The sequence below is a fragment of the Pseudomonas neuropathica genome (assembly GCF_051174785.1).
In the GTDB taxonomy this organism is placed as follows: Bacteria; Pseudomonadota; Gammaproteobacteria; order Pseudomonadales; family Pseudomonadaceae; genus Aquipseudomonas; species Aquipseudomonas neuropathica_A.
This window is the reverse complement of sequence record NZ_CP195111.1, coordinates 3,158,300-3,214,392: the sequence shown is the minus strand read 5'-3', so window position 1 is coordinate 3,214,392 and position 56,093 is coordinate 3,158,300. Positions and strand designations below refer to the sequence as shown.

General features: G+C 57.9%; 55 protein-coding genes and 1 pseudogene (2 of these 56 running past the window's edge). 34 read left to right on the top strand and 22 right to left on the bottom strand.

Going from position 1 to position 56,093, the window contains the following annotated elements; translation table 11 throughout:
• The 6 genes in view from tssM to ACRRSD_RS14680 are tightly spaced (at most 45 nt apart) and all read left to right on the top strand, a layout consistent with a single transcriptional unit that may run on beyond the window.
• A protein-coding gene (gene tssM / locus ACRRSD_RS14705) for a type VI secretion system membrane subunit TssM (RefSeq protein WP_435034099.1) crosses the window boundary here: on the top strand, window positions 1–3,299 show its 3' portion. 241 nt of this gene lie to the left of the window's left edge; only the last 3,299 of its 3,540 coding nucleotides appear in the window; its start codon lies beyond the left edge, outside the window; it ends in the stop codon at window positions 3,297–3,299.
• Window positions 3,299–4,027, top strand: a complete 729-nt coding sequence (locus ACRRSD_RS14700) for a PP2C family protein-serine/threonine phosphatase (protein WP_435034098.1) — start codon at window positions 3,299–3,301, stop codon at window positions 4,025–4,027. Before tssM ends, ACRRSD_RS14700 begins: the two co-directional genes overlap by 1 nt.
• Window positions 4,024–5,025, top strand: coding sequence for a serine/threonine-protein kinase (locus tag ACRRSD_RS14695; RefSeq protein WP_435034097.1), 1,002 nt, complete (start codon window positions 4,024–4,026; stop codon window positions 5,023–5,025). Before ACRRSD_RS14700 ends, ACRRSD_RS14695 begins: the two co-directional genes overlap by 4 nt.
• 28 nt (window positions 5,026–5,053) lie before the next feature.
• Window positions 5,054–7,099 (top strand): type VI secretion system tip protein VgrG, encoded by a 2,046-nt coding sequence (locus tag ACRRSD_RS14690; RefSeq protein WP_435034096.1) that lies wholly within the window; start codon window positions 5,054–5,056, stop codon window positions 7,097–7,099.
• Window positions 7,100–7,144: 45 nt separating this feature from the next.
• On the top strand, window positions 7,145–9,340 hold the full coding sequence (locus tag ACRRSD_RS14685) for a hypothetical protein (protein ID WP_435034095.1): 2,196 nt from the start codon (window positions 7,145–7,147) through the stop codon (window positions 9,338–9,340).
• The gene (locus tag ACRRSD_RS14680) at window positions 9,340–9,951 is read left to right on the top strand and encodes a hypothetical protein (RefSeq protein WP_435034094.1); all 612 of its coding nucleotides are present in this window, start codon (window positions 9,340–9,342) and stop codon (window positions 9,949–9,951) included. The genes ACRRSD_RS14685 and ACRRSD_RS14680 overlap by 1 nt, the downstream gene beginning before the upstream one ends.
• A gap of 60 nt (window positions 9,952–10,011) precedes the next feature.
• Here ACRRSD_RS14680 and ACRRSD_RS14675 read toward each other — a convergent pair whose 3' ends face one another.
• The gene (locus tag ACRRSD_RS14675) at window positions 10,012–10,380 is read right to left on the bottom strand and encodes a DUF6124 family protein (protein ID WP_160060151.1); all 369 of its coding nucleotides are present in this window, start codon (window positions 10,378–10,380) and stop codon (window positions 10,012–10,014) included.
• 70 nt (window positions 10,381–10,450) lie between these two features.
• Between ACRRSD_RS14675 and ACRRSD_RS14670 the strand changes: the two genes are divergently transcribed.
• From ACRRSD_RS14670 to ACRRSD_RS14590, 17 genes are all read left to right on the top strand, one after another.
• Window positions 10,451–10,957, top strand: a complete 507-nt coding sequence (locus tag ACRRSD_RS14670) for a hypothetical protein (RefSeq protein ID WP_435034093.1) — start codon at window positions 10,451–10,453, stop codon at window positions 10,955–10,957.
• Window positions 10,958–10,960: 3 nt separating this feature from the next.
• Window positions 10,961–11,218, top strand: coding sequence for a hypothetical protein (locus tag ACRRSD_RS14665; protein WP_435034092.1), 258 nt, complete (start codon window positions 10,961–10,963; stop codon window positions 11,216–11,218).
• A 156-nt stretch (window positions 11,219–11,374) separates the two neighbouring features.
• Window positions 11,375–11,950 carry a hypothetical protein gene (locus ACRRSD_RS14660; protein WP_435034091.1) on the top strand — a complete coding sequence of 192 codons (576 nt, stop codon included), beginning with the start codon at window positions 11,375–11,377 and terminating at the stop codon, window positions 11,948–11,950.
• 201 nt (window positions 11,951–12,151) lie between these two features.
• Complete coding sequence (locus ACRRSD_RS14655; protein ID WP_435034090.1) at window positions 12,152–12,901, top strand: lysozyme inhibitor LprI family protein; 750 nt, start codon at window positions 12,152–12,154, stop codon at window positions 12,899–12,901.
• Between the two features lie 47 nt (window positions 12,902–12,948).
• Window positions 12,949–13,374, top strand: a complete 426-nt coding sequence (locus ACRRSD_RS14650; protein ID WP_137218258.1) for a hypothetical protein — start codon at window positions 12,949–12,951, stop codon at window positions 13,372–13,374.
• Between the two features lie 9 nt (window positions 13,375–13,383).
• On the top strand, window positions 13,384–13,845 hold the full coding sequence (locus tag ACRRSD_RS14645; RefSeq protein ID WP_123593512.1) for an XAC2610-related protein: 462 nt from the start codon (window positions 13,384–13,386) through the stop codon (window positions 13,843–13,845).
• A gap of 20 nt (window positions 13,846–13,865) precedes the next feature.
• Window positions 13,866–15,233, top strand: coding sequence for a lysozyme inhibitor LprI family protein (locus tag ACRRSD_RS14640; protein WP_435038469.1), 1,368 nt, complete (start codon window positions 13,866–13,868; stop codon window positions 15,231–15,233).
• Between the two features lie 138 nt (window positions 15,234–15,371).
• Window positions 15,372–16,766, top strand: a complete 1,395-nt coding sequence (locus ACRRSD_RS14635; RefSeq protein ID WP_435038468.1) for a TIGR01777 family oxidoreductase — start codon at window positions 15,372–15,374, stop codon at window positions 16,764–16,766.
• A gap of 9 nt (window positions 16,767–16,775) precedes the next feature.
• On the top strand, window positions 16,776–19,226 hold the full coding sequence (locus ACRRSD_RS14630; RefSeq protein WP_435038467.1) for an alpha/beta hydrolase: 2,451 nt from the start codon (window positions 16,776–16,778) through the stop codon (window positions 19,224–19,226).
• The gene (locus ACRRSD_RS14625) at window positions 19,223–19,732 is read left to right on the top strand and encodes a hypothetical protein (RefSeq protein WP_311884333.1); all 510 of its coding nucleotides are present in this window, start codon (window positions 19,223–19,225) and stop codon (window positions 19,730–19,732) included. Before ACRRSD_RS14630 ends, ACRRSD_RS14625 begins: the two co-directional genes overlap by 4 nt.
• A gap of 86 nt (window positions 19,733–19,818) precedes the next feature.
• Window positions 19,819–20,274 (top strand): hypothetical protein, encoded by a 456-nt coding sequence (locus ACRRSD_RS14620; protein ID WP_435038505.1) that lies wholly within the window; start codon window positions 19,819–19,821, stop codon window positions 20,272–20,274.
• Between the two features lie 4 nt (window positions 20,275–20,278).
• The gene (locus ACRRSD_RS14615; RefSeq protein WP_435038466.1) at window positions 20,279–20,824 is read left to right on the top strand and encodes a hypothetical protein; all 546 of its coding nucleotides are present in this window, start codon (window positions 20,279–20,281) and stop codon (window positions 20,822–20,824) included.
• A complete protein-coding gene (locus tag ACRRSD_RS14610; protein WP_435038465.1) occupies window positions 20,811–21,647 on the top strand; it encodes a tetratricopeptide repeat protein in 837 nt (278 codons plus the stop codon). The genes ACRRSD_RS14615 and ACRRSD_RS14610 overlap by 14 nt, the downstream gene beginning before the upstream one ends.
• A 49-nt stretch (window positions 21,648–21,696) precedes the next feature.
• Window positions 21,697–22,668 carry a hypothetical protein gene (locus ACRRSD_RS14605; protein ID WP_435038464.1) on the top strand — a complete coding sequence of 324 codons (972 nt, stop codon included), beginning with the start codon at window positions 21,697–21,699 and terminating at the stop codon, window positions 22,666–22,668.
• Between the two features lie 56 nt (window positions 22,669–22,724).
• Entirely contained in the window at window positions 22,725–23,150 is a 426-nt protein-coding gene (locus tag ACRRSD_RS14600; protein ID WP_435038463.1) for a hypothetical protein, read from the top strand.
• Window positions 23,151–23,377: 227 nt separating this feature from the next.
• Window positions 23,378–23,911, top strand: coding sequence for an N-acetyltransferase (locus tag ACRRSD_RS14595; RefSeq protein ID WP_095113212.1), 534 nt, complete (start codon window positions 23,378–23,380; stop codon window positions 23,909–23,911).
• 37 nt (window positions 23,912–23,948) lie between these two features.
• Complete coding sequence (locus ACRRSD_RS14590) at window positions 23,949–24,110, top strand: hypothetical protein (RefSeq protein ID WP_186620174.1); 162 nt, start codon at window positions 23,949–23,951, stop codon at window positions 24,108–24,110.
• 114 nt (window positions 24,111–24,224) lie between these two features.
• Here ACRRSD_RS14590 and ACRRSD_RS14585 read toward each other — a convergent pair whose 3' ends face one another.
• Window positions 24,225–24,596 carry a DUF6124 family protein gene (locus tag ACRRSD_RS14585; protein WP_077575052.1) on the bottom strand — a complete coding sequence of 124 codons (372 nt, stop codon included), beginning with the start codon at window positions 24,594–24,596 and terminating at the stop codon, window positions 24,225–24,227.
• Between the two features lie 515 nt (window positions 24,597–25,111).
• Here ACRRSD_RS14585 and ACRRSD_RS14580 point away from each other — a divergent pair.
• Window positions 25,112–25,495, top strand: coding sequence for an SCP2 sterol-binding domain-containing protein (locus ACRRSD_RS14580; protein ID WP_435038462.1), 384 nt, complete (start codon window positions 25,112–25,114; stop codon window positions 25,493–25,495).
• Between the two features lie 150 nt (window positions 25,496–25,645).
• Here the strand turns inward: ACRRSD_RS14580 and ACRRSD_RS14575 are convergent, their stop codons facing one another.
• From ACRRSD_RS14575 to exbB, 6 genes are all read right to left on the bottom strand, one after another.
• On the bottom strand, window positions 25,646–27,046 hold the full coding sequence (locus ACRRSD_RS14575) for an aminoacyl-tRNA deacylase and HDOD domain-containing protein (RefSeq protein WP_435038461.1): 1,401 nt from the start codon (window positions 27,044–27,046) through the stop codon (window positions 25,646–25,648).
• Window positions 27,047–27,125: 79 nt separating this feature from the next.
• A complete protein-coding gene (recG, locus tag ACRRSD_RS14570; protein WP_435038460.1) occupies window positions 27,126–29,201 on the bottom strand; it encodes an ATP-dependent DNA helicase RecG in 2,076 nt (691 codons plus the stop codon).
• A gap of 9 nt (window positions 29,202–29,210) precedes the next feature.
• The gene (locus ACRRSD_RS14565) at window positions 29,211–30,140 is read right to left on the bottom strand and encodes a hydrogen peroxide-inducible genes activator (RefSeq protein WP_007920331.1); all 930 of its coding nucleotides are present in this window, start codon (window positions 30,138–30,140) and stop codon (window positions 29,211–29,213) included.
• Window positions 30,141–30,417: 277 nt separating this feature from the next.
• Window positions 30,418–31,164: a TonB family protein gene (locus ACRRSD_RS14560; RefSeq protein ID WP_435038459.1), complete on the bottom strand. Its 747-nt coding sequence runs from the start codon at window positions 31,162–31,164 to the stop codon at window positions 30,418–30,420.
• Window positions 31,161–31,589: a TonB system transport protein ExbD gene (exbD, locus tag ACRRSD_RS14555; protein ID WP_016985807.1), complete on the bottom strand. Its 429-nt coding sequence runs from the start codon at window positions 31,587–31,589 to the stop codon at window positions 31,161–31,163. Before exbD ends, ACRRSD_RS14560 begins: the two co-directional genes overlap by 4 nt.
• Window positions 31,590–31,595: 6 nt before the next feature.
• The gene (exbB, locus tag ACRRSD_RS14550) at window positions 31,596–32,549 is read right to left on the bottom strand and encodes a tonB-system energizer ExbB (protein ID WP_435038458.1); all 954 of its coding nucleotides are present in this window, start codon (window positions 32,547–32,549) and stop codon (window positions 31,596–31,598) included.
• A 188-nt stretch (window positions 32,550–32,737) separates the two neighbouring features.
• On the opposite strand from exbB, the gene ACRRSD_RS14545 reads away from it, so the two are divergent.
• On the top strand, window positions 32,738–33,595 hold the full coding sequence (locus tag ACRRSD_RS14545) for an SDR family oxidoreductase (protein WP_435038457.1): 858 nt from the start codon (window positions 32,738–32,740) through the stop codon (window positions 33,593–33,595).
• Between the two features lie 138 nt (window positions 33,596–33,733).
• On the opposite strand, the gene ACRRSD_RS14540 is transcribed toward ACRRSD_RS14545, so the two are convergent.
• From ACRRSD_RS14540 to ACRRSD_RS14515, 6 genes are all read right to left on the bottom strand, one after another.
• Window positions 33,734–34,474, bottom strand: coding sequence for a hypothetical protein (locus tag ACRRSD_RS14540; protein ID WP_435038456.1), 741 nt, complete (start codon window positions 34,472–34,474; stop codon window positions 33,734–33,736).
• A 67-nt stretch (window positions 34,475–34,541) separates the two neighbouring features.
• On the bottom strand, window positions 34,542–34,922 hold the full coding sequence (locus tag ACRRSD_RS14535; RefSeq protein WP_003229509.1) for a RidA family protein: 381 nt from the start codon (window positions 34,920–34,922) through the stop codon (window positions 34,542–34,544).
• Between the two features lie 24 nt (window positions 34,923–34,946).
• On the bottom strand, window positions 34,947–37,052 hold the full coding sequence (spoT, locus tag ACRRSD_RS14530) for a bifunctional GTP diphosphokinase/guanosine-3',5'-bis pyrophosphate 3'-pyrophosphohydrolase (protein WP_064589822.1): 2,106 nt from the start codon (window positions 37,050–37,052) through the stop codon (window positions 34,947–34,949).
• A gap of 57 nt (window positions 37,053–37,109) precedes the next feature.
• Entirely contained in the window at window positions 37,110–37,373 is a 264-nt protein-coding gene (gene rpoZ, locus ACRRSD_RS14525) for a DNA-directed RNA polymerase subunit omega (RefSeq protein WP_008030604.1), read from the bottom strand.
• Window positions 37,374–37,541: 168 nt separating this feature from the next.
• Window positions 37,542–38,162, bottom strand: a complete 621-nt coding sequence (gmk, locus tag ACRRSD_RS14520; RefSeq protein ID WP_242207828.1) for a guanylate kinase — start codon at window positions 38,160–38,162, stop codon at window positions 37,542–37,544.
• Window positions 38,163–38,175: 13 nt separating this feature from the next.
• Window positions 38,176–39,039: a YicC/YloC family endoribonuclease gene (locus tag ACRRSD_RS14515; protein WP_141125926.1), complete on the bottom strand. Its 864-nt coding sequence runs from the start codon at window positions 39,037–39,039 to the stop codon at window positions 38,176–38,178.
• Between the two features lie 270 nt (window positions 39,040–39,309).
• On the opposite strand from ACRRSD_RS14515, the gene rph reads away from it, so the two are divergent.
• From rph to gltS, 3 genes are all read left to right on the top strand, one after another.
• Complete coding sequence (gene rph / locus ACRRSD_RS14510; protein ID WP_016985814.1) at window positions 39,310–40,032, top strand: ribonuclease PH; 723 nt, start codon at window positions 39,310–39,312, stop codon at window positions 40,030–40,032.
• A 28-nt stretch (window positions 40,033–40,060) separates the two neighbouring features.
• The gene (locus tag ACRRSD_RS14505; RefSeq protein ID WP_435038455.1) at window positions 40,061–40,429 is read left to right on the top strand and encodes a DUF4870 domain-containing protein; all 369 of its coding nucleotides are present in this window, start codon (window positions 40,061–40,063) and stop codon (window positions 40,427–40,429) included.
• Window positions 40,430–40,796: 367 nt separating this feature from the next.
• Window positions 40,797–42,005, top strand: a complete 1,209-nt coding sequence (gltS, locus tag ACRRSD_RS14500) for a sodium/glutamate symporter (RefSeq protein WP_435038454.1) — start codon at window positions 40,797–40,799, stop codon at window positions 42,003–42,005.
• Window positions 42,006–42,084: 79 nt separating this feature from the next.
• On the opposite strand, the gene ACRRSD_RS14495 is transcribed toward gltS, so the two are convergent.
• Complete coding sequence (locus tag ACRRSD_RS14495; protein ID WP_007920349.1) at window positions 42,085–42,864, bottom strand: exodeoxyribonuclease III; 780 nt, start codon at window positions 42,862–42,864, stop codon at window positions 42,085–42,087.
• 82 nt (window positions 42,865–42,946) lie between these two features.
• On the opposite strand from ACRRSD_RS14495, the gene pyrE reads away from it, so the two are divergent.
• Window positions 42,947–43,591, top strand: a complete 645-nt coding sequence (gene pyrE, locus ACRRSD_RS14490; protein WP_435038453.1) for an orotate phosphoribosyltransferase — start codon at window positions 42,947–42,949, stop codon at window positions 43,589–43,591.
• A gap of 167 nt (window positions 43,592–43,758) precedes the next feature.
• Here pyrE and argB read toward each other — a convergent pair whose 3' ends face one another.
• The 4 genes and pseudogenes from argB to coaBC all read right to left on the bottom strand — a co-directional run bounded on the left by argB (window position 43,759) and on the right by coaBC (window position 48,001).
• Window positions 43,759–44,664, bottom strand: coding sequence for an acetylglutamate kinase (argB, locus tag ACRRSD_RS14485; protein WP_007954443.1), 906 nt, complete (start codon window positions 44,662–44,664; stop codon window positions 43,759–43,761).
• A 17-nt stretch (window positions 44,665–44,681) separates the two neighbouring features.
• Window positions 44,682–46,058: pseudogene (locus tag ACRRSD_RS14480) on the bottom strand (phosphomannomutase/phosphoglucomutase); the annotation flags it as partial.
• Between the two features lie 273 nt (window positions 46,059–46,331).
• The gene (dut, locus tag ACRRSD_RS14475; protein WP_034152055.1) at window positions 46,332–46,787 is read right to left on the bottom strand and encodes a dUTP diphosphatase; all 456 of its coding nucleotides are present in this window, start codon (window positions 46,785–46,787) and stop codon (window positions 46,332–46,334) included.
• A gap of 5 nt (window positions 46,788–46,792) precedes the next feature.
• Window positions 46,793–48,001 (bottom strand): bifunctional phosphopantothenoylcysteine decarboxylase/phosphopantothenate--cysteine ligase CoaBC, encoded by a 1,209-nt coding sequence (gene coaBC / locus ACRRSD_RS14470; protein WP_095119812.1) that lies wholly within the window; start codon window positions 47,999–48,001, stop codon window positions 46,793–46,795.
• Between the two features lie 133 nt (window positions 48,002–48,134).
• Here coaBC and radC point away from each other — a divergent pair, with 133 nt between their 5' ends.
• Window positions 48,135–48,809 carry a RadC family protein gene (gene radC, locus ACRRSD_RS14465; protein ID WP_038359238.1) on the top strand — a complete coding sequence of 225 codons (675 nt, stop codon included), beginning with the start codon at window positions 48,135–48,137 and terminating at the stop codon, window positions 48,807–48,809.
• 149 nt (window positions 48,810–48,958) lie between these two features.
• Here the strand turns inward: radC and ACRRSD_RS14460 are convergent, their stop codons facing one another.
• On the bottom strand, window positions 48,959–50,545 hold the full coding sequence (locus ACRRSD_RS14460) for an ABC transporter substrate-binding protein (protein WP_435038452.1): 1,587 nt from the start codon (window positions 50,543–50,545) through the stop codon (window positions 48,959–48,961).
• 448 nt (window positions 50,546–50,993) lie between these two features.
• Between ACRRSD_RS14460 and rpmB the strand changes: the two genes are divergently transcribed.
• Entirely contained in the window at window positions 50,994–51,227 is a 234-nt protein-coding gene (gene rpmB, locus ACRRSD_RS14455) for a 50S ribosomal protein L28 (RefSeq protein WP_007920377.1), read from the top strand.
• An 11-nt stretch (window positions 51,228–51,238) separates the two neighbouring features.
• The gene (gene rpmG / locus ACRRSD_RS14450) at window positions 51,239–51,394 is read left to right on the top strand and encodes a 50S ribosomal protein L33 (RefSeq protein WP_003177274.1); all 156 of its coding nucleotides are present in this window, start codon (window positions 51,239–51,241) and stop codon (window positions 51,392–51,394) included.
• Window positions 51,395–51,573: 179 nt separating this feature from the next.
• Here rpmG and ACRRSD_RS14445 read toward each other — a convergent pair whose 3' ends face one another.
• Window positions 51,574–51,936 (bottom strand): cupin domain-containing protein, encoded by a 363-nt coding sequence (locus ACRRSD_RS14445; RefSeq protein WP_435038451.1) that lies wholly within the window; start codon window positions 51,934–51,936, stop codon window positions 51,574–51,576.
• A 238-nt stretch (window positions 51,937–52,174) separates the two neighbouring features.
• Between ACRRSD_RS14445 and ACRRSD_RS14440 the strand changes: the two genes are divergently transcribed.
• On the top strand, window positions 52,175–53,668 hold the full coding sequence (locus tag ACRRSD_RS14440) for an aldehyde dehydrogenase (RefSeq protein WP_038359230.1): 1,494 nt from the start codon (window positions 52,175–52,177) through the stop codon (window positions 53,666–53,668).
• Between the two features lie 188 nt (window positions 53,669–53,856).
• Entirely contained in the window at window positions 53,857–55,002 is a 1,146-nt protein-coding gene (locus tag ACRRSD_RS14435; RefSeq protein ID WP_435038450.1) for an MFS transporter, read from the top strand.
• An 87-nt stretch (window positions 55,003–55,089) separates the two neighbouring features.
• On the opposite strand, the gene ACRRSD_RS14430 is transcribed toward ACRRSD_RS14435, so the two are convergent.
• Window positions 55,090–56,093, bottom strand: the 3' portion of a protein-coding gene (locus ACRRSD_RS14430) for a phospholipase D family protein (protein ID WP_435038449.1). It continues 565 nt past the right edge of the window; 1,004 of the gene's 1,569 nt are visible here — the last part of the coding sequence; its start codon lies beyond the right edge, outside the window; the stop codon is at window positions 55,090–55,092.

The following is a 56,093-nucleotide window of genomic DNA, read 5'->3' as shown; positions in this document are numbered from 1 at the left end:
AAGAAAGCGAAGACGGCCAGGACCGCATTCGCCGCGAAGAGCTGATCGACGAAGAGCAGAAAGAGTTGAAGGCGCGCTTCAAAGACGCGCTGAAAACCCTGAAGACGTCGAGCCTGTATCGCGGCCGCAGCGAGCGCTGGCGCAGTGACTTGCCGTGGTACCTGTTGATCGGCCCACAGGCCTCGGGCAAGACCAGCCTGCTGGACTTTTCCGGTCTGGAATTCCCGATCAACAAGATCGACCGCAAACTGACCCGCGACACCCTCGGCACCCGTCATTGCGACTGGTACTTCGCCGACCACGGTGTGCTGATCGACACCGCCGGGCGTTACACCACGCAGCCGGATGTCGAAGTCGATGGCGGTGCCTGGACGACGTTGCTGGAGTTGCTGCGCAAGCGTCGTCGCGGTCGTCCGTTGAACGGCGTGCTGGTGACCATTCCGGTGGAAACCCTGCTCGGTGGCAGTGAACAGGACATCGACACCCTCGCGCGCCAGGTTCGCGGCCGACTGCAAGACGTGCATCAGAAACTGCACGTCGACGTGCCGGTCTATCTGGTTCTGAGCAAGGCTGACAAGCTGCTCGGCTTCGACGAGTTCTTCGATCAACTGACCCGCGAAGAAAGCGATCAGGTGCTCGGTACCAGTTTCCGCAAGGATCAGGTCGGCACCGACGTCGCTGTGTTGCGCAATGAGTTCGAAGAGCTGCTGCGTCGCCTCAACAGCCAAGTGATCATGCGCATGCACTCCGAGCGCGACACTCAGCGCCGTGGCCGCATCCTCGACTTCCCGCATCAACTCGGGCTGATCGGCGAGCGCCTGTGCCTGTTCGTCGACATGGCGTTCACCGGCAACCGTTATCAGCGTGCCACGCAACTGCGTGGTTTCTACCTGACCAGCGCGCCGCACCTGACCCAAGAGATGGATGCGACTACCGCCGGCATCGGCGCCAGCCTCGGCATGAGCGCCGGCGTGCTGCCGACCCTGCGCAGCGGTCGTTCGCGGTTCATCCACCACTTGTTCAGCCAAGTGATTTTCCCTGAATCCGATTTGGCCGGTCTGGACAAGCGCGAACGCAGCCGTATTCATTGGGGCCAACGTGCCCTGTATGTTGGCGCACTGGCGGCGCTGGCACTGTTCGGCATGCTCTGGGCGGGCGGTTTCTCGGCCAACTACGAGCGTCTGGAAAACCTGCGCAATCTGGCGCAGAACTGGACGCAGCAACGCACGGCATTGTCGCCGCGTGATGACGCCATGGGCGTGCTGAAAACCCTCGACACCAGCTACGCCGCAACCCAGGTGTTCCCGAAGAAGGGCGACGTTTCGTATCACGAACGCGGTGGTCTGTATCAGGGCGAAGACGTCAATCCAGTGGTCAAAGAGGCTTACGAGCGCGAGCTTGAAAAGCAACTGCTACCACGGGTTGCAACCATGCTCGAAGGGCAGATCCGCGCCAACATGAAGGACCGCGACCGCCTGCTCAACAGCCTGCGCGCGTACCTGATGCTGAACATGAAGGATCGTCGCGACGCCGCGTGGCTCAAGGACTGGGTCGCCACTGACTGGTCGACGCGCTACACCGGCAACACCGCGGTGCAGAACGGTCTGAGCGCGCATCTGGAGCGTCTGCTGAAACAGCCGTTTATCTACCCACTGAACGATCAGTTGGTCACTCAGGCGCGTCAGGTCTTGCGCAGCGAATCGCTGGCCACCGTGGTTTACCGCATGCTCCGCGAGCAGGCGCGCAATCTGCCGGACTACCGTTTCAGCCAACACCTCGGTCCACAAGGCTCGCTGTTTATCGGCACCGAATACGTAATCCCGGGTTTCTACACGCAAACCGGTTATCAGCAGTACTTCTCGGTGCAGGGTTCGGCGCTGGTCACCGACATCCTGCGTGACAACTGGGTACTCGGCGAAGGTGCGGGCATCAGCGACATGGACTTGCGTCGCCTGATGGTCGAGCTGGAGCAACTGTACTTCCGCGACTACGCCAACTATTGGAGTGAAGCCGTTGGCCAGGTTGCCCTGCCGCCAATCAGCGACGCCGGTGAAGGCGCCGAGCAACTGGCGGGTCTGACCTCGGCGAATTCGCCGGTGCTGGCATTGCTCACTGAAGTGCGTGAGAACACCCGCTTCCAGGCGGCAGCAGATCCAGTCGAAGAAGCTGGCGACGCTGCTGATGCCCTGGCCGGGCAGAAAGGCAAACTGGGTAAAGTCGGCAAACTTGCCGCCGCCGCAGCGGACAAGGCTTCGGCCCTGAACGTGGCGAAGACTCTGCCGGACACCGCGAAGAAGTCGCTGCAACGCCGCTTCGAACCGCTGCATCGTTTGCTCGATGACAACAACGGCCCGGCGGCGGACCTGACGCCAGCGCTGAGCGCGCTCAACGACCTGCAACTGCAACTGGCCGGTCTGGCCCGTTCCAGCACACCGGAACAAGCCGCGTTCGAAATGGCGAAAACCCGCATGAGCGGCCAGCGTGATGCGCTGACCAACCTGCGCAATGCCTCCAGCCGTCTGCCGCGTCCGCTCAGCGTTTGGTTCAACGTGCTAGCCGAAGACTCGTGGCGTCTGGTGCTTAACGATGCTTACCAATACCTGAACGGCCGTTATCAGAACGAGCTGTACAGCGTGTATGGCAAGACCATCAGCAAGCGTTATCCATTCAGCGCGAGCAGCACCAGCGACGTAGCGATCAGCGATTTCCGTGAGTTCTTCCGCGCTCAAGGCACCGTCGACCGCTTCTTCGACAGCTACATGCGTCCATTCGTCAGCGGCGATCCGGGCAACTACCGCATGCGCAGCGTCGATGGTCACAGCCTGCCGGTATCGAAGATGTACCTGGACCAGATGGCGGCAGCGCTGACGATTCGTCAGAGCTTCTTCTCGATCAACCCGGCCGAGCCGACCGTGCAGTTCAAACTGGAACCGTACACCCTCGATCCGGCGGTCAGCCGTTCCGAGTTCAAGTTCGGCGACAAGACCATGGAATACCGCCACGGCCCGATCCTGCCAATGTCGTTCAAATGGCCGACCGATGCTGAAGACGGTCGCACCAGTCTGGTCATGGACAAAATGGCCGGGCGCCCGATCGGCATCGAGAAGAACTCCGGCCCATGGTCGCTGTTCCGCCTGTTCGACCTGATGCAGACCGAGTACCTGACCGGTCGCGATGTACTGGTGCTGAAAGCCGACGTAGGTGGCCTGCGCGCCAACTACCTGCTGACCAGCCAGCGCACGCCGAACCCGTTCGACATGGGCGTACTGCGCACCTTCCGTATGCCGGTGCAGCTCTGATGCTGGTGGCCAGTGCCTGGCGCAGCGCGGCGCGTACCGACCCGGGCAAGGTGCGGGCGCGCAACGAAGATGCCTTCCTCGACTCGCCACACCAGGGGCTGTGGGTGGTCGCGGACGGCATGGGCGGTCATCAGGGTGGCGACATCGCCAGCCAGTTGATCGTCGCCAGCCTGGCTGAACTGCCGCAACACGAGGACTTCGACGAACGCCTCAAAGCCATCCGCCAGTGCCTGCACTGGTTGAACCGACGTTTGGGGCAGGAGTTGACGGTCACCGCCGGACGCCACGACAGCATCATGGGCAGCACCGTCGTCGCGCTGCTGGTGGAAGGCAATCGCGCGGCCTGCATCTGGGCCGGCGACAGTCGTTGCTACATGTGGCGCGGGCAGCGGTTGTATCAGCTGTCCAAGGACCATTCGCTGCAGCAGCAACTGATCGACGAGCAACAAATGAGCGTCGAACAAGCGGCAGCGCACCCGGCGGCTCAGGCCTTGACCCGAGCCGTCGGCGCCGCCGAAACACTGACCCTGGATGTCCTCGAACTTGAGGTCTATCCGGGCGATGCGTTTTTGCTCTGCAGCGATGGTTTGTATCAGGGCCTAAGCAGCGATGCCCTCGGCAACGCCCTCAGCCTCAGCGCGCCGCACGTGGCGCTGGAACGTTTGTTCGACGGCGCCCTGCGAGGCGCTGCGCGGGACAACCTGACTGCCGTGGTGATCCGCCAATGACCAATATCGAATCACCAATCGATGATGTGCTGATGAGCGAAGAGCAGGCCAACAACCTGACCTACTTCGCCTTCGCCAAGGAAAACAAGGCAGAACCTTTGCTGGCGCCAACCAAGGCCAGCATCGGTGCACTGCCGGATGTACTCGCCGGTCGCTACCACCTCGAGCGTCTGCTCGGGGCTGGCGGCATGGGCGCCGTTTACCGGGCGCGGGATCTGCTGCACGAACAGTTCGGTGATCCCGATCCTTACATCGCGCTGAAAATCCTCAGCGAAGAATTTGCCGAATCGCCGGACGCCAGTGCCTTGCTCTACAGCGAGTTCGCCCTGACCCGACGCCTGCGCCACGACAACGTCGTGCGTGCACACACCTTTGAAGTCGACACCGATTGCCAGCGGGCCTTCATCACCATGGAGTACATGCGTGGCCTGACCCTGGACAAATTGCTCTGCGAGCGGCCACTCGGCCTGCCGTGGCAAGAACTGCGCGACATCGTCCTGCCGCTGCTCGACACGCTGGCCTACGCCCACGGTCGCGGCGTGCTGCACGGTGACATGAAACCGAGCAACGTCATGCTCAGCGAAGACGGTTTGCGCCTGTTTGACTTCGGCCTCGGTCAGGCAGAGGAGGGCGTATTGCCCGGCCTGCCGCACCTGAGCCGCGAGCGTTTCAACGCCTGGACTCCGGGCTACGCCGCCCCCGAACTGCTTGAGGGCCAACCATTGTCGGCCAGCGCGGACGTGTACGGCGTGGCCTGCGTGATCTTTGAGCTGGCGGGCGGCAAACACCCGTTCCGCCGCTTGCCCTCGACTCAGGCGCGCGACGAGCACTTGGAGCGCGAGCTGCAAGCGCCGGCGAACTTACCGAAACACGGCTGGCCAGCGCTGCGCACCGCGCTGAGCTTCGACCCGGCAGAACGCAGCATCACTGCCCAACAATTGCGTGACGCCTTGGGCGCCACTTCGTCCTGGCTGCAACGTCTGCGACTTCGGGCGTAACGGATGACATTCGAACAGGGAGCACTTTATGTTCAACCCAGCTAACGAAACCCACTTCAGCCTCAAGGTCGAAGACTACGTCGGCGACCTGCAAGTACTGTCGTTCACCGGCACCGAAGGCATCAGCCAGCCGTTTCGTTTCGACCTCGAACTGGTCAGCGAAAACCCTGATCTGGACCTCGAACAACTGCTGCACAAGCAGGCGTTTCTCGCATTCGATCCACAAGGCTCGGGTATCCACGGCCAGATCTACCGCGTCGCCCAAGGCGATGCCGGCAAGCGCCTGACCCGCTACAAAGTGTCGATGGTGCCGCAACTGCAATACCTGCATCACCGCACCAACCAGCGCATCTACCAGCAGATGTCAGCGCCGAAAATCATCGCGCTGATCCTTGAGGAGCACGGCATCAAAGGAAACGCCTACAGTTTCCAGCTGAGTCAGCCGTGCCCGGACCGCGACTACTGCGTGCAATACGACGAAACCGACCTGCACTTCGTCCAGCGCCTGTGCGAAGAAGAAGGTATTCACTACCACTTCCAGCACAGCGACAAAGCCCACCTGCTGGTGTTCGGCGACGACCAGACTGTGTTCCGCAAACTCGGCCAGCCAACCGCGTACGTGCAGGGCAGCGGCATGGTCGCCGAAGAACCGGTGATCAAAGGCTTCAAACTGCGCCTGGAAACCCGCACCAGCCGCACCACGCGCCGCGACTACGACTTCGAAAAACCGCGCCTGCAAATGGAAGCGGCGTACAAACCCGAAGGCGCTCTCGATAGCAAAGATGCCGAACCGGATCTGGAAGACTACGACTACCCTGGCCGCTTCATCGACCGCGCGCGCGGCAAGTTCCTCAGCCAACGCGCCCTCGAACGCCACCGCGCCGACTACCGCCAGGCCGAAGGTCGCGGCGACCAGACCAAACTGGTCAGCGGCCACTTCATGGAACTGTCCGACCACCCACGCACCGAGTGGAACGACCTGTGGCTGCTCACCGAACTCTTCCACGAAGGCAAGCAGCCGCAAGTCCTCGAAGAAGGCGTGACCAGCGACACCACCGACAACAAGGACGACTTCCACCAGGGCTACCGCAACACCTTCCTCGCCACCCCGTGGGACGTGTTCTACCGCCCGGCCCTCGAACACCCGAAACCGCGCGTCCTCGGCAGCCAGACCGCCATGGTCACCGGCCCCAAAGGCGAAGAAATCCACTGCGACCAATACGGCCGCATCAAGGTGCAATTCCACTGGGACCGCGAAGGCCAGGCCGACGACAAAACCAGCTGCTGGCTGCGCGTCTCCAGCTCCTGGGCCGGCGACCGCTACGGCGCCATCAGCATCCCGCGCATCGGCATGGAAGTCCTCGTCACCTTCCTCGAAGGCGACCCCGACCAACCGCTGGTGACCGGCTGCCTGTACCACAAGGAAAACCCGGTGCCGTACGCACTGCCGGCGAACAAGACGCGCAGCGTTTTCAAAACGCTTAGCTCTCCGGGGGGCGGTGGCTACAACGAGCTGCGCATCGAAGACAAGAAAGGTGCGGAGCAGATCTACATTCATGCGCAGCGTGATTGGGATGAAAACGTTGAGCATGACCAGAAGATTCGGGTCGGTAATGAGCGTCATGACACGGTGGTTAAGAACACCTACACCGAGCTGAAGGCTGAGGAACACCGCACGACGATTTCCGATCGCAAGGTTGAAGCGAAGCTGGATGATCACCTGACGATTGGGCAGAACCAGCATGTGAAGCTGGGGACTGCGCAACTGACCAGTGTGGGGAAAGAGATTCACCTCAAGGCTGGGGACAAGATTGTTATTGAGGCGGGGACGGAGCTGACCATTCTTGGGGGTGGGAGCTTTATCAAGCTCGATGGCGGTGGGGTTACGGTGGTTGGGCCGGTGATCAAGATCAATGCGGGTGGTTCTGCGGGGTCGGGGACTGGCATCGGGATTAAACCGCCGGTGCTGCCGGGGGCGGCGGATAAGGATCAGGCGGGGAGTTTGATGGATCAGGCGATTGCGAACGCGCCTAAAGAGCCGAAACCCGATGTGGATTATCCGTTCTCGTTGTAAAGCGTAGTTCTATGGATCTGAAATGAATATAAATGGATCATATCAATGTTAATTAGCCCTCCCTTTATTCCTGCAAGCGTTGCAAATGAGACTGATCAGGACTATCTCGATAGGGCTATGATCGCCGGAGAGCCAGGAAATGGCGCATTCCCAGTAAGTTACGATATGGGGTGGCATGGTGGTGTCCATCTTACGGCTCCTCAGGTAGCTGGTAGTTCCTTGCCGGTTCGCGCTATCGCGGATGGGAAGATCGCTTACTTTCGTCAGCCTTCCACAGAGCACAGTTCTGAGGCACTTAATTATGGCGGTGGCTGGACCGATAACGGGTGTTTAGTTATAAAGCACGAAACAGATATTGGTGAAGGTGCACAGGCGAGTATTGTTTTTTATTCTATTTATATGCACCTGTCTTCTATTTCTCTTGCGAACGTTAGCGTAGGTTTGCGCGTTTATCGTAAGGACAAGTTGGGCGTCGCTGGTAGTATTTACGGGAAACCTAACAAAATTCACTTTGAAGTGATTTGTGCTCAGGATCAGGTATCAAAGATTACAGGGCGGTCAACTAGTAAGATGGGTGGCAGTAGTGGGCGTACGGATAGCTGTTGGGGGGATATGTACTTTCAGTTGCCTCCCGAGGCCATATTGTACACAGATCGCCCTGCCGACCCCAAGAGTTCAGTGAATACATCCGCTGTTATATATCGGCCAGAAGAAACCTCGTTTCTTCGTATGAGTTACAGTCGTGGGCAGTGTAAATTGTCTATGTTTGATGAGCACGGTGTGTTGCAAGATGAGCGCGCTGATGAATCCGACTATGAATATAATCTCTACGCACATGCATCGAAATTATATCCGAATTGTACTAGTGCTGGCTATGAGTTACTAAGATTCGGAAGAGTGCTTAGCTCTGATAGTTTACAGCCAGCAGATTGTGCGCATTGGCGAAAAATAACATCGCCAAATGGTGCAGGTTGGATAAATCTTAATGGCCCGACTATTACGATGTGCAGCGATGCGGACTTTCCACATTGGCAAGGTTGGATATTGGTGGATGATGACACTAACGGTGATGGCCGCTGCCAGTCTAAGTCGGTTTTGAGTTTGCTCGGCATCGCAAGCGCCCCCGTAACTGCCGAAGAACGGGAGCAGTGTCGAGCTATATTAAGTCAGCCCGAGATGTACGCGAAAATAAGCCGTCTTATATGTAAGTTTCCGACTGAATGGAAAAAAGAAAATTTCACCGATAGATTTGGCTGGTTAAAAGATGGCGATACACCCATCGTCTCGAACGAAATCTACGAACGTCTCAAAAGTCATTATGAGGCTTTGGCATTCTGGGAGGAGGCTAATTTAGAGGGTATCGACGCTGAACACTGGCATTTTCCGCCAAAACAGTTTGTAACGCTATTTAGAAAGTGCGGATGGCTAAGTTTGGACGAGATGATGCAGGTAATACCCACGCTTAGAGCGGATGCTCCGGGTGAGGTTGATAATGCAACTGTCAAAACTAGACTAACACTCGAAGGTGCTAGCTCTCAGCAAGGCTATCGTCCTGCGGGAATGCATCTGAGCCTAAATAAAATGATGAGGAAGTACAATTTTTCTACCCCCGAAAGAATTTCGGCTTTGTTTTCCCAAGCATTGACAGAAACTGACCTGCTCAGAACTACACGTGAATACGGGAATACTGATTATTTTACTCGCGGATATGAAGGGCGTTGTAATGTTACCATTCAGCGAGCTGTTCCAGAGTGGGGGGCAGGGATACATAATTTATCTCCTATCGGTAATTGTAGTCCTGGCGATGGCCCTAAATATATTGGGAGAGGGGTTATTCAAATGACTGGGCGTGAACTCTACTCGAAATACGGTACCTATCGAGGTAAGAATTTCGTTTCTGGTATGGCCCATTTGGACGTTTCGGACGTAGCAGACAACGCCTGTGATAGTGCTGGATACTATTGGGTAAAAGAAGATTTAAGGGACAGGACCCTCGCTGGTTCTTGGGTTCTAAGAGGTGTAAAAAACATACATAGAGACGCTGACGCACTTAGCGGAACAGAGTTAAGTACCGCAGCGGGATTGGCAGCGGCAGACACGAAAGTTCTTTCTTTGACCCGGCAAATAAACAGGGCTTCTCTTCACCTTGCCAGACGTCGCCACTTTTTTAAACATGCCTACTATTTTATTTCCGAGTTAGTGTCTACACCGCCGAGTGCTTTTCATAAAAGGTCCTTGTAATGAAAAAATTATTGATTCGTCTCTTTGGGTTGTCTTTAGCCACAGTTTTGTCGGTGGCTCAGTCACATCCTCTGGTTATGTGTGGAGTTTCAATTCCAGACATCCCAGGCTTTAAATTGAACGTAAAACTTGAAGATGGTATTTGCTATGGAGAACTGGTCTCGAACGTAAGCTTAAGGCCAGATATTTTGACAGAGGAGAATGTCTTTTTAATTGAGCCTGTTGAATTTGAAAAAAGCTTAGCTGCATCTGGCCGCTTTGATAGCAATGGTAAATATAAATACAGCTATGCTGCGGATGAAGCTTTGCAACAAGGGTCAGAAACGGGAGAGGTGGATCTTGCTCATTCGTCAGCGTCGGGCTCCGCCGCAGTCAGAGTATTAATGTCCCCTTTTATGCTTTGGGACTCTGAAAAAGACAGAGCTGCAGCTGAGAGTAAGTACTCGGTGAGAAAAAAGGGGCTGTGGTTCGACTGTTTCTATGGGTTGAAAGGCGTGAAAGGTGCAACGGTCAAGTTTTCTGCATGTGTGCCTAGGTCAAACCTCAAAAGTGATCCTAAGTTATCTGATATTAGATCTTCATTTGAGGCTATGACACCGAGCAAAAACTAGTAGATATAGGGGGGGGGGTAGGGGACGGGCTGTCAACTTAATCCGTCCCCCTCGTTCCGTTTACGTTATCGCTTCCTGCCTCGCCGCTATCAACTCTTCCAGATGATCCAACGCACGTTCCACCATGAGCTGCGCACCATCGGCAATTCGACTCAGTGCCAATGCCACCGAGCGGTTTGAGCCTTCGACATCGTCGGCTAATTTGGCAGCGATGGCGCTGATGGACAGCATGTCTTCGGAGGCGTTGGCCAGGAGGGCTTCCGGGTCAATGCCGGTGGAGATGGTGAAGAGTCTGCCTTTGCGGCGTTTGGACGGTTTGTCATGGGTAGGTGGGAAGTAATGGGCGAAGGCGCGGTCGGCGGCTTCTCTGTCGAGCGTTGCAGTGTCGAGGGATTCTTCGGCGGGGACTGGTAAAGGGGACGGATTTATTTATCCGATGGTTTTATCGTTGAACCCAAATAAATCTGTCACCTTTGTTGATTTGTAAAAAGGCAGAAAAATGAATAAATTTATTTTTTTGTATCTGTTAAGTTCGTTTTTGTTTGTGCACGCTAGTGATAGCGTAGTTGTGCAAAGTAAAGGTTGTGTCATGGAGGTAAATGAATCTCCTGATGTTTTGTTTTTCAAGACTGATGATGATATTTCATTTGTTAAGTACAAATATAAAGATGGTAGAACAGAAAATGTACAGATGAACTGCGTAGCGATGAGTTTTCCAGACGCGGTAGCTAGCGGCTTTGTACAGGAGGCCGACGGATTGAAGATTGGTACGGGAATGCAGCCGCTGTCAAAGGCTAGTCGTGTTTCTGGGGTCAATTGGTCCGGCTGGGAAGGAATATATTATTCTAACTCATACTGCTTTACTGCCGTATTGGAGGCTGGCACTGATCATGTTTTTATGATAGAGGCCTGTGGCGACGAAGAAGATGTTAAAACTACCAGAAAGCGTATGCTGTCGTTACTTAAAGGCTCAAAAACTTATCATGTTGAATATGAAGGTGGATAGGTAATGAGTGATACAGGGGCAGACTACGTTTTAGTGTTGGACAGTGAATCGTGGTCTATCCCTATTTTTGCTTTTGGATTATTTTTCATGTCGGTTTTTTCGGTGGCTCAGTCACAGCCTTCAAATATATGTGGAGTTTCAATCCCAGATATCCCAGGTTTTAAATTGAACGTAAAACTTGAAGATGGTATTTGCTACGGAGAACTGGTTTCGAACGTAAGTTCAAAGCCAGATATTCTGACAGAAGAAAATATTTTTTAATTGAGCCTGTTGAGTTCAAAAAAAGCTTAGCTGCATCTGGCCTCTTTGATAGCAATGGTAAATATAAATACAGCTACGCTGCTGATGAAGCTTTGCAACAAGTGTCAACAACAGGAGTAGTGAGCTCCCAGACCCGTTTAAGGGGAGGAGGCAGTGATGAAGGTTTGGTTGATTGTTTTGGTTCTTTCAATTTCGTCGGTTTCGTTCGCTAATGAAGCGAATGTGAAGTCGTCGGTCATATTTGCAGATCTCAATGTGTGCAAATTTAAAATTAATAATTTGTATGGTGGTGATTATGAGGTGGATAAGGAAGAAGTGCCTGCGCTCTTATTTTATTCGAAAGTTATTAAGCCTGATTCTAGGCGGCCGATAGAAGTCGATTTGAAATTTCGATGTGTGGATCCCGCCGTTGCCCAAACTTTTGCTAACTTTTCGGGTGGGAAAATGACTGACAAAGGATGGGTCATGAGTTTGGATCCAGATGTTGCGGCTGACACGTCCATGCATAATACTTTTTATGTATTAAAAGGGAAGAACTGGGAAGGACCAGCGATATCTCAGGACGTTACAAATGGTGAAGAAGAGGACCGAACGCGTGGGTTTGGATTCTGCATCCCCCATGGATCTGCTGCACTTTGTGGAGGTGGAAATGTGGCCTACTTGAATGATCTAAATGGCTCTGCGTTGAAGGAGGTCATTAAGATGGTTGAAACTATTGAGTTTGTTGAGTGAGGCTCTAAGGTAGAGGAAGGATTTGTTTTCAGCTGAATTTTATAATAATCAAAGGGAACGGATTTATTTGTTACGCTCGACCGCTTTGAATTTAGTTGAGAACTTAAATAGATCTGGCCCGTTTGTCGGTTCTGACTCTATTTTCTGTCGTAGGCCCGTTCAGAATTGAACGGATCACTGATTTTTTACGGACGCCAAGGAATGCAGTTTTTCAGATTCAGCCTCATTTTTTTACTTTCAATACTGTCGCCTGTGGTCATGGCTGAGGGCACGATGATTGCCACCATCCTTCAGGCCGACTTTTCCAAGGACCCGGAAGTCCGGTTGCTTGTCAGAGTCGTTGATGTGGGTGGCGGTTCGGATACCCCTTCCATGGCGGTTCGTAATCAATGCCTGGAGAGGAAGGCGTCCGCAGAACGTCCTGGGCCGGATCCATGCTTTTCGATAGAGATCACTGAGAGCAATAAGCAACGGGCCATTGTTCGGCAAACGCTATTGAATGATCCTCAGCGCACAACCGACCCTATCTATTTGGAAGTTGTTTATCGCTCGGAGGTCAGCGAGAGCGATCCGACGAATCACCATCAGCGATCCGCCACACTGAAGATCGAAGAAAACGGCCTCTACAATTGGAACAATGAGAGCGAACAGGCATTGGCGGACGTTGAGTGGTTTCCCTCGGGAAATGGTGTTCTTGATCTGATGGTTCCTGATGCGGATGCATTGCTGAATTCTGTATATCGGGATCGTATGAGTCGGCTGGACGAAAGCGGTCAGAAAGCACTGAGGGAAACTCAAAGAGCCTGGATGAAATTTCGAGATGCGGAGTGCCAGGCCGACCCGAAATTGCATAAATCAGTTTTCGGTGAGTGGTCCGATGCCTGCCTGATTCGCGCGACGATAGAGCGCGCTCGCCAATTAGCTTTGGCACCGGACAAGAACAGACGTTGAAACGGACAAGCCAGAGCATTCGCGCGAAAGCGCCGACTTGGATGAGCATGAACAAACTTTTCTTTCTCTTTTTTGCGCTATTTCCTTTAGGCGCTCAAAGCGCAGTCACCACCGAATCACTTTGCTTCGAACTATCCCAATCGAGCCCGGTAAAGTTCGAACTCCGTACCTACTACGACGAAGCCAGCAAATGGTCCGGTGGCTTCGTCAAGTACGCCAAGTCCAGCGAACCCATTTCCATTGTGCTGACGGATTACGAGGACGAAATGCTCGGTCCCGATGCGCCTTGGCAGAGCACCACAACCTGGTCTGAAGTCATCAACGGCAACGTCACGGGAACCTATCAGTTCGTGTCTCAAGGGACGCACATCGTCTCGATGTCTTACACGAAGAGGTCTAACGGCAAGGTTTTTCATTTCGGAAATAACACCAGCATCGACTCCTCTCTGGAGTCCGGATGCAAGTGGGAGTAGGGCGAGCACATGCAATTCAAAACTCTAGCGGTATCGCTGCTCGGCCTGATGTGGACGATCCCGGCGTTGGCCGAAACCACCACGTTCAGCCCAACCAAAGGCGTCGACGCGACGCTGGTTCTCGAAGGCTCCAAGCTGAACATCGCAGTTAAAAGCGAAGCGCACAGCGAGTCGCGAACAATCGATTTTGAAGCCGAAAACGAACTCCACATGCAGTTCGACGATTTCAATTTCGACGGCGCCAAGGATTTCGCGATCTGGCAGCTTGATGACGGCATGGGCACTTACCACTACTACCGAGTGTTCGTTTACCAAGCCAAAACCGGCATGTTCGAAGAGTTGCAGCCGGACTGCGGCGATGGCTTCGTTAACCTGCGCGTCGACAAAAAACGTAAAGCGTTGCTCAGCACTTACTGGGAAATGAACATACCCAAGCAATGCATCACCCGATTCACCAAACGCAAAGCCTGAATGACTCAAGGAAGAACACTGTGAACCGTTTTGTTTTTACCCTGCTAGCCGCGCTACTACTGCCAGTTTCAGCGGCCTATGCGCAGGACGATTGCAGCCATGTCACCTCAAGCCTGGAAATGGTGCCCTGCTCGGAGGCGGCGAAGAAGGCTGCCGATGCGCAGTTGAATGTCAGCTACAAGCAGCTAATGACGCGACTTGAGTCTGAGTATCGAGCAGATCCGGCGTTGGGTGCGGAGTACGCGGCGAAGGTTAAAGAATCGCAACGTGCGTGGTTGAAATTGCGCGATGCGAACTGCCCTTTGGAGGCTTTCGAGATCGAGACGGGGATGCCAGCGCATGTGTTCGCGGTTAACTCGTGCATCGCCAGAATGAGTCGTGAGCGTTCGGTGTATCTGGACAAGATCGTCCCTGCTCTTGCATCCGACAAGAACGTTTCGACGGCATCCACCAGCGACGCTTGCCCCTCGGAGGAGTTCGCGCCTTTCCTGACAGCGTTTTCCGCCAACAGCGAATCACAGCGCCGTCTGACTGCAATGACGGTCAAGTCCCTGGTGTTGAAACCGGTGGCGGGAAAGGATCGAAGTACCTTTGAACCTTCGACTTCGGGTGTCAGTGGAACTACTTTCAACTATCCGCTGATGGCTGCAATCACGCCCGGCAAGACACCTGGAGTCGAAATCGAAGAGGTCGATGACAGTCACGTCAATGTGGTGGATAAGAGGGCAGGTAACAGCAATGTGAAAATCTTCAACTTCTCTCGTCAGGCGTGCTGGGTGCTTGAGGGGATTGAGGATTGGTCGATCAGTGAGAAGGATCTTGTCGCAACACGTAATCCAGGAATGAGCCGCGCCGAGAACTTCTGTGATCAGCGTGCTGAAGCTTTAGGTGGGCTTGGGTTGCTTGAGCAATACCCTCTAACGGTGGAACTGGTTGAAGCGTCCCTGGAAAATTATGTATGTGCTGCGGAGTCAGGTGATGCAGAGGCAAGTCTTTCGGCGGCAAGCCTGAGTCTTTCTCAAATGGCATCCCAGTTGGAAACCAGCAAAGTAGAGGCGCTGTTCAAAGCGGCCTCGAAAATACCGAGTGGCGCGCTGGCCTACGCCACGTTTTTTTGTGTCGGAAACTCCACCGACTATAACGGCCCTTGCCTCCATCCCGAGCAGGCGAAAGAGCAGGTCATTCGGGCGATCACCATGGGTTCCACAGACGCGATGAATTATCTGGCCTCGACCTTTGAAGGTGGCGAGCTTGGAACGAAGGATATGTCCCGAGCGTTAGCCTGTTATCAGATGGCGGCTGACAAAGGTAATCAGTTGGGCATCTTCAACGTGGGGCGATTGGGATCGACAGGCGCTGAGCAGATCAAGGCCAGTCACTGCATCTGAAATGCCGGGTCATGTCTGATGCGTTTTCGCAGTCGTTGAGTCTGAATTCGTCCGGTAAAACGTTTAGTTTTTGAGCATCTGACGACCGCGATTTTCCTTTAAACTCCCCACCCCCAAGGAATGCGCTCAGGACACGGAATGCCAGCCCCCTCGAACTCCCTTCGCCAAGCGTTGGTGCTCTGGCTATACGCCGCCGCAGTCGTGCACATTCTCGCCGGCCTTACCCTGACCTGGGCCGGTCATTCCGGATTACTCGACGGCTACCTGCACAATCTCGAACTCGCATTCTGGGGCGCCGATGCGGTACCTGCCGCCGGCCACGAACAACAGGTCTGGTGGCTCGCACTCTTCGGCGCGACGCTGCAAAGTTATTCGCTGTACATGCTCGCGCTGGTGCACTTGGGCAGTCGCTTGAAAACCCCGGCAGTCTGGGGCTGGTTGAGCGCCGGCATCCTGTTATGGGCGCCGCAGGACATGTGGCTCTCAGCGCAACAACAGGTTTGGTCGCATCTATGGCTAGATGGTTTTGCATTGCTGGTGTTGTTGCCGCCACTGTTCTGGCTGTATCGGCATGACCGCCGAAAGGCTTCTTCAGTAAAGGCACCGAGCCAATCCAACCCGTTTGCCGATGGCGCTTTCAAGCGAGTGCTAATCACCGGCGGCACCGGTTTTATCGGCGAAGCCTTGGTCAACCTAATGCTCGACGCCGGCCATTCGGTCAGCGTTCTAACGCGCGATCCGTTGAACGCGGCCAACCTGTTCAACGGCCGCATCCGCTGTGTGCATTCGCTCAGCGAACTCAGCCACGATGAAGCCTTCGACGTACTGATCAATCTCGCCGGCGCACCCGTCGCCGGCCCACGCTGGACTCCCAAACGTCAGGCTCAACTGCTCGCCAGCCGAGTCGGCACCACCGAGGCATTGATAACCTGGCTGAAGAACACCAAGCACAAACCAGCGCTATGGATTCAAGCCTCGGCCATCGGCTTCTACGGCGTGCGCGATGCCAGCGAAAGCCTCCACGAACACGCCAGCAAGGGTGACGGTTTCATGGCTGAACTCTGCGCGCGTTGGGAAGCCGCCGCGCAATCGGCCACTGAGTTTGGAGTGCGTCAGGTGGTGCTGCGTCTTGGCGTGGTCTTCGGCCCCGGCGGTGCGTTGACGCCGTTGCTGCTGCCTTTCCGCTTGGGTTTCGGCGGGCGCATGGGCGACGGTCGGCAGATCATGAGCTGGGTGCATCGCGACGATGTGCTTCAGGTGATCGCGCGGGCTTTCAACGACGACACTCTGCGTGGCACCTACAACATGGTCGCGCCCGAAACGGTCAGTCAGGCGGCGTTCGCCGAGCAGGCCGGCAAGGTCCTCAAGCGCCCGGTGTGGTTGCACATTCCCGCCGCGCCAGTGCGTGCAATGGCGGGGGAGATGGCGCAGTTGTTCTTCGATGGTCAGCGCGTGCTGCCGCAGCGTTTGACCGAGGCTGGCTACACGTTCCGCTATCCAACCCTCGACGCCGCTCTGCGCGATCTGACCTGAGGATCGCTCATGAGCAAGCCGTTGATGTACCTGCTGGCCGGCAACGGCAGCGCTGCCGATTGGTGGGATGACGCACTGCCGCACTTCCAGCGCTACGACGTGGTGCCGCTGGAGTTGCCGGGCTTCGGCGCCAATCCGCAGCCACCCTGCGAAGATCTGGCGGACTACGCGCAGACCTTGTTGGCGATGACGCAGAAGGGCAGCGCGATCATGGCAGTCGGGGTCAATGCGTTGCTGGTGCTGCACGCGTTGCAGCGTCGGCCCGGGCACTTTTCGCGCAGTGTTCTGTTGGCGCCGGTTGGGGCATTTTTGTGGCAGCGTCGATTGCCGGCGCTGATGTCACCGCTGCCGATCCGCAAGACCATCCACTGGCTGCTGTCGAACAAACCCACGCTGTTCGCGCGCAAGTTCTCCAACCAGACCTGGACGCCCGCGCAGTACCAGCGCATGGGCGCCGGCTATGCGCGCTGCCGTGCGTTTGTACCGCACTGGGATCTGATTCGCGCCGATACCGCGTTGCCGCTGCTGGAGTGGATCACCGATCCGGTCGAGTTGGTTTGGGGCGATCAGGACGCGGTGCTCGGCATCGAGCAAGCGGCGGCTTGGTCGGCGATTCTCGCCCGCGCTGATCTGACCATCAGCCTCAAATCTGGTTGGGGTCACTACCCGTGGATCGACTCGCCTGCGCAGTTCGCGCAGTGGCTGGAGTCGGGCGAGCGCGGGTTTGTTGCGCACACCAAGGGCGGGCGTTTGCGCCTGGCTGAACTGGCGCGGCAAGCGGTGCCGGCGGCGCTGACGCTCAACGATTACAGCGATCCGCGTCTGCCGGCATTTCTCGCGGCCCAGTCTGATGTGACCTGGGCGGTGCGCTCTTCCAGTTATGGCGAGGATCAGGCCGATTCGGCGAATGCCGGTTTGAGCACAACTTATCTGCGCGAGCCGACCGCCAATGTGCCGAAACGCATCGCCGAACTGACGGCCGAGGGCGTCGAGGAAGTGGTGGTGCAACGCTTCATCACGCCGGTCGTTTCCGGCATCGCGTTCGTGCGACATCTCTCGGTAGAGCTGGAATGGGTTGAAGGCCATCTCGAATCGCTGGCCGACGGTCACGTCAGCCCCTCGCGGGCAACGCTTTCGCGGCTCGGCGATGCGTGGCGCAGCGGCACTTTCACACCGGCCCATGGCTTGACCGAAGACCTACTCTGGCGCTTTCTGCAAGACGTGCTGCGCGTGTTTCACTACGTGCCCGGCGACGTCGAATGGGCCTGGGACGGCGCGCAATTGTGGTTGCTGCAATACCGGCCGATCAGCGACTACGGCTGGCGCCGGCACCTCACCGCCGCCAATATCGCCGAGATCCTGCCGCCGCAACCGAGCGTGCTGGTGGAATACGCCCAGCGCCGTGCTGCAGCGAGTATCCCGGCAATCATGGCGCGTTGGGATGCGCGAGTGCTGCAGGACAACGAACCGTTCACCGCCGTGTTCGGCGGCGCGTCCTATATCAACAATGATTTGTTCCTCGCAAGGCTGGCCGACTGGGGAATCAGCGCCGCTAACTACGCCGGTGAAGTCGGCGGCGCGACGCCGCATCTGCCGTGGCAACCGCTGAAGATGCTGCGTTCGTTGCCGCTGTTTTTGCGTATGCAACGCAAGGCTCGCGGCCATTTGCTGAGCCTTGAAAATGGCTTGCAGCGCTTCGATCAGGAACTGGCCGAACTCGTCGCTCAAGCTGCCGATGGCCAACAACTCGCGGACTGGTTCACCCGGTTTTACGTGTTCGTGGTGCAAGGCAATCTTTGCATCGCTACAGCGCTGGCCAGCAGCGGCGGTGACGCGTTGGGCCGCCCGCCGACCGCTTACGACAACCTTGAAAACAGTCCACATCGATTGCCGTGGGAAACCGATCCCGCTACGCCTCGACCTACGGCGACTGAGCTGCCATTACAACCATTCCCGCAATGGTCAGGGCTGATCCGCCTCGCGCATTCGACCGGCCTGCCGGGCCTGCGCGGCTACTACCTGCAAGTGCGCGAGTGGTACCGCGACAACCTGATGCGCATCTTCTTCCGCCTGCACCACGCCATGCCGCTGGCGGATCGCGAACACTGGTTCGTGCCGCATCCGGACATGCGCACCCGCGACGGCAGCTTTTGGCAGGACGGTCGTGAAGGTGCGGAGCAGGCCACCGGGTTCATGATTTATCCGGGGCAGGTGCAAGGCATCCTCGGCGCCGACATCCTGCTCGAAGACACCCTCGATCCGGGGCGGCACGCGCACTACCAAGCTGCGCGGGCGGTGATTGCACGGATGGGCGGACGCTTGTCGCATGGCTCGACGTTGTTGCGGGAGTTGCGCAAGCCGTCCGCAGTGATGCCGCAGGTGGATCCGGCGTGGGTGGGGTGTGAGGTGTTGTATCGCGATGGTGAGTTGGAATTGATCAATTCGAAGGATACGAAGTGAAACGATTGCTGGTGTTATGTGTGAGCTGGTTGCCGATAGCGGTTATGGCGGCAGATGTTTGCAATCAGGAAGCTGACTCAAAATATTTCTTATCGCAATGGTCGCAGAGCAGTGAACATCCGGAAGACATACTTTCCAGTCTCGATGGAAAAGAATTTTCTATCGATCCGGGCCACGTGGTTTTTCGCGGCGATCTAAATGGCGATGGCATCGAAGACTTTATCTTCAATTCCCGCGTCGGCATTGGCTCATCAATGGATAGCACATTTGCCTTCCTGATCCAGTGTCGTGGTTATTTGAGGTATTCGGGCGGCGATTACTTCGCCGGGGTCAAAGTTCTGGACGGCCCACCCAAGGGGGGAGGTGAGTTCAAGGACATCGAGATCTACTCCTACATCAGGGACCGGCGCGGGCGGATTCGATACAAGGGTGAAAAGGCCATGACCCGGCCACATCTGTGGCAATTCGACCCGCAGACACAGCGTTATGAAGGGCAGGCTGAGTAAGCCGAGGCTCCCCACTGCATTTACGGAGTTACTACGTGAAAGGATTTTCGGTTCTTCTCGGCAGCTTGATATTGGCTGTCGCGTCCATGGCATTCGCTGCCGATCCAGCCTTCAAGGATTATACCGTCACGCCAGTTTTCACCGGCCCCAACCATAAGCTGGTGCCGCAAGAAAACAGCAGCCCAATGATGGATCAGGCACGGGTGCAAGCCCTGAAAGGCAAGGTCAACTTCGCCGGCCATTACATCCTGCACAGGCTCGGCTGTGGCGGCAGCGCCATTTGTGGCGAAGTGTTGGACGCTCAGACTGGGGAAGTCGTTGGCGGTCTACCGAATGCTTACGACGGCAGCACGTTCGGCATGGTTTACCAGCCCGACAGCAGCTTGATTATCGTGTCCGGCATCACGCTCGACGGCGAAGAAGATGCGCAGGGGAATGCACTGGAAAGTGGTAATCGGGAGCGTTACTACGAGTTTGTGAACAATGAGTTTCGGCTGCTGAGCATGACCGATGTGGAATCGTCGCCGATGGATGAGGAGTGAGTGGATGAGCCGTTTTCTCGCGGGCAGCCTTTCGCTGCTGCTCTCTCTGCCAGCTCTCGCCGCGCCTTCGGACACCTTTACCCAGCGCGATGTCATGCAGTGTGGCGGTGTTGAAGTGGTGTTGGTGTCGTCTTGCCGATCGGTGACGGTGGATGGTGCGGAAACCCATGTCATCCCGGTCTGTTCCGACCAGACCATCAACATCGGTAGCAAGGTGCTTCGACGCGATATCAGCAAAATTTCACAGCTCACTTCCGACGGTGCGAAGACGAAGATGCTGAGCAATGTTGTTGTGGCAATGGATTGTGTGGAAGGCACCAAGGGCAGCCTTGTTTCGATAGGCGGCTATGGCGGTTGTGGTGCCTGCGGGGAGTGGCACGGCTATTACTCGACAACAGGGCGATTGGAGCAATACAGCTTCGATAATAACCAGCGCTCATTTGGCTCGAAGGGATCTCGGGAAGAACTGATCAAGGCTTATGGCGTTACGAAGAGACAGCTGATGTCAGAAAGCCCGGAAGTGAAGAGGATCGTCTATGGCCAGCCTTAAGTGGGTGTTGATGATTGGCAACCTCCTTGTTGCCACAAGTGCTTTTGCCGATGATCCGCCAATTGTCGGCATCGACGGACACACCGTGACGTTTCGAGCAACAAAATGGACGATGCCCGGTGTGGATTCGGCGACCGCATGGTTCACCGCCAACGGCAAAACCTTCCCGCTCTTCAGTGCCGATGTTGGCGCCGATGGACACCCGGACTGGCTCAGTCCTGACAAGAAAACCTTATTGCTCGATCCGGTGGTCTTCGGCATGTTGTCGGACGAGAATCAAGAAGAAAAACTCGTGTCGCAACAGCATTGCGATGTGATCTCCATGGAAACCGGTTGCGTGCTGGCCGAGCGTTCCCCTCGTTTTTGTCTTGGCAAATGGGTGGGTAATCAGTGGTTTTCGGAAGATGGCGAAGTCCTCACACCTAGCCTGGAAACGGAGTCCCCGAAGGAATGGTTGAAATATATCTCGACCATCAAAGCTGCGCAGTCCCGCGCAGAGTCCATCGAATCGAACCTGAACTTTCTAAGTCCAGAGTCCTACATGGCGTGCCATCCTCCGGCGCAAAATGTTCAGGCGTACAACGACCTGGGTTTTTATCTGGCCGAGGGCGGTAGAGATGAGCTGGCGCTGAAGTTTTATCGCGGCGTTGAGGCCGTTGGTAAACGCACGGTGCTGATGTTGAACATCGCCGATTCACTCTGGCGCCTTGATCGCAAAGATGAAGCGCAGCGCTATTACAGCCAGTACCGCGACGCGATGAGCGCCGATGGCAAGGCGCAGAAAATTCCGCACAGAGTGATTGAGCGAAGCCTAAACATTTGAAGATTGATCAACAGGGAAGTGAGTGGAATTGGCCAGGCTCTTAAGTTGTATGAGTGCGCTCGGATTCATGGTTGCCTTGTTGGCTCAGCCGGCATTAGCAAGTGACCCACAAACCATCGGTGAGCTGCATCCGCCGGTAGTTGCCTCGCTCGGTGATCAAAAAATCACGGTGTTCTTTTTGAAGAACAACCTCAAAGGTCAAGTGAGGGAAGGGCATGTTCCTTACGCCGAGATCTTCTACACCACCATGAATGCGGTGAAGCCTTCGCTGAATTATGTGTGGAAAGTCGAAGGTGAGCAGATCGCCTCGGTGTTCTTCTTCGAGCGCAAATTCCCGGAGCAAGCGGGGAAGTCCATGTTTGTTCTGACAAAACAAAAAGTCTCGCACAGTCAATTCGAAGGTGATTCCTATTCGGTGCTGGAATTGCCACTGGTGAAGGACGGTGATCAGTTGGCTTTGCGGTTTTTTAGCGGCGACCCGCCAGATCCCGAGCTTGAGAACTGCTTGGACGGTCTGAATCTGGAAGACGATGTTGCGGTCGAGTGTGCTTACAAGGATGCGGCGAGCATTAAGAAACGCCTGGCGGAACTGGATGCGAAGATGATTGCGGATTCAAAACGGGATCCGGGCAATCGCCAGCAGCCAATCAAAACCGATGGTGACACGGCCAATGCCACTTGCCCTTCGACCGACTTTTCCGAGTTTCTCACCGCTTTCTCCGAGCGCGCCGACGTGCAGAAAACTTTCGTCCAGCAGCCGCTGAAGATGGTCACGACTGTAGCCGGCGATCCCGAGCCCGAGATGGAAAAGCGCAGCCTTAGCGGCGATCAGCTCAAGTTTCCAATCATTCCGGATCAAGCAAAGCGCGAGGCCCAGGGCCTGACATTGACCGTCAAGGAACAGCGGGGTGACAAGGTGATCGCGATCCTGCAGAAGCCAGATACCGACTACGTCTTCGAGTATCGGTTTGTCCGTGGACAGTGTTGGCGGCTGGAAGAAGTGGCGGATTATTCGCTTTAGAAACGCCGGCGTTCATCGGCATAAGCGCATTCAACAGAACGGGTTCAGAGGGATTTGTGAAGAAGTTATTTTTAGTGCTGTTGTTGGTGTTGCCGTTGGCGGCCCACAGCGAAGTTTCTACACAGGTAAGGTGCTTCCACTCGCTGGAAGGCAAAAACATCAATTTTGAGTTCAGAACCTATTACGACGTGGTTGCCAAATGGAGCGGCGCAAGTGTCAGGTACAGCAAGTCGAAGAAAGCTATTGCTTTGGTTCATCACCGAACCGAAGAGTACGTCATGACGGAGAGCGGGCCCTACGAATTCACGACGACTTGGGTGGAAGTTTCAGGCGGTGCGGTGACGGGTCAATATGTCATTGCAACGCAAGGCGCTCGGGTGAACTCGATGCGCTACACGAATTATAAATCCGGCAAACAGTATTCGTTCGATGAAGACTTCAGCATCGAGGCCTCTCCGGAGACGGGTTGTCAGTGGGGATGAAATCTTCAAGAAAGGGGACTTAACGTCCCCTTTTTTCATCCACAAATCTCGTTACGACAAGGTTCAATCTCACCCCGTCCTGCCGTTGAGCGATGGCGTAAGTGGCTGAGGCTAGAGGGCCGCGGATTGCTCGGACCAGATAATCAATGTCAGGGTATTTCTGTTGATGTTCAAAAGCCTTCAAACGCCGCTACGCTCTCGACCTTGAAAATTGCCAGTGGTTGTCCATGTCCAAGAGTCGAGGGAACGGGTATCGCTACCAGATCTGGCGATCTGAAGCGCGCAAGGCAGCGGAAGATCTGGCGCGTGGGAACCAGAACCTCATAACCAGAGGTATTGATACAACTCGAATTCAGTACGAGCCCATTACTCCCGTTGCCATCGAAGCGGCCGATCTTTGGGGAGATGAGGCTACCTTGTACCCGTGGCACGATGTGCACCAATGGAAGCAAGCAGACACCCGTGGTTTTGACGTCTCGCTTTGGTTCGATCAAGAATTATGTGGGTTATGTTATGCGTCGCCTCGCAAGAGCAAGCTGTGCATCAAGATTGTGATTCTGGAGGGCAAGCCGGACAGATCTCATCCGTTGCGAGGCACCGTGGCTGCTTTGGCATTAACCGCGATTGAAAACTACGCGATCTTGATTGGCTGTACGGAAATTGAAGTTCAAGAACCAGCCGCCGCTGCTATACCGTTGTATGAGAGTTTAGGGTTTGGCTTTGATCCGACGGGCCGGCTTGTTATTGGGGTTGAGCGGTAATACTATCCAGTCAAATTACGAGACCCGAGAGGTTTCCATGAAAAAGTCCAAACATGAACCAAAGCCTGTGATGGCTGCTCGGTTCCAGGCCGAAGCTCGTGAAGTTTTGGCCAAACGCTCCGGTAAGCGCAGCCGTTTTCTGGATGTTGCATTGGCCAAAGGTTCTGATTTTGAGCCAGTCGGTCGACTCGCTGGCTGACGATTTCGGATTCTCAAAAAAGCTGCCGTGATTGGCAGCTTTTTTGTGCCTGGATTTTTACAGACAGTTGCAGAAAGGGGACTTAACGTCCCCTTTTTTCATCCGCAAATCTCGCTACGGCTTGGCCGCCACGCTTCGCACTTCAATCTGGTCGAGCGTCCCTTCCACCATCAATCTCACACCGTCCGCCATTCTGCTCAGGGCCAGGGCCACCGAGCGGCGGGAGCCGTGGAGGTCGTCGGCGAGGTCGCAGGCGATGACGCTGATGGACAGGAGGTCTTCGGAGGCGTTGGCCATGAGGGCTTCGGCGTCGGTGCCGGGGGAGAGTTTGAAGAGGCCGTTCTCGCGTTTGGGGTGTGGATCGACGGCTGGTTTGAAATGGTGGTCGAGGGCGCGCTCGGCGGCTTCGTGGAATTTCTTTGATTCCAGAGATTCGTAGGGCGAAATATCCGGGTTTTCTGGGGGATTGGGTGTTGGTTTGATCATAGGTATTTTCCGAGTTATGGAGCCAACACCGTTTCGCTTGCTTCGAAAGGGTGGCAGCTGTGTATAGGTGTGCAAGACCGGACTCGGAAACCGGCAGACCCGAAGGCCTCCCATACACAGCCGCCATAACAGTTCGCGAGCATAGGAAAACACTCGGCGAATAGCCATAACTGAATGCATGACGAGTCTGGACTTGCACGTCCGAGTCACCGATTTTGCGGCGACCCACAGAGCCTATCCCCACCGCACCAACTCGCCTAGTTCATGGACAGCACCGCACTTTGCAGGAAATTTCCCATAGATTCGCGGGCCGGAAGATCAAAAGATCGCAGGCTTCGCCAGCTCCTACAGGGATGTGTTTCAACAGGTGTAGGACGTTGCTTGCTGAATCGTGACTTGGCAGTCATCGTGCGGGAATTGGTCTGCATCCTCTTCCAACAGCGTCAGATACTGGCGTTATCTTCCCAATCCCTTACACTCCCCCGGCCGTTCATTTTCCTTTTGAGGCTGTGCGCATGAAATTTCGTTTTCTTCTGTGGATGATGGGTTTGTTGATGGGTAAGGCCAGCCGGACAAATCCTGCGTTCCAGCAGCAGTTGGGTGACAAGGATCTGGTGTTTCAACTGCAGACGCTGGATGGGAAAGTGGCGCGGCATTTCGTGGTCAAGGATCAGCGCATCACCAGCAAGTCTGGCGTGGTGGCGGAGCCGGCGTTTGCGATTGCGTTTAAGGATGCGGCGTATGGCTTTGCCACGATGCAGGCGAAGAACAAGCAGTTGGCGTTTATGCAGGGGATTCAGGACAAGTCGATCCAGCTCAAGGGCAACCCGGCGCTGGTGATGTGGTTTCAGGGGTTGATGAAGTATTTGGTGCCGAGGAAGGCTAAGCCTAAGGCTTGAGCCTTTGGTGACGCGGAGCGTCACGGGACGCATTCCCACGCGGAGCGTGGGAATGATCAGGGGTGGTCAGTTAGACCGAGTTGGATTCTTCGCGAGCAGGCTCGCTCCCACAGGGATTTTGGTGATCCTTGGGGAGCGGGCCTGTTTTGTTTAGGCTTGGCTGAACTGCGAAGCCAGTTCGCGCAGCAGGACTTCGGCTTCGAGGACTTTGCTGACGACGTCGTTGGCTTTGTCGCGGGTCAGGCCCACACGTTCAAGCAACGCATCCGGAATATCTTCATCCGGCCCGGAGCCAATCCCGCGGCTGCGCAGCAAGCGCACGGCCAGGCAGACGAGGTTCGGGTATTCGGCGTAGGCGCCGTCGTAGCTTGGGTCGTGCTGGAAGCGCAGCGCGGTGGCCAGTTCGTCGGGCATGTCCCAGTAGCGCATCAACCACGAGCCGATCTGTTCGCGGCTGATACCCAGCAGGTGTTGCTCGATGTAGCTGTGGCACAGGTGCGGGTTGACCTCCAGGTGGCGGCAGATCAGCGAGAAGTGCGGCGGGAACACGTGGGCCAGCAGCAGGTAACCGAAGTTGTGCAGCAGACCGGCCAGATACGTCAGGCCGGCTTCCGGGCGCTGGGCGCGCGGCATGGCGCGGGTCAGGCCTTCGATGACGGCGGCGGTGTAGATCGACTGCTGCCAGTACGGCGTGGTGTGTTGCGGGTGGTCTTTTGGCAGGCTCAGGGTCTTGCCGAGGGCCAGACCCAGCGCGAGGTTGATCACCAGATCGAAGCCGAGCACGCGAACGATCGCGTCTTCCACCGAACGAATCTTGCCCGGCGACGCGTAGTACGGCGACGCCGCCCAGCTCACTACTTGCGCAGCCAGCGCCGGGTCGGTTTCGACCACGCCGGTGATGTCGTCGATGGTGGCGTTGGGATCGACGCGCAGTTTGATGATTTTTTGCGCGGTTTCAGCCAGCGGCGGAATCTCGATGGTCGCTTCCAGACGCTGTTGAATGCGCCGCGCTGTGAACGCTTGCACGGCCTGGGTGATTTCCTCGCGGTCATCGTCCGGGCGGTCGAGGTTCGGGCGGATGCTGCTCAGGGCTTCGCCGAAATTGGCGGCGCTGGCCTTGGTCAGCATGGTCTTGAAGTCTTCGCTGGCGATTTCCAGCAGCAGACCCGGCTCACCGGAGTTGATCAGCAGCTTCGGTTCGCGCAGCAGACTTTCTTCGTAGAGGCACGGCGAACTGGTCAGCGCCGGCAGGCCCGGCAACAGGCTCAGGCTGTGTTTGCCGAGCATCTTTTCCAGGCGCTCGGTCGAGACGGCGGTGAGGCGACGGCCAGTCAGTTCGGCGAGGCGATTGAGGTCGAGCAATTGGCTCTGCGGAAACAGCACCATCAGCGCGCCGACGGCGTCGTCCAGCAACACGGCTTGTACCTTGCGCGAGGCATTGAGGCCGTGGTGGTCGAGCACTTCTTCGTAGGCGATCCCGAGTTTGCCTAGCAGCAGCCGAATGACAGACGGCGCGTGCGGGGGGGCGGGGGCGAGAGCGGCTTCGGTCATGGTCTGTATCCGTTTTTGAAACAATGGCAGGAGTATAACCAGCTTGGTCGGAACGATCTGTCAGAAACTGCGACGGTGCTCACACTTGGCCGTATTGCTGCCCGTGACGCAACCAGCGATCGAGTAATGGGCTGACGTGGGTCGGCCAGCGTTCCAGCAGGGCTTGCGCGGCGTCGCGTACGGCGGGCAATAAGTCGGCGTCGCGCATCAGGTCGGCGACTTTGAATTGCAGCAGGCCAGTCTGACGGGTGCCGAGCATCTCGCCGGGGCCGCGCAGCTCGAGGTCTTTTTCGGCGATGACGAAACCGTCGTTGGTCTCGCGCATGATGCCCAGGCGCTGGCGACCGATCTGCGACAGCGGCGGATGATAAAGCAGCACGCAATGGCTGGCGGCGCTGCCCCGGCCAACGCGGCCGCGCAATTGGTGCAGTTGCGCGAGACCGAGGCGCTCGGGGTTTTCGATGATCATCAGACTGGCGTTGGGCACGTCGACGCCGACTTCGATCACCGTGGTGGCGACTAGCAGTTGCAGATTGCCGGCCTTGAATTCGGCCATGACCGCCGCTTTTTCGGCAGGCTTCATGCGCCCGTGGATCAACCCGACTTTCAGCTCGCCGAGGGCGGCGGTGAGGTCTTCGAAGGTGGTTTCGGCGGCCTGACAGGTCAGCTCTTCGGATTCTTCAATCAGCGTGCACACCCAATAGGCCTGACGTCCTTCGGCGCAGGCGCTGCGTACCCGTTCGATGACTTCGACGCGGCGGGTGTCGGTGACCAGCACGGTGTTGACCGGGGTGCGCCCGGGCGGCAGTTCATCGAGGATCGAGGTGTCGAGGTCGGCGTAGGCGCTCATCGCCAGCGTCCGCGGAATCGGTGTGGCGGTCATGATCAGTTGATGCGGGCACATGCGCCCGCCGACGCCTTTCTGCCGCAACGCCAGACGCTGCTGCACGCCAAAGCGGTGTTGTTCGTCGATGATGACCAGCGCGAGGTTCTTGAACTGCACTTCGTCCTGGAACAGCGCGTGGGTTCCGACCACCATTGGTGTGCCGCTGGCGATTTGTTCCAGCGCGGCGACGCGGTTCTTGCCCTTGAGCTTGCCGGCCAGCCACGCGACTTCAATGCCCAGCGGTTCGAGCCAGCGCTTGAAGGTGATGAAATGTTGTTCGGCGAGGATCTCGGTCGGCGCCATCAGCGCGACCTGATAACCGGCTTCCAGCGCTTGCAGTGCGGCGAGGGCGGCGACTACGGTTTTGCCCGCGCCGACGTCGCCCTGAATCAGCCGCAACATCGGTTCGTGCTGGCTGAGGTCGTAAGCGATTTCGTTACCGACACGCTGTTGTGCGCCGGTTGGATTGAAGCCGAGGTTGGCCAGGTATTTCGGCGGCAGCTTCGTCGCTTTCGGCATGGCTGGCGCGCGCAACGAACGCATGCTTTCGCGCAGACGCTGTTGCGACAGTTGATGGGTCAGCAGTTCTTCGAAAGCGAGGCGATGCTGTGCCCAGTGATGACCGAGGGCGAGTTCATCGACGTCGGCATCGGCGGGCGGGTTGTGCAGGTAGCGGATCGCATCGGCCAGCGGCGCGAGTTGATAGTCGCGCGCCAATTCGGTCGGCAGCCAGTCGGGCAGGGTGTCTGGCTTGAGCATGGTCAGCGTTTGCATGCACAACTGGCGCAGACGCGCTTGGGTCAGGCCTTCGGTGAGCGGGTAGACCGGGGTCAGGGTTTCATCGACTGGCGGTGGTTCGTCACCGGTGATGGCGCGATACTCCGGGTGGTAGATTTCCAGTCCTGACGCGCCGGGCCGGGCTTCGCCGTAGCAGCGAACCCGCGTGCCGCGCTTGAGGCCTTCTTTCTGCGCGTTGCTGAAATGGTAGAAGCGCAGACTGAGACCGCCGGTGCCGTCCTGCAGGCGCACGACGAGGCTGCGCCGCCGGCCCATGACCACGTCGGCGCCGCTGACCGTGCCTTCGACCACGGCGTCCTGCCCCGGTCGCAACGCGCCGATCGGCACCACACGGGTGCGATCCTGATAGCGCAGCGGCAGGTGAAACAGCACGTCCTGCAGGTTCTCAAGACCAACCTTGGCCAGTTTCTCGGCCATGGCTTCGCCGACACCCTTGAGTGCCGTCACCGACACTTGCGACAGCTCAGTCATGACGCTCGCTTAACCGGCCGTAACCGGTGCCGCTGGCTTGGCCACCGAACACAGGCGAATGGAGTCGGCGAGGATCTCGATGGCTTTCGGCCGTGGGAAACTCGCGCGCCAGGCAATGGCCACGGTGCGGAACGGCACCGGCGGCGACAGTGGCCGCACTTCGATCACGCCGGGGGCGTAGTGATGGCTGTCGACCGCCGACAACGGCAGGATCGAGATGCCCAGACCGGACGCGACCATGTGGCGGATGGTTTCCAGCGAGCTGGATTCGACCGTGGTGTGCTTGGCGCCGTCGTTGCCCTTGGTCAGGGTCGGGCAGGCTTCAAGAACCTGATCGCGGAAGCAGTGGCCCTCGCCGAGCAGCAGCAGGCTCTTGTCGTTGAGCAGGCCGGCGTCGATGGTTTCTTTTTGCGTCCATGGGTGCTGGGCCGGCATCAAGACGTAGAACGGCTCGTCGTACAGCGGCAGGGTCAGCACGTCGGCTTCGTTGAACGGCAGGGCAATGATGATCGCGTCGAGTTCGCCGTTGCGCAGTTTGTCGCGCAGCACGTGGGTGAAGTTTTCTTCGATGTACAACGGCATCTGCGGGGCGACCCGGTGCAGTTGCGGAATCAGGTGCGGGAACAGGTATGGGCCGACGGTGTAGATTGCGCCGACTTTCAGCGGCGCAGTCAGCTGGTTCTTGCCGGCCTGGGCCAGTTCGCGGATGCCTTGGGCCTGCTCAAGGACTTTCTGCGCCTGGGCGACGATGCCTTCGCCGACCGGGGTCAGGCGCACGGCGCTTTTGCTGCGCTCGAAAATCAGCACACCGAGTTCGTCTTCAAGCTTTTTCACGCCCACCGACAGGGTCGGTTGGCTGACGTGGCAACGTTCGGCGGCGTGGCCGAAATGCTGCTCTTGGGCGAGGGTAACGATGTAGCGTAATTCTGTGAGGGTCATAGCAAGCGTCCATGAAGATGCGGGCCAAGCATACCGGCTGCAATCGATAGACGCACGTTATCAGACTGAAGGAGGAGTGCGACACCGGGCAATGTGGGTTTGCCGTTTCCAGATATGCAAAAGGCACCTTTCGGTGCCTTTTGGGCTGGATCTATGGCTATTACATCATCCTGTGGGAGCGAGCTTGCTCGCGAATGCGGTATGTCAGACGAAACTGCTCTGACTGACCTGGCCCCTTCGCGAGCAGGCTCGCTCCCACAGGGTATTGCGGTGTTGCTTAGCGGCGGCGTTCCAGCGAGTAAACAAACGGCGCAACAATTTCAATCGAACCGTTGTTGAGCATGTCGGCCGGTGGCTTGGGCAGCGGTTGGGCACGGCGGATCATTTCCAGGGTCGCCCGGTCAAGATCAGCGTTGCCCGAGCGGCCGACCAGTTCGAACGACAGCACGTTGCCTTCGGCATCCACCACAAAACGCAGGCGGTTCAGGCCTTCTTTACCGCGTGCCTGAGCACTGGCCGGGTACTTTTTGTACTTGGCTAAATGCGCGAGCAGGGTGCCTTGCCAACTGGCCTTGGCCGCCATCTGAGCAGGCGACGGACCCGGTGCAGGCTGGGCGGATTTCTCCGTTGGTGCCTGAGTCGGTTGCGTGTCGGCCGGTTTCTCCTCGGAAGGTTTTTCCTTCGGTGGATCAGGCAGCTTCTTCTCGACCGGCTTCGGCGGTTTAGGCTTTGGCTTCGGCTTGGGTTTCTGCACCGCGATTTCCGCTTTCGGTGCTTCGGCCAGTTTCGGAATCGGCAACTCTTCCACCGGAGCCGGTGGCTGCGGTGGTGTGACGACTTTCGGCGGAGCAGGCGGTGGCGGGGCCGGAACCGGGGCCAGCTCGACCATCATTGCCTGCGGCGGCAATTCGATGGGCGGGCGGGTGGTCCAGTTCAGCGCCAGCGCGATGGCCAGCGCATGCACGCCCAGCACCACGGCCAGGCTACCGCTGTAACGCGTCAGCTTATGGCGCGTCGTGATCATTTCTTGGCTGCCGTCTCAAGTCCGACCAGACCGACCTTCAGGTAACCGGCGCCGCGCAGCTTGTCCATCACGCTCATGAGGTCACCGTAATCCACGCCTTTATCGGCCTGGAAGAAGATGGTGGTGTCTTTCTTGCCCTGGGTCTTGGCGTCGAGAACGGCGCCAAGGGTTTCCGCTTTGACTTCGTCGTCGCCGATGTACAGGCGCTGGTCAGCCTTGACGCTGAGGAACACTGGTTTCTCTGGCCGCGGCGCCGGTTTGGCGGTCGAGGCAGGCAGGTCGACTTTGATGTCCACGGTGGCCAATGGAGCGGCCACCATGAAGATGATCAACAGCACCAGCATCACGTCGATGAACGGCGTGACGTTGATTTCGTGGTTCTCGGCCAGATCGTCGTCTGCGCCTTCTTTCAAATGCAGGCCCATGGCCGATTACCCCACTTTGACCATGTGCGGCTGCGAGCTGCGCTCAGGCTGGTGATCGAGGTCACGGCTGACCAGCAGCAGAACTTCTGCCGAGGCGTCGGAAACCTGCGCCTTGTAACCAGCGATGGAGCGGGCGAAGACGTTGTAGATCACTACCGCAGGAATCGCAGCCACCAGACCCAGTGCGGTGGCCAGCAGCGCTTCGGCGATACCTGGCGCCACGACGGCAAGGTTGGTGGTCTGGGTTTTGGCGATGCCGATGAAGGAGTTCATGATGCCCCAAACGGTACCGAACAGACCGACAAACGGTGCGGTGGAACCAATGGTGGCGAGCACGCCGGTGCCGCTGCTCATGTTGCGACCGCAGGCTGCTACGAGGCGCTCGAGACGGAAGCTGACGCGTTCCTTGATGCCTTCTTTCTCACGGCTGTTGACCGACAGGCGCATCTCTTCGAGGGCGTCATGCACAAGCAGGTTGGCGAGGGTGCCTTCTTTACCGGCGGTGGCGCTGGCTTCTTTAAGGGTGGTGGCTTTCTTCAGGGCGGCGATTTCGCCACGCAGACGACGCTTGGCGCCCATCAGCTCGAAGCCTTTGGCGATCCAGATGGTCCAGGTGATGATGGAGGCGATGGCCAGACCGATCATCACGATTTTCACGATGATGTCGGCGTTCTGGTACATGCCCCACGGCGACAGGTCGTGGGCCATGCCCAGACTGTTGTCGGCTTCAAGAACTTCAGGGACGTCGGCAGCGTCAACCGCTTGCACCGGATCGGTAGCGACCGGGGCAGCCGGAGCAGCGGCCGGTGCGCTTTGCTCGGTCGCAGCTGGGGTGGCGGGTGCTTGGGCGTCGGCGAAAGCAGCGGTCGGTGCCAGCATCAGGCTGAGCAGCAGAGCCGCCACCGCACTCCAGGCGCGAGGTCGATTGGTTGGCGAAGCGGAGGTTTGATTACGTGTCATGCTGGCCGGACCTGAGATAGAAAAACGTTGATGCTCTTCCAGGCCTCGTGAGGCCGAGAACAAAAGTGGCGTGCATTATTGCAAGTAATTCTTGTTAACAAAAGTAATAGAGTATCTTTTTTTCCTGCATTGCTAGCCGTTCGTCCTTTGCCAGAGCTAGTCTGTACCTTTCCGATGGGAGTTTTTTGATGTCCGCGCCTTCTGTTTTGATTGCCGGTTGTGGTGATGTCGGCAGTCGTCTGGCCAAGCAGTTGCTGGCGGCTGGCTGGGAAGTTCATGGCCTGCGCCGGGACGTTTCGAAGCTGCCTGATGGGGTGATTGGCGTTGCCGGTGACCTGTTCAATGAAGACTGCCCGGCGACCTGGCCGGTGGGTGCCGTGGACTATCTGGTGTATTGCGCCTCAGCCACTGATCACGATGAAGCCGGTTATCGCGCGGCTTATGTGCAGGGTTTGCAGAATGTCCTGAGCTGGCTCGACGATTACGGGCAAGTGCCTGAGCGGCTGATCTTCGTGTCCAGCAGCAGTGTGTATGGGCAGCAGGAGGGTGAGTGGGTCGATGAGAATTCAGAGACCATCGCTGCCGGTTATTCCGGGCGATTGATGCTGGAGGCTGAGCAGGTCGCGCTCAACAGCGGTATTCCGGCAAGCATTCTGCGTTTGACCGGCATCTATGGACCGGGCCGCGAGTGGCTGCTGACTCAAGTGCGTCGCGGCTATCGCGTGGCGGTTGAGCCACCGCTGTATGGCAATCGGATTCATGCCGATGACGCAGCTGGATTGCTGGCGTTTCTGCTGGAGAAAGATCGGCAGGGTGTGAAGCTGGATCCGTTCTACATCGGCGTCGATGACGCGCCGGCGCCGTTGGCCGAAGTGGTGGGCTGGTTGCGCGAGTATCTGGGCGTTACTGAATGGTCGGAAGACGCCAGCGTTCGGCGTACGGGCAGCAAGCGTTGCAGCAATGCCCGGGCTAAAGCGTTGGGCTGGACGCCAATGTACCCAAGCTACCGCGAAGGCTATGCCGCGATCCTCGAAGGTAAATGCTGACTTTTTAACAACACAAACAACTGTGGGAGCGAGCCTGCTCGCGAATGCGGTGCATCAGGCAATATTACTTTGACTGACACACTGCTTTCGCGAGCAGGCTCGCTCCCACATTTGATCTTCAGGGGTTTCAGAAGCGGGTTACTGCTTCTCCAGCAACCACTTGCGCTCGCCCGGCGTGTATTGCGGCATTTCATCTGCCAGCGCGGTGTTCACAGCCTGAAAAATCTCCAGTTCCTTGCCCTTGCGCGCAAAGATGTAGGCATTGCCCTGACCGTTGAGCTGCAACCACATGTTGTCGTTGGTGCTGCTCATCGACGCGCAATCACCTGCCAGGCACAACGCATAACGGTCGGCCCCCGGCAAACCGGAAACCTGGCCATCAGCCTGGAACTGCACGGTGCTGCCTTCGCCTTGACCACTGGCGATTGTCCAGCTGCCGCCCATGTACGCGGAATACAGTGCACGTTCGAAGCTGGCGCCAATCGGCGCGCCTTCCGGCACAGGAATCTGCGCACGGTCGAAGACCTGCTCGGGTTCGTTCTCGCTGGCGGTTTGCTGCAGTTGCCCGCCGTCGCGTTTCAGCTCGCTGGCAGAACTGCCATAGAAGTCGACTTTCCAGGCGCCGGATTTCTCACCCAGTAGCCGTCCTTCGACGTTCTCAAAACCGTTGGTGTAGCGGGCCTGACTGGCCTTGGTGTTGACGTCCCACTCAAGGTTCGGGCCATAAGCCTGAAGCGCTTCGCGCAGGGGGCCGCCCTTGGCTGCGGCATCGATCGCCACCTGGTTGATCCAGGTGCCGCTGATGTCACGATCGGCAGGGTTGCTGGCGCAGCCGCCGAGGAAAATGGCGAGCAGCGGGAGAGCTAGCGCTTTGCGCATGGTGGAATCCTTTCAAAACCTTTTCTTGCAGCAGTCAGCGCGGCGTTTGAAGGCCGCGCCTTGCGCATCACTCGATGACCAGAATGGCATCCATTTCAACCTGCGAACCCTTTGGCAGGGCAGCCACGCCAATGGCGGCGCGAGCCGGGTATGGCTGGTCGAAGTACTTGCCCATGATCTCGTTGACCTTGGCGAAGTGACTCAGGTCGGTGAGGAAGATGTTCAGTTTGACGATGTCCTTGAACGAGCCGCCGGCGGCTTCGGCCACTGCTTTGAGGTTCTCGAACACCTGGACAGTCTGGGCTTCGAAGCCTTCAACCAGTTCCATGGTTTTTGGGTCCAGAGGAATCTGGCCCGACATGTAAACGGTGTTGCCTGCCTTGATCGCCTGGGAGTAAGTACCGATGGCAGCCGGGGCCTTGTCGCTGGTGATAACTGTCTTGGTCATGTATGACTCCTTGTTAGGGTTGCGTTATGCACGCATGCGGGTGATGCGAATCACCCCGGTCAAGGCGCGCAGCTTCTTGATCACACGGGCCAGGTGCACACGGTCGTGGACGCTGACCACCAACTGGACCACGCTGATGCGACCATCGCGTTCGTCCATGCTGATTTTCTCGATATTGCCGTCGGCGGCGTTGACGCTGCTGGCCAGCAGCGCGATCAGGCCGCGCTGGTGCTCCAGCTCAACGCGCAGTTCAACGTTGAATTCGCCGGTGACATCCTTGGCCCACGAGAGCTGGATGCATTTTTCCGGGTTGTGCCTGATTTCGCTGATGTTGCGGCAGTTGTCCAGGTGCACGACCATGCCTTTGCCCGCCGACAGGTGACCGACAATCGGATCGCCCGGGATCGGTGTGCAGCATTTTGCGTAGCTGAGCACCAGACCTTCGGTACCGCGAATCGCCAGCGGGCCTTCCGGGCTTGGCAGTTGTTCGCCTTCGCCGAGCAGGCGGCGGGCGACCACATAGGCCATGCGATTGCCCAGGCCAATGTCTTCAAGCAAATCTTCGATCAGTTCGAGGCGGTACTCGGTGAGCATCGCCTTGACGCGTTCGGCCGGGATCTTCTCCAGCGCGCTGTCGAAGCCGTTGAGGACTTTATTGAGCAGGCGTTCGCCGAGGCTGATGGACTCGGAGCGACGTTGCAGTTTCAGTGCGTGGCGGATGTGCGTGCGCGCCTTGCCGGTGACCACAAAGTTGAGCCACGCCGGATTCGGCCTGGCGCCGGGGGCGCTGACGATCTCGACCGTGGAGCCGCTCTGCAACGGTTCGGACAGCGGCGCGAGACGGCGGTTGATCCGGCAGGCGATGCAGCTGTTGCCGACGTCGGTGTGAACTGCGTAAGCAAAGTCGACCGCCGTGGAGCCTTTTGGCAACTCCATGATCCGGCCTTTGGGCGTGAACACGTAGACCTCGTCCGGGAACAGGTCGATCTTCACGCTCTCGATGAATTCCAGCGAGTTGCCGGCACGCTGCTGCATTTCCAGCACGCCTTTGACCCACTGGCGGGCGCGGGCGTGAGTGCCTTTCGGCTGTTCGTCACCGCTGGATTTGTACAGCCAATGGGCGGCGATGCCGTTGTTGGCCATCTCTTCCATTTCGCGGGTACGGATCTGGATCTCGATCGGTACGCCGTGCATGCCGAACAGCGTGGTGTGCAGCGACTGATAGCCGTTGGCCTTGGGGATCGCGATGTAATCCTTGAAGCGCCCCGGCAACGGTTTGTACAAATTATGTACAGCGCCGAGTACGCGGTAGCAGGTATCGACCTTGTCGACGATGATCCGGAACGCGTAGACGTCCATGATCTCGTTGAAGGCCCGACGCTTGCCGCGCATTTTCTTGTAGATGCCGTAGAGGTGTTTCTGGCGACCGCTGACTTCGCCCTGGATGCCGTCGATAGCGAGGCAATGGCCAAGGGACTCTTCGATCTTGTTGACGATTTCCTTGCGGTTGCCCCGGGCGCGTTTGACCGCCTGGTAGATCCGCGCGGAACGCATCGGGTGCATGGCCTTGAAGCCGAGGTCTTCGAATTCGATGCGGATCGCATGCATGCCCAGCCGGTTGGCGATGGGCGCGTAGATTTCGAGGGTTTCCTTGGCAATCCGGCGGCGTTTTTCGCCGGACAGCACTTCCAGCGTGCGCATGTTGTGCAGGCGGTCGGCGAGCTTGACCAGGATCACGCGAATGTCGCGCGCCATGGCCATGGCCATTTTCTGGAAGTTTTCGGCTTGGGCTTCGGCCTTGGTCTCGAAATTCATCTGGGTCAGTTTGCTGACCCCGTCGACCAGTTCGGCCACGGTTTCACCGAACTGCGCTTGCAGCGCTTCTTTGGCGATACCGGTGTCTTCGATCACGTCATGCAGCATCGCGGCCATCAGGCTCTGATGGTCCATGTGCATGTCGGCAAGAATATTGGCCACGGCAAGAGGATGCGTGACGTACGCCTCACCGCTGCGACGGCGCTGACCGTCATGGGCTTGTTCGGCGTAGAAATACGCTCGGCGGACCAGGTTGACCTGGTCGTTGCCGAGGTAGGTCGATAAGCGATCGGCGAGGGCGTCTATGCTCGGCATGATAATTCCTGCCGTAAGCTGTGATCCCGCGCCGTGCTACGTCGACCAGGCATAGGCTTAGACGGCCTCGTTGGACTCGTCCTCGAACGCTGCGAACAGCGGCTCATCCTGGACGATTTCCTGCTCGGCGATGAACTCGTAGCTCATCAGGCCTTCAGCGATTTCACGCAGGGCGACAACAGTTGGCTTGTCGTTTTCCCACTGAACCAGAGGCTCTTTGCCGCCGGTGGCCAGTTGACGGGCACGCTTGGTAGAGAGCATGACCAGCTCAAAGCGGTTTTCCACGTGTTCTAGGCAGTCTTCAACGGTTACGCGGGCCATGGTATTCCTCGGAGCGAATGCAATATGCGCGCTGCCCGGTTGGGCGAGCGGACTCAACAGTTTAAAAAATCACCAGCGATTAGGGAAGCGCTGATTTTTTGACCAAGCCCTTCAACGCGCTGCAAGCACCAATGTAAAGCGCTTGCAGCTGTTTTGGGAAGTGCTGTTTTAACCGAGCAATTCGGCCAGCAACTTGCCGAAACGCTGTTGTTGGCGTTTCTGCTGCAGTTGATTGGCACGGAAAATCGCCTTCAGATCGTCCAGTGCGTGGGCGAAATCGTCATTGATGATCAGGTAGTCGTAGTCGACGTAGTGGCTCATTTCGCTGACGGCTTCACGCATCCGCCCGTCGATGATCTCGTCGCTGTCCTGGCCGCGGTTGGTCAGGCGCTGGTGCAAAGCCTGCAACGATGGCGGCAGGATAAAGATCGAGCGCGCCTGCGGCATCAGCTTGCGCACTTGCTCGGCGCCCTGCCAGTCGATTTCCAGAATCAGGTCGTGACCGGCGTCCAGAGTTTGCTGAAGGTGGCTTTGCGAGGTGCCATAGAGGTTGCCGAATACTTCGGCACGCTCGAGAAAATCACCATGTTCGCCCATCTTCACGAATGCTTCGCGGGAGACGAAGTGATAGTTCACGCCGTCCACTTCGCCCGGGCGCATGGCGCGGGTGGTGTGCGAGACCGAAACGCGGATTTCCGCGTCGGCGTCGGTCAAAGCCTTGACCAGACTGCTCTTGCCCGCGCCCGATGGCGCGGAAATGATGTACAGGGTGCCGGTGCTGTGGGTCATGTCGGGGGTAGCCTTACTCAATATTCTGCACTTGTTCGCGCATTTGCTCGATCAACACCTTGAGGTTGACGGCGGCTTGGGTGCTGCGCGGGTCGAAGGCCTTGGAGCCCAGTGTGTTGGCTTCGCGGTTGAGTTCCTGCATCAGGAAATCGAGGCGGCGTCCGGCCGCACCACCGGATTTGAGCACCCGGCGCACTTCGATGATGTGGGTGCTCAGGCGATCCAGTTCTTCGGCCACGTCGCTCTTTTGCGCGAGCATGACCATTTCCTGTTCGAGGCGCTGCGGATCCAGCTCGGCCTTCATGTCGGCGAAGCGGTCGAGGACTTTCTGGCGTTGGGTGGCGAGCATCTGCGGCACCAGTTCGCGCAGGGTCACGACGTCTTCCTCAATGGAAGTCAGGCGCTCGTTGATCAGGCGTGCCAGCTCCGCGCCTTCGCGCTCGCGGCCGGCCTTCAACTCTTTCAGGCCTTGATTGAATAGCGCCAGTGCGTCGGCATTCAGCGCCTGCGGGTCGGTCGCATCGCCTACCAGTACGCCGGGCCAGGCAAGCACTTCCAATGGGTTCAGTGCGGCAGGGTTTTTGATCAGGCCGGCAATGGTCTCGGCAGCGGCGACCAGTTGCGCGGCGCGCTCGCGATCGACTTGCAGTGTTTTGCCGGTGCTTTCTTCGGTGAAACGCAGGGTGCATTCGAGTTTGCCCCGCGACAGGCCCTGGCGCAGCGCCTCACGCACCGCGCCTTCGAGGTCGCGAAACGACTCCGGCAGGCGCAGGTGGGGTTCCAGATAGCGGCTGTTGACCGAGCGCAGTTCCCAGCTCAGGGTGCCCTGTGCGCCGGCTTTTTCGACGCGGGCGAAGGCGGTCATGCTGTGCACCATGGCGGTGACCTCGCAAATGCAGATCGGCGCGAAACCTGTGTTCCGCAGGCGCGATATGTATGAATTTAAGCCGACTGGCAGCAAAGGCGCAGGATTGTAGCGCAGTGCAGCGAATGCGCCCAAACACACGGTGTGACAAAGGGCTGCAGCCCGTCGGTAATGGGCGTTTCAGGGCCTTCGGTCGTCGCCCGGGTTTTTAACGAGTGCCCAGGTGCGGTGCAGCGCTCTATAATGCTCGGCAGTTTTCCGTCCCCAGTACAGGTATTCCCTATGAAACGTCCAAGTGGTCGCGCTGCCGATCAGCTCCGCTCGATCCGCATTACCCGCAACTACACCAAACACGCCGAGGGATCCGTACTGGTCGAATTCGGTGATACCAAAGTCATCTGCACCGTCAGCGTCGAAAACGGCGTGCCGCGCTTCCTCAAGGGCCAGGGCCAAGGTTGGTTGACCGCCGAGTACGGCATGCTGCCGCGCGCCACTGGCGAGCGTAACCAGCGTGAAGCGAGCCGCGGCAAGCAGGGCGGTCGCACCCTGGAAATCCAGCGTCTGATCGGCCGCTCCCTGCGCGCTGCGCTGGACATGTCCAAATTGGGCGACGTGACCCTGTACGTCGACTGCGACGTGATCCAGGCCGATGGTGGTACTCGCACCGCTTCGATCACCGGCGCCATGGTTGCCCTGGTTGATGCGCTGAAAGTGATCAAGAAGCGTGGCGGCCTGAAGGGCGGCGATCCGCTCAAGCAAATGATCGGTGCCGTATCGGTCGGCATGTATCAGGGCGAGGCCGTGCTGGATCTGGACTATCTTGAAGATTCCGCCGCCGAGACTGACCTTAACGTGGTGATGACCAGCACCGGTGGTTTCATCGAAGTGCAGGGCACTGCCGAAGGCGCGCCGTTCCAGCCTGAAGACTTGAACGCCATGCTGGAACTGGCCAAGCAAGGCATGAACGAAATCTTTGAACTGCAAAAGGCTGCCCTGGCCGACTGAGCAGGTTCATAACCGCAAGGAGGACGCGATGAGTGACGAGCAAGAGCTGCTGCCCAAACCGAGCCGGGAGGTTCGCCAATGGGCGATGTTTTGTCACTTGTCCGCCTTATTGGGGATCTGGATTCCGTTCGGCAATTTGATCGGGCCGTTGATCCTGTGGCAAATGAAACGCGAGACAGACCCGTTCATTGATGCTCAAGGTAAAGAGGCGCTGAATTTTCAGATCACCGTCGCCATTGCATCGCTGATCTGCTTCCTGCTGATGGTGCTGATCATCGGGTTCTTTCTGTTGGGAATACTGGCTATCGGCGCACTGGTTTTGACGATCATTGCGGGGGTGAAGGCTAATGAAGGCTTCCCGTACCGATATCCGTTTACCTGGCGGTTGATCAAATAAAAAGCTTATAAAGTTCTAAAAAAATGCCCTGACATGTCAGGGCATTTTTTATTTCTGAAACATAACTAATTCGTGCTGTATGTAGGAATAATCTTTCTGCGATGAGTGGTGTATAACATTTTATATAGATTCCGCCGTTACACGTTTGGTCACAACTGCATTGTCTTACTACTGATTTATATCCTTGGAATTGGCAGTGGCGATTGTTAAAGTTTCCCCGTTAATACTTCCCCCGAAATATTAAGATATATTCAAGCCATCGAAGGTTCTTGAATCCACAGCAATCAGTGTTGAGACAATCAGCCGATTCATGAGGCGGGTGCAGGTAAAAAATTCGCCTCTGAATATATATCCAAGAATAATCCCAATGATTCAGCTCGATTTTTACGGAACACTTGTGGCCGCTTCCTTAGTGCTTCTACTCGGGCGCGGGCTAGTCAGGCGTGTTGGTTTCATGCGCAGTTACAATATCCCCGAACCTGTAGCAGGTGGCCTGGTAGTTGCCCTGATTTTATTGCTGCTGCGAGCATTCGATATTGAAGTTCGCTTTGATACTTCCCTTCAGACACCTTTGATGCTGGCTTTTTTTGCCACTATTGGTTTGAGCGCAGACTTTGCCAGCCTGAAGAAAGGTGGCCGGATAGTAGGAATATTTCTGCTGGCGGTCACCGGGCTGTTGGTGGTGCAGAATGCGATGGGTATTGGTCTGGCAAAAATGCTCGGACTCGACCCTTTGATGGGGCTGCTCACCGGCTCGATCACCCTGGCGGGTGGTCACGGCACCGGGGCTGCGTGGGGTACGGTATTCAGCGAGAAGTACGGTCTGGCGTCGGCATCCGAATTGGCGATGGCTTCCGCGACCTTTGGTCTGGTGCTGGGTGGCTTGATTGGCGGCCCGGTTGCACGGTTGCTGATCAAGCGCGTGGAAGTGCCTGGGTCCCAGCAACAGGGGACGCCACGGTTGCCGAAAGGTTTTGAGCAGCCGAACAAGGAGCGCTCAATCACGCCATTTTCGTTTGTCGAAACCCTCGCGTTGATTGCAGTGAGCTTGCTTGCCGGCAATCTGTTGAATGGCCTGCTGCACGGGACAGCGTTCGAGCTGCCGACGTTCGTCTGCGTCCTGTTCGTCGGGGTGGTGCTGCGCAACAGCCTTTCAGCGCTGGGTTTGTATCAAGTATTTGAGCGCGAGGTCTCGGTCTTGGGGAACGTCAGCCTTTCGCTGTTTCTGGCGATCGCTCTGATGTCGCTCAAGCTGTGGGATCTGGCGGCGCTGGCGTTGCCGATCTTCATCATTCTGGCGGTACAGGCGCTGGTCATGGCGCTGTTCGCGATCTTCGTGACGTTTCGGGTGATGGGCCGCAACTACGATGCCGCCGTGCTGGCAGCAGGGCATTGCGGTTTCGGTCTGGGTGCCACGCCGACCGCCATTGCCAACATGCAGGCGGTGACGCAGCGCTATGGTCCTTCGCAGATCGCGTTTCTGGTGGTGCCGATGGTAGGAGCGTTCTTCATCGACATCATCAACGTCATCGTGATCAAGCTGTACCTGATGTTGCCTTTCTTCGTCGCCGTCTGAATTCGAGTCGGTTGGAGCGCAGGCACAAAAAATGCCCATATCTTGCGATATGGGCATTTTTTAACTTACGAATCGACGCTTAGATGGTCAGCGTCCAGTCGTAGTCGACGATCAGCGGCGCATGCTGCGAGAACCGTGGTTGACGCGGCAGGCGTGCACTGCGTACGAAGCGCCGCAGCCCTGGGGTCAGGATCTGATAGTCGAAGCGCCAGCCCAGATTGAGCATCTCGGCCTGTTCGTTATCCGGCCACCAGCTGTACTGGTCGCCTTCACGGCTGACTTCGCGCAGCGCATCAACGTAGCCCATGTTGCCGACAATCTCGTCCATCCAGGCGCGTTCTGGCGCCAGGAAGCCCGGGGATTGCTGGCTGTCGCGCCAGTTTTTGATGTCGAGCTTCTGCTGCGCTACGTACAGCGAGCCACAATAAATGTACTCGCGACGCTTGCGCCGCTGTTTGTCCAGATACTTGCCGAAGTCGTCCATGAGCTTGAACTTCTGGTTCAAGTCCTCATCGCCGTTCATCCCCGAAGGGAGCAGCAAGGTGGCAATACTGACTTTGTCGAAATCTGCTTGCAGGTAGCGCCCGTAGCGGTCGGCCGTCTCGAAACCGAGACCGCTGATGACAGCCTTCGGTTGCAACCGCGAGTACAAAGCCACGCCACCTTGGGCAGGGACTTCAGCATCGCAGGCATAAAGGAAGTAGCCATCCAGTTGGAAGGCTGGGTCATCCAGTTCAAAGGCGGAGGCACGGGTGTCCTGCAGGCAGATGACGTCGGCATTCTGTGCTTGCAGCCAACTGAGCAAACCACGCTCGACTGCCGCCTGAATACCATTGACGTTCACACTGATGATCCGCATAAATGGCCCCAAAAATCGCGTGCGTGTATGATACACGGCGTCAAGCTAATTAGCTAAATCCGTGGTATTTGGGGTTTTTTTCATGCAAGCGTATCAGCGCGATTTCATTCGTTTTGCCATCGATCGCGGCGTTTTGCGCTTCGGTGAGTTCACCCTGAAGTCCGGGCGCACCAGTCCTTACTTCTTCAACGCCGGCCTGTTCAACTCGGGTTCGGCCCTGGCGCAGCTGGGGCGTTTCTACGCGGCAGCCATTGCCGAAAGCGGCATTCCGTTCGACGTTCTGTTTGGTCCTGCCTACAAAGGCATTCCGTTGGCGGCGACTACTGCCGTCGCGCTGGCCGAGCACCACGACCGTGACCTGCCATGGTGCTTTAACCGCAAGGAAGCCAAGGCCCACGGCGAAGGCGGCAGCCTGGTAGGCGCCCCGCTGACCGGTGACGTGCTGATCATCGACGACGTGATCACTGCTGGCACCGCGATTCGTGAGGTGATGCAGATCATCGCTTCCCAGGACGGCGCCAAGGCCGCTGGCGTACTGATCGCGCTGAACCGTCAGGAACGTGGTAACGGCGAGTTGTCGGCGATTCAGGAAGTCGAGCGCGACTTCGGTATTCCGGTGATCAGCATTGTTTCGCTGAATCAGGTGCTGGAATTCCTCGCCGATGATCCGCAGCTCAAGCTACACCTACCCGCCGTGGAAGCCTATCGCGCGCAGTTCGGCGTTTAACCGCAGAGCACTGTGGGAGCGAGCCTGCTCGCGAAGAGGGCTTCACATTCAACATTGATGTGATGCAGAGACCGCTTTCGCGAGCAGGCTCGCTCCCACAGGAATTACCGGCAAAAAAAGACCCCGCTCAGTCAGGCTGAGCGGGGTCTTTTTATTTGCGCTTTCGCTTACGGACGCTTGCGATTGCTGATCAGCGTGCCCACACCGGTGTCGGTGAAGATTTCCAGCAGGATCGCGTTCGGCACGCGACCGTCGATGATCAGCGAGCTGCCCACGCCGCCCTGAACCGCTTCCAGCGCGCAACGGATCTTCGGCAGCATGCCGCCGTAGATGGTGCCGTCGGCGATCAGGTCGTCGACCTGCTGGGTGCTCAGGCCGGTCAGTACGGTGCCCGACTTGTCCATCAGGCCGGCGATGTTGGTCAGCAGCATCAGCTTCTCGGCTTTCAGCGCCTCGGCGACTTTACCGGCCACCAGATCGGCGTTGATGTTGTACGACTCGCCGTTCTCACCCACACCAATCGGCGCGATGACCGGGATGAAGTTGCCTTTGACCAGCAGGTTAAGCAGCTCGGTGTTGATCCCGACCACTTCGCCGACGTGACCGATGTCGATGATTTCCGGCTGGGTCATCTCCGGAGTCTGACGGGTGACAGTGAGCTTCTTCGCACGAATCAGCCCGGCGTCTTTACCGGTCAGGCCGATGGCGCTGCCGCCGTGACGGTTGATCAGGTTGACGATGCTCTTGTTGACCTGACCGCCCAAGACCATTTCGACGACGTCCATGGTCGCCGCGTCGGTGACGCGCATGCCATCGACGAAGTGGCTTTCGATCGACAGGCGCTTGAGCAGATCACCGATCTGCGGGCCGCCGCCGTGCACAACCACCGGGTTGATGCCCACGGCTTTCATCAGCACGATGTCGCGGGCGAAGCCGGTTTTCAGCTCCTCGCTTTCCATCGCGTTGCCGCCGTATTTGATCACCAGGGTCTTGCCGACATAGCGTCGGATGTAAGGCAGCGCTTCGGACAGGACCTTGGCAGTGTTGGCGGCGGCATCGCGTTCGAGGGTCATTCAGGGCTCCGGGTGGATCAGAACGGTAGTTGGAGATCAGGTGCAACGCGTTTCAATTGGGCGTGGAACACGTCCTTGATGCGCTGTAATTCAGCCTCGTCATCGGCCTCGAAGCGCAGCACCAGCACCGGTGTGGTGTTGGAGGCGCGCACCAGGCCCCAGCCTTTGGCGTAATCGACTCGCACGCCGTCGATGGTGGTCAGGTCAGCGCCTGCGCCCCACTGTGCGTCGTGCAGTGCATCAATGATGCTGAATTTGCTCTCTTCGGTCACATGGATATTGATTTCCGGCGTAGAAATATCGTTCGGGAAGGTCGCAAACAACTCTTCCGCGGTGGATTTTTCCTTGCTGAGGATCTCCAGCAGCCGTGCGGCGCTGTAGATGCCGTCATCGAAACCGAACCAGCGCTCTTTGAAGAAGATATGCCCGCTCATTTCACCGGCCAACAGCGCGCCGGATTGTTTCATTTTCTTTTTGATCAACGAATGACCAGTCTTCCACATTAGCGGCCGACCACCGTATTCCTTGATCAGTGGTACCAGACGACGGGTGCATTTGACGTCGAAGATGATTTCCGCGTCCGGGTTGCGCGCCACCACGTCACGGGCGAACAGCATCAGCAGGCGATCGGGGTAGACGATGCTACCGGTGTTGGTCACCACGCCGACACGATCGCCGTCGCCGTCGAACGCCAGGCCGATGTCAGCGTTGGTTTCCTTGACCTTGGCGATCAGGTCGACGAGGTTTTCAGGTTTGCCCGGATCCGGGTGGTGGTTGGGGAAGTTGCCGTCGACTTCGCAGAACAGCGGGATGACTTCGCAGTTCAGCGCTTCGATCAATTGCGGGGCAATCACGCCGGCCGCGCCGTTGCCGCAGTCGACCACGACCTTCATGCGTCGGGCCAGTTTGATGTCCTGGACGATTTCGGTGTTGTAGCGGTCGAGGATCTCGACCTGGGTGACGCTGCCCGTGCCGCTGCTCAGGTTGTTGGTCTTGAGGCGCTCGTGCAGGGCCTGGATCTGTTCGTTGGCGAGGGTGTCGCCGGCGATGACGATCTTGAAACCGTTGTAGTTCGACGGGTTATGGCTGCCGGTGAGCATCACCCCGGATTTGCCGGCCAGCACGTTGGCGGCGTAGTACAGCGCCGGCGTTGGCACCAGGCCGACATCGCTGACGTGGCAGCCACTCTCGGCGATACCGCGAATCAGTTCTGCAACCAGCTCCGGGCCGGACAAGCGACCGTCGCGACCGACGGATACATTCGGCTCGCCTTGGGCCAGGCTCTGCGAACCGATGGCGCGGCCGATCCAGTAAGCGGTTTCGGCATTGAGGAATTCCGGCACGGTGCCACGAATGTCATAGGCGCGGAAAATGCTGTCGGGCAGCTTCGGGGCGATCTTGGCTGGGGTGCTCATCTACGGAAATGCTCCATCTCGAAAGTGGTGGGACAGACCGACGAATCGTTCGACGGCAGGCTCAAACTGAAGGGTATGACGGCGTTTTCCACAGAGAGTTCGTGGTATGAAAGGGCCATGATGCCTCGGCGGGCGTGGCTTTCGTCCGGCAAAACCTTGATTTACGGTGTTAAAACCTGTCGCACAAATTGCACAATTTCTCTTCTGTAGGAGCTGCCGAAGGCTGCTCCTACAGGCATGTTTCAGTGCCGGTTATTTAGTGCCGGTATGGCCAAACCCGCCGGTGCCGCGCTCGGTTTCGACGAACTCTTCAACCATTTCGAAGTGCGCTTGCACCACAGGTACTAGTACCAGTTGCGCCAAGCGTTCGCCGACGGTCATGGTGAAATCGGACTGGCCACGGTTCCAGCAGGAAACCATTAGCGGGCCCTGGTAATCGGAGTCGATCAAACCCACGAGGTTGCCCAGCACGATGCCGTGCTTATGGCCCATGCCCGAGCGCGGCAGGATCAGCGCGGCGAGGTTCGGGTCGCCGATGTAAACCGACAGACCGGTCGGGATCAGCACGGTTTCACCCGGTTTGATCACAATGTCCTGATCCAGCATGGCGCGCAGGTCGAGGCCGGCGGAGCCCGGGGTGGCGTATTGCGGCAGCGGGAAATCGGTGCCGATGCGTGGGTCGAGGATCTTGGCTTGCAAAGCGTGCATGTAAATTAAACCTGGTTCAGACGTTCGGCGATAAAAGTGACCAGTTGGCGAGCGATCTTGCTCTTGCTGGTCTGGGCGAAAACCGTGGCGTGCAGCGCACGGTCAATCACGCTGCAGGCGTTTTCTTCGCTGTTGAAACCGATGCTCGGGTTGGCGACGTCGTTGGCGACGATCAAATCGAGATTCTTGTCCTTCAGCTTGCGTGCAGCGTAGTCGAGCAGGTGTTCGGTCTCGGCGGCAAAGCCGACACTGAACGGACGGTCGGGACGGGTCGCGATGGTGGCCAGGATGTCCGGGTTACGCACCATTTGCAGGACGAAGCCGTCGCCGCTCGTAGGATCTTTCTTGAGTTTTTGCGGGGCGACGACTTCCGGGCGGTAGTCCGCAACCGCTGCAGAGGCAATGAACACATCGCACGGGATCGCCGATTCACAGGCCGCGAGCATGTCGCGGGCACTGACCACGTCGATACGGGTGACGCGATCCGGCGTCGGCAGGTGCACCGGGCCGCTGATCAATGTGACGCGGGCGCCGGCTTCTACCGCTGCTTCGGCGAGGGCAAAGCCCATTTTCCCGGAGCTGTGGTTGGTGATATAGCGCACCGGGTCGATGTTTTCCTGGGTCGGGCCGGCGGTAATCACCACGTGTTTACCGGTCAGCGCCTGCCGCTGGAAGCAGTCGGCCGCGCATTGCGCCAGATCGGTGGCTTCCATCATGCGACCCATGCCGACGTCACCGCAGGCCTGACTGCCCGAGGCCGGGCCGAAGGTCTTCAGGCCACGGCTTTCGAGGAGTTGCAGGTTGGCCTGGGTCGCCGGATCACGCCACATCGCCTGGTTCATCGCTGGAGCAACGGCGACGACAGCGTCGGTGGCGAGTACCAGCGTGGTCAGCAAATCGTTGGCGATGCCTTGGGCCAGGCGGGCGAGCAGGTCGGCGGTGGCCGGGGCGATCAGCACCAGATCGGCCCACTTGGCCAGCTCGATGTGGCCCATTGCAGCTTCTGCGGCCGGGTCGAGCAAGTCGAGGTGCACAGGGTGGCCGGACAAGGCCTGCATGGTCAGCGGGGTGATGAACTCGGCGCCACCGTGGGTCATGACCACACGCACTTCGGCGCCCTGATCGATCAGGCGACGAACCAGATCGGCGCTCTTGTAGGCCGCGATGCCGCCGCCGACGCCCAGAACGATGCGTTTCCGATACAGCCGCTGCATAGGTCTGCCTTTCATTTCGTTGATGACTGCGATGCGATGCCCCTCCCCAGGGTTGAATCGACCGCAAAAAAGATGGGCTACGATATCACAGCGACCGCTACGGAACAGCGGCGCCCACAGACAGGGAATGTGTATGAGTATTCGCGATTGGCCTGCGGCGGAACGCCCGCGGGAAAGGTTATTGGAACACGGGGCAGCGAGTCTTTCGGACGCTGAGTTACTGGCGATTTTTCTGCGTACCGGATTGCCCGGAATAAGCGCTGTGGACCTGGCGCGCAATCTGTTGACTCAATTCGGCAGCCTGCGTTTGCTGCTTGAGGCCGATCAGGACGCATTCAGCAAACAATTGGGACTCGGGCCGGCGAAGTTTGCGCAACTGCAGGCGGCTCAGGAAATGAACAGGCGGCATCTGGCTGAGAAATCACGGCAGAAACCAGCCCTGGAAAACCCTCAGGTCGTTCGCGACTATCTGAAAGCGATGCTGCGTCACGAACCGCATGAGGTGTTTGGTTGCCTGTTTCTCGACTCCAAGCATCAAGTACTGAATTTCGAGATACTGTTTCGCGGCTCCATCGACAACACCAGCGTGCATCCGCGCGAGGTTGTGAAGCGATGTTTGGCCAATAACGCGGCGGCGTTGATCCTGTGCCACAACCATCCATCGGGGAACACTGACCCCAGTCAGGCTGACCGATTGCTGACCAAGCGTTTGCAGAAGGCGCTGGAGTTGATTGATGTGCGGGTGCTGGATCACTTCATCGTGGGTGATGGTGAGCCGTTATCGATGGCGGAGTGTGGCTGGATGTAACTCTCAGGAGCGATGCAAATCCCCTGTGGGAGCGAGCTTGCTCGCGAAGGCGCAGTGCCAGTCAGCATCATTTTTACTGACAGGCCGCTTTCGCGAGCAAGCTCGCTCCCACAGGTTTGATGGCATCCCCAGGTGATGTGCTGGGCAGGTTATTTGAGGTTGACCTTGGAATAATCCTGGCGGCCAAACGGGCTCACGGAGTAACCCTGAACGTCTTTGCGTGTCAGCGCGTAAGCAGTCGGGTGCGCCAGCGGCAACCACAGCGCCTGCTGTTGAATCTGCGTCTGCGCCTGCTCGTACAGCTTGGTGCGCACGCCTTGCTCGCTGGTGGTCTTGCCTGCGCTGATCAGCTTGTCCAGATCGGCGTTGCAGTACCGCGCGAAGTTGGTGCCCGACTTGACCGCCGCGCAGGAAAACTGCGGCGTGAGGAAGTTATCCGGGTCGCCGTTATCGCCCGCCCAGCCCATGAACAACAGATCATGCTCGCCGGCTTTGGCGCGGCGAATCAGTTCGCCCCACTCGATCACGCGGATTTCCGCCTGAATACCGATTTCCGCCAGATCCGACTGCAGCATCTGCGCACCCAGGCTTGGGTTCGGGTTGAGGAGGCTGCCCGACGGGCGCGTCCAGATCGTGGTCTGGAAGCCGTCCTTCAACCCGGCCTTGGCCAGCAATGCCTTGGCTTTGGCGACATCGTGCGGATAGCCCGGCAGGTTCTTCGCATAGCTCCAGGTGTTCGGCGGGTAAGGGCCGTTGGCCGCTTCGGCGGTGTCTTCGAACACAGCCTTGATGTAGTTGGCCTTGTCGAAGGCGAGGTTGATCGCCTGACGTACTTCCGGCTTGTCCAGCGGCGGATGCTGGCTGTTGATGCCAACGAAAGCGGTCATGAACGCGTCAGTTTTTTCGACTTTCAGCGTCGGTTCTTTCAGCGCGGCTTGTACGTCGAGTGGCTTCGGTGACAGGGCGATCTGGCATTCATTGCGTCGCAGCTTTTGCAGGCGCACGTTGGCGTCCGGGGTGATGGCGAAGATCAACGGGTCAACCGCAGGCTTGCCGCCGAAGTAATCCGGGTTGGCTTTGTAGCGAATCGCCGCGTCTTTCTGGAAACGGGTGAACACGAACGGGCCGGTGCCGATTGGCTGGCTGTTGAGCTTGTCCGTCGCGCCGGCTTTCATCAGTTTGTCGGCGTATTCGGCGGAGTAGATCGAGGCGAAACCCATGCTCAGGGTCGCCAGGAAGGTGGAGTCCGGGTGATCAAGCGTAAAACGCACGGTCAGCGGATCGAGTGCGTCGATCTTCTTGATCAGTGCTGGCAGCTGCATCGACTGTGCGTGCGGGAAGCCGCTTTGAGCGACCTTGTGCCACGGGTTGGCCGGGTCGAGCATGCGGTCGAAGCTGAACTTGACGTCTTCGGCGGTCAGCTCGCGGCTCGGCTTGAAGTAGTCGGTCGTGTGGAACTTCACCTGCGGGTGTAGCTTGAACACGTAAGTCAGGCCGTCGGTGCTGACTTCCCAACTGTCGGCCAGGCTCGGCACGACTTTGCCGCTGGCGGTGTCGAAATCCACCAGGCGATTCATCAGCACGTCGGCCGAGGCATTGGTGGTGGTCAGCGAGTTGTACTGCACCACGTCGAACCCTTCCGGGCTGGCCTCGGTGCAGACGCTCAGTGCGGCGGCCTGGGCCAGGGGGCTCAGCAGGAGCGGGGCGAGCAACAGGGGTAGGGCAGCGAGGCGCATGGTCGGTTTCCTTTTACAGATCGAAGGCCCATCTGCAAGTGCAGTCTGGAAAAGGCCTACCCTAGTGGTCTGGATTACAAATGACTATCCCCCTTTTGCATTTTCGGGGCACAGTGACGGCGGTTTTTCAGACTGCGGGGTGCGGCTAAAAGTCTGAAACGCCCGCAAGGGCGGTTTTCTGCGACGAGTGGTAAAAATCGATGCCAGCCTTTATCCAAGGCGCTCGCGGGCCAAAAAAACGCCTTTTTACCGATTGATTGCACACCGATTGTTGTTGCTCCGAAGTCTTTCTGGTATAAAGCAGCGCTCTTTTCTAGGGGCCCGGTTCCTTCACTGTAGGTGTAGCCGGTAAGACCTCTAAAGAAACGCGGCGCCTGGCGCCAAATGACTGAGAGATTAAGCGGCCAACCCATGCCGGGTTGGGCATGTGGTTTTAGAGGGCTGAGGCATGTCGAGAGTATGTCAAGTTACCGGTAAGGGTCCGGTGACTGGGAATAACATTTCCCACGCAAACAACAAAACCCGTCGTCGTTTCCTGCCGAACCTGCAGCATCACCGCTTCTGGGTTGAGGAAGAGAAACGTTTTGTGCGTCTGCGCGTATCTGCCAAAGGCATGCGTATCATCGACAAGCGTGGCATCACTGTCGTGCTCGCCGAACTTCGCCGCGATGGCAAGATTTAAGGGAGCTAATCATGCGTGAATTGATTCGTTTGATCTCGAGCGCCGGTACTGGTCACTTCTACACTACCGACAAGAACAAGCGTACTACCCCGGACAAAATCGAGATCAAGAAATATGATCCGGTTGTTCGCAAGCACGTGATCTACAAGGAAGGCAAAATCAAGTAATTGATTTTTCCCGACTTACGAAAAAGGCCCGTATCTCACGATACGGGCCTTTTTTGTTGCCTTCAGATTTGCATCGCCTGTCCGGGCCTCATCGCGAGCAGGCTCACTCCTACATTGGAATGCGGTCGAATGTGGGAGTGAGCTTGCTCGCGAAAGGGCCGGATCGGCCAGCGAAAGACTCAAGCCTTCTGTTCAAAGATCACATAAATCTTGCGGCAAGCCTCCAGCACTTCCCAAGTGCCACGAAACCCCGCCGGAATCACAAAGCGGTCGCCAACACGCAACGTTTTGGCATTGCCATCGCTGTCACGCAACACCGACACTCCTTGCAGAATCTCGCAGTACTCATGCTCGGTGTAATTCACCGTCCATTGGCCCGCCGCACCTTCCCACACGCCGACGCCCATCTGCCCACAAGGGCTGTCGTATTGATGGAACACCGCTTGTTCAGGATCACCCTTGAGCACCTTGGCCGGGTCCGGACGATAGCGTTCGGCTTCGCTGCTGGTGAGGCTGATGTCGACGACGTTCTGGATGTTCATTGTTGTTATCCCCCGTGGATACGGCGCGATTGGCTGGAAAGGCCCAAAGTCTATGTTGATTAAAATCAACACCGCAAGGCCGTATGACCACCTTATGTCAAATATATTGAAACAACCCCGGCCGCTGGTTTAGGGTGGCGGGTGCCTCTGGCCGAAAAACCGGCTGGCCGGGCAGAATTTTTGAGGACGCTGGCGACGATCGCACGGCGCTCGTATTCAACAAGAGGAGGACACTCAAATGACCACCCTGACTCGTGCCGACTGGGAACAACGCGCCCGCGACCTGAAAATCGAAGGCCGCGCCTACCTCAATGGCGAATACACCGACGCCGTTTCCGGCGAGACCTTCGAGTGCATCAGCCCGGTCGATGGCCGTCTGCTCGGCAAGATTGCCAGCTGCGACGCCGCCGACGCCCAGCGCGCCGTGGAAAATGCCCGCGCCACCTTCAATTCCGGCGTGTGGTCGCGTCTGGCGCCGACCAAACGCAAAGCCACCATGATCCGTTTTGCCGGCCTGCTGAAGCAGCACGCCGAAGAACTGGCCCTGCTCGAAACCCTCGACATGGGCAAGCCGATCAGCGACTCACTGTACATCGACGTTCCGGGCGCGGCGCAGGCGCTGAGCTGGAGCGGTGAAGCGATCGACAAGATCTACGACGAAGTCGCCGCTACGCCTCACGACCAGCTCGGTCTGGTAACCCGCGAGCCGGTAGGCGTGGTCGGCGCCATCGTGCCGTGGAACTTCCCGCTGATGATGGCCTGCTGGAAACTCGGCCCGGCGCTGTCGACCGGTAACTCGGTGATCCTCAAACCGTCGGAAAAATCGCCGCTGACCGCCATCCGCATCGCTGCGCTGGCCGTTGAAGCCGGTATTCCGAAAGGCGTACTCAATGTGCTGCCGGGCTATGGTCACACCGTCGGCAAGGCGCTGGCCCTGCACAACGATGTCGACACGCTGGTGTTCACCGGCTCGACCAAAATCGCCAAGCAACTGATGATCTACTCCGGCGAATCGAACATGAAGCGCGTCTGGCTGGAAGCCGGCGGCAAGAGCCCGAACATCGTCTTTGCCGATGCGCCGGACCTGCAAGCCGCCGCCGAATCCGCAGCCAGCGCCATCGCCTTCAACCAGGGCGAGGTGTGCACCGCCGGTTCGCGTCTGCTGGTCGAGCGTTCGATCAAGGACACATTCCTGCCGATGGTGATCGAGGCGCTGAAAACCTGGAAACCGGGCAATCCGCTGGATCCGGCAACCAATGTCGGTGCACTGGTAGATACGCAGCAGATGAATACCGTGCTGTCGTACATAGAATCCGGGCACAGCGATGGCGCCAAACTGGTCGCTGGCGGCAAGCGAATCCTGCAGGAAACCGGTGGCACCTACGTCGAGCCAACGATTTTCGACGGTGTGAGCAACGCGATGAAGATCGCTCAGGAAGAGATTTTCGGCCCGGTGCTGTCGGTCATTGCTTTCGATACGGCTGAAGAAGCGATCCAGATCGCCAACGACACGCCGTATGGCTTGGCCGCCGCCGTGTGGACCCAGGACATCTCCAAAGCGCACCTGACCGCCAAGGCACTGCGCGCCGGCAGCGTCTGGGTCAACCAGTACGACGGCGGCGACATGACTGCGCCGTTCGGCGGATTCAAGCAGTCGGGTAATGGCCGCGATAAATCGCTGCATGCGTTCGACAAGTACACCGAGCTGAAGGCGACGTGGATCAAGCTGTAAGCCGCTGAGGGGAGCCTGATTCAATCAGGCTCCCAAACCAGACAGAGATCCCCTGTGGGAGCGAGCTTGCTCGCGAAGGCGGTGTATCAGTCAGCAAATCTGCTGAATGTGAGACCGTATTCGCGAGCAAGCTCGCTCCCACAGTGGTTTTGTGGTGCACATAAAAATAATCCACAGGAGCGTGGAACATGCGGTGGGCGACGTATTTCGCCGTGTTGGCGTCTGTCCTGAGTGTCGGCCTGGCCCTGGGGGTCAGCATGCCGTTGGTGTCGTTGCGTCTGGAGAGTTGGGGCTACGGCTCCTTCGCCATCGGGGTGATGGCAGCGATGCCGGCGATTGGCGTGTTGTTGGGCGCGAAGATTTCCAGCCATCTGGCGGCTCGCTTCGGTACGGCAAATCTGATGCGCCTGTGCCTGTGGGCCGGGGCGTTGTCGATCGGTTTGCTGGCGCTGTTGCCGAGCTATCCGATCTGGCTGGTGCTGCGCCTGATGATCGGGGTGATCCTGACCATCGTGTTCATCCTCGGCGAGAGCTGGATCAATCAGCTGGTGGTTGAGCACTGGCGCGGACGATTGGTGGCGCTGTATGGCAGCAGCTATGCGTTGAGCCAACTGTCGGGCCCGTTGCTGTTGGGCGCGTTGGGCACCGAGCAGGATTACGGCTTCTGGGTCGGCGTTGCGTTGCTATTGCTGTCGCCATTGCTGTTGCTGGGCCGCAGCGGTGCGCCGAGCAGTGAGGCCAACAGCGTAACGTTCCGAGAATTGTGGGGCTTTGCCCGTGAGTTGCCGGCGATTGCCTGGGCGGTGTCATTATTCGCCGCATTCGAGGCGATGATCCTGACGCTGTTGCCGGTGTATTGCCTGCAACAGGGCTTCACTGCCGAAATCGCGCTGGCCATGGTCAGCACGGTGGTGGTGGGTGACGCATTGCTGCAGTTGCCGATTGGCGCGTTGGCCGATTATCTGTCGCGACGTACGTTGTTTGCTGGCTGCGCGGTGGTGTTGATGCTGTCGAGTCTGGCGATCCCGCTGTTGCTCGATACGCTGCTGATCTGGCCGCTATGGGTATTGTTCGGGGCGAGTGCCGGCGGGCTGTTCACCCTGTCGTTGATTTTGATTGGCGAGCGTTATCGCGACGATGCACTGGTGCGGGCGAATGCGCACATTGCGCAGCTGTGGGGCGTGGGATGTCTGGTCGGGCCGCTCGCGGCGGGGGCGGGCAGTCAGTGGATCAGTGGGCATGCGTTGCCGTTGTTGATGGCGATTGGGGCGTTCGGGTTGGTGATACTGCTGTTGCGCCAAGGTGCATTTGGCGCAGTTACTGAGCCTGCCTGACATCAAAAGATCGCAGCCTGCGGCAGCTCCTACAGGAGTAATGCATTTCAACTATAGGGGCTGTCGCAGGCTGCGATCTTTTGCTTTTTAAAGCATTCGCTCAAGGCCCACCGTGGTGCTGAACCATGCATTGAACTGCCGCCACCAACTCCCCGGCTCCTTGGTCAGGGTATGCATCTGGCCGTTGTCTTCGGTGACCCAGACAATCTGGCCATCCTGTAATTTCGCCTGATAACTCAGCGCTGGCGCCATGCCTTGCAAGGCCAGCTCGCGTACATGTTCGGCCAGCTCAGGGCTGTCGACCAAGACCCCGACTTCGGTGTTCCACAGTACCGAGCGCGGGTCGAAGTTGAACGAGCCGATAAACGACTTCTGCCGATCAAAGATCATCGCCTTGCTATGCAAGCTTGAATCGGAGCCGCGAAACGACTTGCTGTAGAAGACATGCGGGCCGCTACCGCCACCGTCTCCAGGCTGGCGTCGCAGTTCATAGAGTTTTACCCCATGCTCCAGCAGCGCCTTGCGATACGGCGCATAGCCACCGTGCACCGCTGGCACGTCCGTCGCTTCCAGTGAATTGGTCAGCAGACTGACAGACACCCCGGCATCGGCGCGACCGGTCAGGTAAACCAGACCTGGCTGGCCCGGCACGAAGTACGCCGAAATCATGATCAGCTCTTTGCTCACGCCTCTGAGCTCGGGCGCCAGTTGCGTGGTCAGCAGCAATTGCGGATCCGGCTCACCCTTGGCCAAGACCTTGCTCGGCGCGTCCCACAATGCCTGATTCCACGCCCAGATCAGCTCTTTGCGCCAGATATCCATGCGCGGCGCAGTCTTGAACGTCATCAGTTGCTGATACAACGCGTGATTCTGTTTGCGGGTGTCTTCCAGCGATTCTTCCAGCCGCGTGCGAGTGTTCTCCAGGTCCTTGGCGGTCGGTTGGCTGGAGAGGAATTCGTCGATCGGCTTGCTCAGGGCACTGTTCCAGTATTGGTCGAAACTGTGTCCGAGCTGTTCGGCCACCGGCCCGACGCTGAGCATGTCGATGTCGGTGAAATTAAGGTTTGGCTCGGCGTCGAAATACTCGTCCC

Bases quoted from the DNA above. Each gene is read 5' to 3' on its own strand.
- ACRRSD_RS14610 (WP_435038465.1), top strand. From the start codon at position 20,811: ATGGCCAGCCTTAAGTGGGTGTTGATGATTGGCAACCTCCTTGTTGCC.
- ACRRSD_RS14665 (WP_435034092.1), top strand. From the start codon at position 10,961: ATGAGTGATACAGGGGCAGACTACGTTTTAGTGTTGGACAGTGAATCG.
- rpmB (WP_007920377.1), top strand. From the start codon at position 50,994: ATGTCGAGAGTATGTCAAGTTACCGGTAAGGGTCCGGTGACTGGGAAT.
- ACRRSD_RS14655 (WP_435034090.1), top strand. From the start codon at position 12,152: ATGCAGTTTTTCAGATTCAGCCTCATTTTTTTACTTTCAATACTGTCG.
- rph (WP_016985814.1), top strand. From the start codon at position 39,310: ATGAAACGTCCAAGTGGTCGCGCTGCCGATCAGCTCCGCTCGATCCGC.
- dut (WP_034152055.1), bottom strand. From the start codon at position 46,787: ATGCACGCTTTGCAAGCCAAGATCCTCGACCCACGCATCGGCACCGAT.
- ACRRSD_RS14445 (WP_435038451.1), bottom strand. From the start codon at position 51,936: ATGAACATCCAGAACGTCGTCGACATCAGCCTCACCAGCAGCGAAGCC.
- ACRRSD_RS14670 (WP_435034093.1), top strand. From the start codon at position 10,451: ATGAATAAATTTATTTTTTTGTATCTGTTAAGTTCGTTTTTGTTTGTG.
- ACRRSD_RS14645 (WP_123593512.1), top strand. From the start codon at position 13,384: ATGCAATTCAAAACTCTAGCGGTATCGCTGCTCGGCCTGATGTGGACG.
- ACRRSD_RS14700 (WP_435034098.1), top strand. From the start codon at position 3,299: ATGCTGGTGGCCAGTGCCTGGCGCAGCGCGGCGCGTACCGACCCGGGC.
- ACRRSD_RS14630 (WP_435038467.1), top strand. From the start codon at position 16,776: ATGAGCAAGCCGTTGATGTACCTGCTGGCCGGCAACGGCAGCGCTGCC.
- ACRRSD_RS14595 (WP_095113212.1), top strand. From the start codon at position 23,378: ATGTCCAAGAGTCGAGGGAACGGGTATCGCTACCAGATCTGGCGATCT.
- radC (WP_038359238.1), top strand. From the start codon at position 48,135: ATGAGTATTCGCGATTGGCCTGCGGCGGAACGCCCGCGGGAAAGGTTA.
- exbD (WP_016985807.1), bottom strand. From the start codon at position 31,589: ATGGGCCTGCATTTGAAAGAAGGCGCAGACGACGATCTGGCCGAGAAC.
- ACRRSD_RS14505 (WP_435038455.1), top strand. From the start codon at position 40,061: ATGAGTGACGAGCAAGAGCTGCTGCCCAAACCGAGCCGGGAGGTTCGC.
- ACRRSD_RS14580 (WP_435038462.1), top strand. From the start codon at position 25,112: ATGAAATTTCGTTTTCTTCTGTGGATGATGGGTTTGTTGATGGGTAAG.
- ACRRSD_RS14540 (WP_435038456.1), bottom strand. From the start codon at position 34,474: ATGCGCAAAGCGCTAGCTCTCCCGCTGCTCGCCATTTTCCTCGGCGGC.
- rpmG (WP_003177274.1), top strand. From the start codon at position 51,239: ATGCGTGAATTGATTCGTTTGATCTCGAGCGCCGGTACTGGTCACTTC.
- ACRRSD_RS14585 (WP_077575052.1), bottom strand. From the start codon at position 24,596: ATGATCAAACCAACACCCAATCCCCCAGAAAACCCGGATATTTCGCCC.
- ACRRSD_RS14650 (WP_137218258.1), top strand. From the start codon at position 12,949: ATGAACAAACTTTTCTTTCTCTTTTTTGCGCTATTTCCTTTAGGCGCT.
- ACRRSD_RS14680 (WP_435034094.1), top strand. From the start codon at position 9,340: ATGAAAAAATTATTGATTCGTCTCTTTGGGTTGTCTTTAGCCACAGTT.
- exbB (WP_435038458.1), bottom strand. From the start codon at position 32,549: ATGACACGTAATCAAACCTCCGCTTCGCCAACCAATCGACCTCGCGCC.
- ACRRSD_RS14685 (WP_435034095.1), top strand. From the start codon at position 7,145: ATGTTAATTAGCCCTCCCTTTATTCCTGCAAGCGTTGCAAATGAGACT.
- ACRRSD_RS14460 (WP_435038452.1), bottom strand. From the start codon at position 50,545: ATGCGCCTCGCTGCCCTACCCCTGTTGCTCGCCCCGCTCCTGCTGAGC.
- ACRRSD_RS14620 (WP_435038505.1), top strand. From the start codon at position 19,819: ATGGCATTCGCTGCCGATCCAGCCTTCAAGGATTATACCGTCACGCCA.
- ACRRSD_RS14615 (WP_435038466.1), top strand. From the start codon at position 20,279: ATGAGCCGTTTTCTCGCGGGCAGCCTTTCGCTGCTGCTCTCTCTGCCA.
- ACRRSD_RS14535 (WP_003229509.1), bottom strand. From the start codon at position 34,922: ATGACCAAGACAGTTATCACCAGCGACAAGGCCCCGGCTGCCATCGGT.
- ACRRSD_RS14605 (WP_435038464.1), top strand. From the start codon at position 21,697: ATGAGTGCGCTCGGATTCATGGTTGCCTTGTTGGCTCAGCCGGCATTA.
- ACRRSD_RS14575 (WP_435038461.1), bottom strand. From the start codon at position 27,046: ATGACCGAAGCCGCTCTCGCCCCCGCCCCCCCGCACGCGCCGTCTGTC.
- recG (WP_435038460.1), bottom strand. From the start codon at position 29,201: ATGACTGAGCTGTCGCAAGTGTCGGTGACGGCACTCAAGGGTGTCGGC.
- pyrE (WP_435038453.1), top strand. From the start codon at position 42,947: ATGCAAGCGTATCAGCGCGATTTCATTCGTTTTGCCATCGATCGCGGC.
- ACRRSD_RS14660 (WP_435034091.1), top strand. From the start codon at position 11,375: ATGAAGGTTTGGTTGATTGTTTTGGTTCTTTCAATTTCGTCGGTTTCG.
- gmk (WP_242207828.1), bottom strand. From the start codon at position 38,162: ATGACCCACAGCACCGGCACCCTGTACATCATTTCCGCGCCATCGGGC.
- gltS (WP_435038454.1), top strand. From the start codon at position 40,797: ATGATTCAGCTCGATTTTTACGGAACACTTGTGGCCGCTTCCTTAGTG.
- spoT (WP_064589822.1), bottom strand. From the start codon at position 37,052: ATGCCGAGCATAGACGCCCTCGCCGATCGCTTATCGACCTACCTCGGC.
- coaBC (WP_095119812.1), bottom strand. From the start codon at position 48,001: ATGCAGCGGCTGTATCGGAAACGCATCGTTCTGGGCGTCGGCGGCGGC.
- ACRRSD_RS14495 (WP_007920349.1), bottom strand. From the start codon at position 42,864: ATGCGGATCATCAGTGTGAACGTCAATGGTATTCAGGCGGCAGTCGAG.
- ACRRSD_RS14565 (WP_007920331.1), bottom strand. From the start codon at position 30,140: ATGACCCTCACAGAATTACGCTACATCGTTACCCTCGCCCAAGAGCAG.
- ACRRSD_RS14635 (WP_435038468.1), top strand. From the start codon at position 15,372: ATGCCAGCCCCCTCGAACTCCCTTCGCCAAGCGTTGGTGCTCTGGCTA.
- argB (WP_007954443.1), bottom strand. From the start codon at position 44,664: ATGACCCTCGAACGCGATGCCGCCGCCAACACTGCCAAGGTCCTGTCC.
- ACRRSD_RS14435 (WP_435038450.1), top strand. From the start codon at position 53,857: ATGCGGTGGGCGACGTATTTCGCCGTGTTGGCGTCTGTCCTGAGTGTC.
- ACRRSD_RS14560 (WP_435038459.1), bottom strand. From the start codon at position 31,164: ATGATCACGACGCGCCATAAGCTGACGCGTTACAGCGGTAGCCTGGCC.
- ACRRSD_RS14515 (WP_141125926.1), bottom strand. From the start codon at position 39,039: ATGGTGCACAGCATGACCGCCTTCGCCCGCGTCGAAAAAGCCGGCGCA.
- ACRRSD_RS14440 (WP_038359230.1), top strand. From the start codon at position 52,175: ATGACCACCCTGACTCGTGCCGACTGGGAACAACGCGCCCGCGACCTG.
- ACRRSD_RS14695 (WP_435034097.1), top strand. From the start codon at position 4,024: ATGACCAATATCGAATCACCAATCGATGATGTGCTGATGAGCGAAGAG.
- ACRRSD_RS14545 (WP_435038457.1), top strand. From the start codon at position 32,738: ATGTCCGCGCCTTCTGTTTTGATTGCCGGTTGTGGTGATGTCGGCAGT.
- ACRRSD_RS14590 (WP_186620174.1), top strand. From the start codon at position 23,949: ATGAAAAAGTCCAAACATGAACCAAAGCCTGTGATGGCTGCTCGGTTC.
- rpoZ (WP_008030604.1), bottom strand. From the start codon at position 37,373: ATGGCCCGCGTAACCGTTGAAGACTGCCTAGAACACGTGGAAAACCGC.
- ACRRSD_RS14690 (WP_435034096.1), top strand. From the start codon at position 5,054: ATGTTCAACCCAGCTAACGAAACCCACTTCAGCCTCAAGGTCGAAGAC.